General features: G+C 62.9%; 62 protein-coding genes (2 of these 62 cut by a window edge). 21 read left to right on the forward strand and 41 right to left on the reverse strand.

The genetic code is table 11. The annotated features are described in order from the left end of the window. The 5 genes from SR858_RS21990 to SR858_RS22010 form a co-directional block, all read right to left on the reverse strand. On the reverse strand, window positions 1–745 hold the 5' portion of the coding sequence (locus tag SR858_RS21990; protein WP_019921397.1) for an HDOD domain-containing protein. 86 nt of this gene lie to the left of the window's left edge; 745 of the gene's 831 nt are visible here — the first part of the coding sequence; its start codon is at window positions 743–745; the stop codon falls past the left edge of the window. A 112-nt stretch (window positions 746–857) separates the two neighbouring features. Further along, a complete protein-coding gene (locus SR858_RS21995) occupies window positions 858–1,439 on the reverse strand; it encodes a TerD family protein (RefSeq protein WP_019921396.1) in 582 nt (193 codons plus the stop codon). Window positions 1,440–1,465: 26 nt separating this feature from the next. Then, window positions 1,466–2,158 (reverse strand): TIGR00266 family protein, encoded by a 693-nt coding sequence (locus SR858_RS22000; protein ID WP_019921395.1) that lies wholly within the window; start codon window positions 2,156–2,158, stop codon window positions 1,466–1,468. Between the two features lie 18 nt (window positions 2,159–2,176). Further along, a complete protein-coding gene (locus SR858_RS22005) occupies window positions 2,177–2,752 on the reverse strand; it encodes a TerD family protein (RefSeq protein ID WP_019921394.1) in 576 nt (191 codons plus the stop codon). A gap of 106 nt (window positions 2,753–2,858) precedes the next feature. Beyond that, window positions 2,859–3,914 (reverse strand): DUF475 domain-containing protein, encoded by a 1,056-nt coding sequence (locus SR858_RS22010; protein WP_019921393.1) that lies wholly within the window; start codon window positions 3,912–3,914, stop codon window positions 2,859–2,861. Window positions 3,915–4,039: 125 nt separating this feature from the next. Between SR858_RS22010 and nhaR the strand changes: the two genes are divergently transcribed. Then, window positions 4,040–4,945: a transcriptional activator NhaR gene (gene nhaR / locus SR858_RS22015; protein WP_019921392.1), complete on the forward strand. Its 906-nt coding sequence runs from the start codon at window positions 4,040–4,042 to the stop codon at window positions 4,943–4,945. Window positions 4,946–5,159: 214 nt separating this feature from the next. Continuing rightward, on the forward strand, window positions 5,160–6,497 hold the full coding sequence (locus tag SR858_RS22020; RefSeq protein WP_019921391.1) for a hemolysin family protein: 1,338 nt from the start codon (window positions 5,160–5,162) through the stop codon (window positions 6,495–6,497). A gap of 9 nt (window positions 6,498–6,506) precedes the next feature. On the opposite strand, the gene SR858_RS22025 is transcribed toward SR858_RS22020, so the two are convergent. From SR858_RS22025 to SR858_RS22055, 7 genes are read right to left on the reverse strand one after another with little or no spacing between them, the layout of a single operon-like run. Next, the gene (locus SR858_RS22025; protein ID WP_019921390.1) at window positions 6,507–6,917 is read right to left on the reverse strand and encodes a ribosomal maturation YjgA family protein; all 411 of its coding nucleotides are present in this window, start codon (window positions 6,915–6,917) and stop codon (window positions 6,507–6,509) included. Next, on the reverse strand, window positions 6,914–7,951 hold the full coding sequence (locus tag SR858_RS22030; RefSeq protein ID WP_019921389.1) for an AI-2E family transporter: 1,038 nt from the start codon (window positions 7,949–7,951) through the stop codon (window positions 6,914–6,916). Before SR858_RS22030 ends, SR858_RS22025 begins: the two co-directional genes overlap by 4 nt. A 6-nt stretch (window positions 7,952–7,957) precedes the next feature. Then, on the reverse strand, window positions 7,958–8,542 hold the full coding sequence (locus tag SR858_RS22035; protein WP_019921388.1) for an SCO family protein: 585 nt from the start codon (window positions 8,540–8,542) through the stop codon (window positions 7,958–7,960). Next, window positions 8,539–9,429 carry a heme o synthase gene (gene cyoE, locus SR858_RS22040; protein WP_019921387.1) on the reverse strand — a complete coding sequence of 297 codons (891 nt, stop codon included), beginning with the start codon at window positions 9,427–9,429 and terminating at the stop codon, window positions 8,539–8,541. Before cyoE ends, SR858_RS22035 begins: the two co-directional genes overlap by 4 nt. Before the next feature lie 34 nt (window positions 9,430–9,463). Then, entirely contained in the window at window positions 9,464–10,627 is a 1,164-nt protein-coding gene (locus tag SR858_RS22045) for a COX15/CtaA family protein (protein WP_026637206.1), read from the reverse strand. 15 nt (window positions 10,628–10,642) lie between these two features. Further along, window positions 10,643–11,263, reverse strand: a complete 621-nt coding sequence (locus tag SR858_RS22050) for an SCO family protein (RefSeq protein ID WP_019921385.1) — start codon at window positions 11,261–11,263, stop codon at window positions 10,643–10,645. Further along, the gene (locus SR858_RS22055; protein WP_019921384.1) at window positions 11,241–11,978 is read right to left on the reverse strand and encodes an SURF1 family protein; all 738 of its coding nucleotides are present in this window, start codon (window positions 11,976–11,978) and stop codon (window positions 11,241–11,243) included. Before SR858_RS22055 ends, SR858_RS22050 begins: the two co-directional genes overlap by 23 nt. Window positions 11,979–12,012: 34 nt before the next feature. On the opposite strand from SR858_RS22055, the gene SR858_RS22060 reads away from it, so the two are divergent. Further along, window positions 12,013–12,213 (forward strand): twin transmembrane helix small protein, encoded by a 201-nt coding sequence (locus SR858_RS22060; protein WP_019921383.1) that lies wholly within the window; start codon window positions 12,013–12,015, stop codon window positions 12,211–12,213. Between the two features lie 88 nt (window positions 12,214–12,301). Here SR858_RS22060 and SR858_RS22065 read toward each other — a convergent pair whose 3' ends face one another. The 7 genes from SR858_RS22065 to SR858_RS22095 form a co-directional block, all read right to left on the reverse strand. Continuing rightward, complete coding sequence (locus SR858_RS22065) at window positions 12,302–13,162, reverse strand: cytochrome c oxidase subunit 3 (protein ID WP_019921382.1); 861 nt, start codon at window positions 13,160–13,162, stop codon at window positions 12,302–12,304. Between the two features lie 36 nt (window positions 13,163–13,198). Then, window positions 13,199–13,396, reverse strand: a complete 198-nt coding sequence (locus SR858_RS22070; RefSeq protein ID WP_019921381.1) for a DUF2970 domain-containing protein — start codon at window positions 13,394–13,396, stop codon at window positions 13,199–13,201. After that, window positions 13,397–13,951, reverse strand: coding sequence for a cytochrome c oxidase assembly protein (locus SR858_RS22075; protein ID WP_019921380.1), 555 nt, complete (start codon window positions 13,949–13,951; stop codon window positions 13,397–13,399). Between the two features lies 1 nt (window position 13,952). After that, complete coding sequence (locus SR858_RS22080) at window positions 13,953–14,054, reverse strand: cytochrome oxidase small assembly protein (RefSeq protein ID WP_019921379.1); 102 nt, start codon at window positions 14,052–14,054, stop codon at window positions 13,953–13,955. After that, window positions 14,051–15,646 carry a cytochrome c oxidase subunit I gene (ctaD, locus tag SR858_RS22085; protein ID WP_019921378.1) on the reverse strand — a complete coding sequence of 532 codons (1,596 nt, stop codon included), beginning with the start codon at window positions 15,644–15,646 and terminating at the stop codon, window positions 14,051–14,053. The genes SR858_RS22080 and ctaD overlap by 4 nt, the downstream gene beginning before the upstream one ends. Window positions 15,647–15,671: 25 nt before the next feature. Continuing rightward, on the reverse strand, window positions 15,672–16,865 hold the full coding sequence (coxB, locus tag SR858_RS22090; RefSeq protein ID WP_019921377.1) for a cytochrome c oxidase subunit II: 1,194 nt from the start codon (window positions 16,863–16,865) through the stop codon (window positions 15,672–15,674). 410 nt (window positions 16,866–17,275) lie between these two features. Continuing rightward, entirely contained in the window at window positions 17,276–18,196 is a 921-nt protein-coding gene (locus SR858_RS22095; RefSeq protein ID WP_019921376.1) for a methyltransferase domain-containing protein, read from the reverse strand. A 142-nt stretch (window positions 18,197–18,338) separates the two neighbouring features. Here SR858_RS22095 and SR858_RS22100 point away from each other — a divergent pair, with 142 nt between their 5' ends. Both SR858_RS22100 and trmL read left to right on the forward strand, forming a co-directional pair. After that, window positions 18,339–19,070 carry a ComF family protein gene (locus tag SR858_RS22100; RefSeq protein ID WP_019921375.1) on the forward strand — a complete coding sequence of 244 codons (732 nt, stop codon included), beginning with the start codon at window positions 18,339–18,341 and terminating at the stop codon, window positions 19,068–19,070. Between the two features lie 19 nt (window positions 19,071–19,089). Further along, window positions 19,090–19,560: a tRNA (uridine(34)/cytosine(34)/5-carboxymethylaminomethyluridine(34)-2'-O)-methyltransferase TrmL gene (gene trmL, locus SR858_RS22105; RefSeq protein WP_026637204.1), complete on the forward strand. Its 471-nt coding sequence runs from the start codon at window positions 19,090–19,092 to the stop codon at window positions 19,558–19,560. Between the two features lie 243 nt (window positions 19,561–19,803). On the opposite strand, the gene SR858_RS22110 is transcribed toward trmL, so the two are convergent. The 5 genes from SR858_RS22110 to SR858_RS22130 form a co-directional block, all read right to left on the reverse strand. Further along, complete coding sequence (locus SR858_RS22110; RefSeq protein WP_019921373.1) at window positions 19,804–20,805, reverse strand: LacI family DNA-binding transcriptional regulator; 1,002 nt, start codon at window positions 20,803–20,805, stop codon at window positions 19,804–19,806. 70 nt (window positions 20,806–20,875) lie between these two features. Further along, window positions 20,876–22,279, reverse strand: a complete 1,404-nt coding sequence (locus tag SR858_RS22115) for an MFS transporter (RefSeq protein ID WP_019921372.1) — start codon at window positions 22,277–22,279, stop codon at window positions 20,876–20,878. A 264-nt stretch (window positions 22,280–22,543) separates the two neighbouring features. Next, on the reverse strand, window positions 22,544–23,827 hold the full coding sequence (locus tag SR858_RS22120; protein ID WP_019921371.1) for an MFS transporter: 1,284 nt from the start codon (window positions 23,825–23,827) through the stop codon (window positions 22,544–22,546). Window positions 23,828–23,930: 103 nt separating this feature from the next. Then, window positions 23,931–24,257 (reverse strand): thioredoxin family protein, encoded by a 327-nt coding sequence (locus SR858_RS22125; RefSeq protein ID WP_019921370.1) that lies wholly within the window; start codon window positions 24,255–24,257, stop codon window positions 23,931–23,933. Next, window positions 24,254–25,120 (reverse strand): ChaN family lipoprotein, encoded by an 867-nt coding sequence (locus SR858_RS22130; RefSeq protein WP_026637203.1) that lies wholly within the window; start codon window positions 25,118–25,120, stop codon window positions 24,254–24,256. The genes SR858_RS22125 and SR858_RS22130 overlap by 4 nt, the downstream gene beginning before the upstream one ends. 254 nt (window positions 25,121–25,374) lie before the next feature. Between SR858_RS22130 and SR858_RS22135 the strand changes: the two genes are divergently transcribed. Beyond that, the gene (locus SR858_RS22135) at window positions 25,375–25,683 is read left to right on the forward strand and encodes a hypothetical protein (protein ID WP_019921368.1); all 309 of its coding nucleotides are present in this window, start codon (window positions 25,375–25,377) and stop codon (window positions 25,681–25,683) included. 43 nt (window positions 25,684–25,726) lie between these two features. Here SR858_RS22135 and SR858_RS22140 read toward each other — a convergent pair whose 3' ends face one another. Then, entirely contained in the window at window positions 25,727–27,286 is a 1,560-nt protein-coding gene (locus SR858_RS22140) for a sensor histidine kinase (protein ID WP_019921367.1), read from the reverse strand. 192 nt (window positions 27,287–27,478) lie between these two features. Here SR858_RS22140 and SR858_RS22145 point away from each other — a divergent pair, with 192 nt between their 5' ends. Both SR858_RS22145 and SR858_RS22150 read left to right on the forward strand, forming a co-directional pair. Beyond that, on the forward strand, window positions 27,479–27,823 hold the full coding sequence (locus SR858_RS22145; RefSeq protein WP_019921366.1) for a hypothetical protein: 345 nt from the start codon (window positions 27,479–27,481) through the stop codon (window positions 27,821–27,823). Continuing rightward, the gene (locus tag SR858_RS22150; protein WP_019921365.1) at window positions 27,816–28,661 is read left to right on the forward strand and encodes an HDOD domain-containing protein; all 846 of its coding nucleotides are present in this window, start codon (window positions 27,816–27,818) and stop codon (window positions 28,659–28,661) included. The genes SR858_RS22145 and SR858_RS22150 overlap by 8 nt, the downstream gene beginning before the upstream one ends. Before the next feature lie 78 nt (window positions 28,662–28,739). Here SR858_RS22150 and SR858_RS22155 read toward each other — a convergent pair whose 3' ends face one another. After that, entirely contained in the window at window positions 28,740–29,078 is a 339-nt protein-coding gene (locus tag SR858_RS22155) for a hypothetical protein (protein WP_019921364.1), read from the reverse strand. Between the two features lie 329 nt (window positions 29,079–29,407). On the opposite strand from SR858_RS22155, the gene SR858_RS22160 reads away from it, so the two are divergent. The 11 genes from SR858_RS22160 to SR858_RS22210 all read left to right on the forward strand — a co-directional run bounded on the left by SR858_RS22160 (window position 29,408) and on the right by SR858_RS22210 (window position 40,238). Continuing rightward, window positions 29,408–30,508 carry a PhoH family protein gene (locus SR858_RS22160; protein WP_019921363.1) on the forward strand — a complete coding sequence of 367 codons (1,101 nt, stop codon included), beginning with the start codon at window positions 29,408–29,410 and terminating at the stop codon, window positions 30,506–30,508. Further along, window positions 30,492–30,983: an rRNA maturation RNase YbeY gene (gene ybeY, locus SR858_RS22165; RefSeq protein WP_019921362.1), complete on the forward strand. Its 492-nt coding sequence runs from the start codon at window positions 30,492–30,494 to the stop codon at window positions 30,981–30,983. The genes SR858_RS22160 and ybeY overlap by 17 nt, the downstream gene beginning before the upstream one ends. A gap of 98 nt (window positions 30,984–31,081) precedes the next feature. Next, window positions 31,082–31,966: an HlyC/CorC family transporter gene (locus tag SR858_RS22170; protein WP_019921361.1), complete on the forward strand. Its 885-nt coding sequence runs from the start codon at window positions 31,082–31,084 to the stop codon at window positions 31,964–31,966. Beyond that, a complete protein-coding gene (lnt, locus tag SR858_RS22175; protein ID WP_019921360.1) occupies window positions 31,966–33,561 on the forward strand; it encodes an apolipoprotein N-acyltransferase in 1,596 nt (531 codons plus the stop codon). The genes SR858_RS22170 and lnt overlap by 1 nt, the downstream gene beginning before the upstream one ends. Window positions 33,562–33,667: 106 nt before the next feature. After that, window positions 33,668–34,591 (forward strand): glycine--tRNA ligase subunit alpha, encoded by a 924-nt coding sequence (gene glyQ / locus SR858_RS22180; protein ID WP_019921359.1) that lies wholly within the window; start codon window positions 33,668–33,670, stop codon window positions 34,589–34,591. A 15-nt stretch (window positions 34,592–34,606) separates the two neighbouring features. Further along, entirely contained in the window at window positions 34,607–36,715 is a 2,109-nt protein-coding gene (gene glyS, locus SR858_RS22185; RefSeq protein ID WP_019921358.1) for a glycine--tRNA ligase subunit beta, read from the forward strand. Between the two features lie 15 nt (window positions 36,716–36,730). Then, complete coding sequence (gene gmhB / locus SR858_RS22190) at window positions 36,731–37,315, forward strand: D-glycero-beta-D-manno-heptose 1,7-bisphosphate 7-phosphatase (RefSeq protein ID WP_040377751.1); 585 nt, start codon at window positions 36,731–36,733, stop codon at window positions 37,313–37,315. Window positions 37,316–37,381: 66 nt separating this feature from the next. Further along, entirely contained in the window at window positions 37,382–38,083 is a 702-nt protein-coding gene (locus tag SR858_RS22195) for a lysophospholipid acyltransferase family protein (RefSeq protein ID WP_373922119.1), read from the forward strand. A 26-nt stretch (window positions 38,084–38,109) separates the two neighbouring features. Next, window positions 38,110–39,150 carry a M48 family metallopeptidase gene (locus SR858_RS22200; RefSeq protein WP_019921355.1) on the forward strand — a complete coding sequence of 347 codons (1,041 nt, stop codon included), beginning with the start codon at window positions 38,110–38,112 and terminating at the stop codon, window positions 39,148–39,150. 81 nt (window positions 39,151–39,231) lie between these two features. Next, window positions 39,232–39,411, forward strand: a complete 180-nt coding sequence (locus SR858_RS22205; RefSeq protein WP_084669928.1) for a hypothetical protein — start codon at window positions 39,232–39,234, stop codon at window positions 39,409–39,411. A 98-nt stretch (window positions 39,412–39,509) separates the two neighbouring features. Continuing rightward, window positions 39,510–40,238 (forward strand): hypothetical protein, encoded by a 729-nt coding sequence (locus SR858_RS22210; protein ID WP_019921354.1) that lies wholly within the window; start codon window positions 39,510–39,512, stop codon window positions 40,236–40,238. Here SR858_RS22210 and waaA read toward each other — a convergent pair. The 9 genes from waaA to rfbB form a co-directional block, all read right to left on the reverse strand. Continuing rightward, window positions 40,232–41,533, reverse strand: a complete 1,302-nt coding sequence (gene waaA, locus SR858_RS22215; protein WP_019921353.1) for a lipid IV(A) 3-deoxy-D-manno-octulosonic acid transferase — start codon at window positions 41,531–41,533, stop codon at window positions 40,232–40,234. The genes SR858_RS22210 and waaA overlap by 7 nt on opposite strands. A gap of 1 nt (window position 41,534) precedes the next feature. Beyond that, entirely contained in the window at window positions 41,535–42,557 is a 1,023-nt protein-coding gene (waaC, locus tag SR858_RS22220) for a lipopolysaccharide heptosyltransferase I (RefSeq protein ID WP_019921352.1), read from the reverse strand. Window positions 42,558–42,561: 4 nt separating this feature from the next. Then, entirely contained in the window at window positions 42,562–43,944 is a 1,383-nt protein-coding gene (locus SR858_RS22225) for a phosphomannomutase/phosphoglucomutase (protein WP_019921351.1), read from the reverse strand. A gap of 196 nt (window positions 43,945–44,140) precedes the next feature. Further along, on the reverse strand, window positions 44,141–44,455 hold the full coding sequence (locus tag SR858_RS22230) for an H-NS histone family protein (protein ID WP_026637202.1): 315 nt from the start codon (window positions 44,453–44,455) through the stop codon (window positions 44,141–44,143). Window positions 44,456–44,520: 65 nt separating this feature from the next. After that, complete coding sequence (locus SR858_RS22235) at window positions 44,521–45,612, reverse strand: MraY family glycosyltransferase (RefSeq protein ID WP_026637201.1); 1,092 nt, start codon at window positions 45,610–45,612, stop codon at window positions 44,521–44,523. 255 nt (window positions 45,613–45,867) lie between these two features. Continuing rightward, complete coding sequence (rfbD, locus tag SR858_RS22240; protein ID WP_019921348.1) at window positions 45,868–46,734, reverse strand: dTDP-4-dehydrorhamnose reductase; 867 nt, start codon at window positions 46,732–46,734, stop codon at window positions 45,868–45,870. Further along, window positions 46,731–47,276 (reverse strand): dTDP-4-dehydrorhamnose 3,5-epimerase, encoded by a 546-nt coding sequence (rfbC, locus tag SR858_RS22245; protein WP_019921347.1) that lies wholly within the window; start codon window positions 47,274–47,276, stop codon window positions 46,731–46,733. Before rfbC ends, rfbD begins: the two co-directional genes overlap by 4 nt. After that, the gene (rfbA, locus tag SR858_RS22250) at window positions 47,273–48,181 is read right to left on the reverse strand and encodes a glucose-1-phosphate thymidylyltransferase RfbA (protein WP_019921346.1); all 909 of its coding nucleotides are present in this window, start codon (window positions 48,179–48,181) and stop codon (window positions 47,273–47,275) included. The genes rfbC and rfbA overlap by 4 nt, the downstream gene beginning before the upstream one ends. Beyond that, window positions 48,178–49,251: a dTDP-glucose 4,6-dehydratase gene (gene rfbB / locus SR858_RS22255; protein WP_019921345.1), complete on the reverse strand. Its 1,074-nt coding sequence runs from the start codon at window positions 49,249–49,251 to the stop codon at window positions 48,178–48,180. The genes rfbA and rfbB overlap by 4 nt, the downstream gene beginning before the upstream one ends. Window positions 49,252–49,392: 141 nt before the next feature. Between rfbB and SR858_RS22260 the strand changes: the two genes are divergently transcribed. Continuing rightward, window positions 49,393–50,271 (forward strand): symmetrical bis(5'-nucleosyl)-tetraphosphatase, encoded by an 879-nt coding sequence (locus SR858_RS22260; protein ID WP_019921344.1) that lies wholly within the window; start codon window positions 49,393–49,395, stop codon window positions 50,269–50,271. On the opposite strand, the gene SR858_RS22265 is transcribed toward SR858_RS22260, so the two are convergent. From SR858_RS22265 to SR858_RS22290, 6 genes are read right to left on the reverse strand one after another with little or no spacing between them, the layout of a single operon-like run. Beyond that, entirely contained in the window at window positions 50,268–51,032 is a 765-nt protein-coding gene (locus SR858_RS22265; RefSeq protein WP_026637200.1) for a lysophospholipid acyltransferase family protein, read from the reverse strand. The genes SR858_RS22260 and SR858_RS22265 overlap by 4 nt on opposite strands. Before the next feature lie 4 nt (window positions 51,033–51,036). After that, window positions 51,037–52,341 carry a dihydroorotase gene (locus SR858_RS22270; RefSeq protein ID WP_019921342.1) on the reverse strand — a complete coding sequence of 435 codons (1,305 nt, stop codon included), beginning with the start codon at window positions 52,339–52,341 and terminating at the stop codon, window positions 51,037–51,039. 8 nt (window positions 52,342–52,349) lie between these two features. Continuing rightward, a complete protein-coding gene (locus SR858_RS22275) occupies window positions 52,350–53,315 on the reverse strand; it encodes an aspartate carbamoyltransferase catalytic subunit (protein ID WP_019921341.1) in 966 nt (321 codons plus the stop codon). Between the two features lie 27 nt (window positions 53,316–53,342). Next, window positions 53,343–53,858: a bifunctional pyr operon transcriptional regulator/uracil phosphoribosyltransferase PyrR gene (gene pyrR / locus SR858_RS22280; protein WP_019921340.1), complete on the reverse strand. Its 516-nt coding sequence runs from the start codon at window positions 53,856–53,858 to the stop codon at window positions 53,343–53,345. Between the two features lie 2 nt (window positions 53,859–53,860). Beyond that, window positions 53,861–54,247, reverse strand: a complete 387-nt coding sequence (gene ruvX / locus SR858_RS22285) for a Holliday junction resolvase RuvX (RefSeq protein ID WP_019921339.1) — start codon at window positions 54,245–54,247, stop codon at window positions 53,861–53,863. A 12-nt stretch (window positions 54,248–54,259) separates the two neighbouring features. Then, the gene (locus SR858_RS22290) at window positions 54,260–54,928 is read right to left on the reverse strand and encodes a YqgE/AlgH family protein (protein WP_019921338.1); all 669 of its coding nucleotides are present in this window, start codon (window positions 54,926–54,928) and stop codon (window positions 54,260–54,262) included. Between the two features lie 136 nt (window positions 54,929–55,064). Here SR858_RS22290 and SR858_RS22295 point away from each other — a divergent pair, with 136 nt between their 5' ends. Beyond that, a protein-coding gene (locus tag SR858_RS22295; RefSeq protein WP_019921337.1) for a cryptochrome/photolyase family protein crosses the window boundary here: on the forward strand, window positions 55,065–55,260 show its 5' portion. Its footprint extends 1,253 nt past the window's final position; the window shows 196 of its 1,449 coding nt (coding positions 1–196); it begins with the start codon at window positions 55,065–55,067; the stop codon falls past the right edge of the window.

The following is a 55,260-nucleotide window of genomic DNA, read 5'->3' on the forward strand; positions in this document are numbered from 1 at the left end:
AGCCAGCCAGGCCGGCCGGCCCCTGAGTCGCATCTTGTTTCGACGCCAGCGGCGAAGCCACCGGCGCCAGGTGTTTGGCGATGAGCAAGGTATCGCGCAGGCCCAGCGGCGGCGGCGTGAGCGTGGCGCCGGGCAGAGACACCACGGCCAGCGCCACTGGATCGGGTATGCACAGCTTTTTCATGAGCTGTCGGGCAATGATTTCCTGCGGCGCGCCGAGCCAGTCGGCCGGGTCGTCGAGCAGGCCCGGCATATCGTCGGCCTGCGACAGCAGGTAAAAGCCCCCTGCTTCGTGGATGATGCCGGCAAACAGCGCGGTGTCGGGATCGGTGGCAGTAAGCTTGCCGGCAATCACATACGACAGCGCGGCGACATGGGCCGTGTGGCGCCACAGTTGCTCGGCCTGCGCCCGCAGGTGCGGGTCGCGGATGCGGGCGCCGAACTGGCGCACCACCATCGCTGCCGCCATCGTGTACAGGTGACGGTAGCCCACGCGCGCCACCGCCGCGCGCACGCTGGTGATGGGCGTGCCACTGCGGTTGAACACGGCAGCATTGGCCAGCGCCACGGTACGGGCGGCCAGGACCGGTTCGGCCAGCACGCGGCGCAGCACATCTTCGGTATCGCAATCGGGATCGGCCAGGGTCATCTGCAGGCGCAGGGCGGCATTGACACTGGTAGGAAAGACCAGCTCGCCGCGCGCGGCTTGCGTCACTATGTGCGAGATCTGATCGAGTTTAAGCATGGCAACATTATAGCGTCACGGCAGAGACTGCGCGGTGAAAGTACCTACTGCTTTAATGAGAGGGGCCCCGCGCCGGTACGCGGGGCTTTGCTACGGTACTACAACTGCTCGATTACAGGTGCGCGGAAATTTGCGGCAGCAGGTCGTCGAAGGTACGGCCGTTGCCGTTTTCGCCGATGGCGTGCATTTTCCAGGCACCGTTGTGACGGTAAACCTTGGCCATGATCTGGGCCGAGTGCGGGCCTTGTACCGACAGGTTGAAGCGTGCGACTTCCTGGCCGTTGTTGGCGTCGATCAGGCGGCAGTAGGCGTTTTCCACCTGCGAGAAAGTCTGGCCGGTGAAGCTGTTGACGGTAAACACCAGGCTCTTGACGGTGGCCGGTACGGCATTCAGATCGACGTTGATCTGTTCGTCGTCGCCGTCGCCGGCGCCGGTGCGGTTGTCACCGGTGTGGACCACGCTGCCGTCCTTGCTGCGCAGCTGGCGGAACCAGATCACGTCCACCGGGCGGTTGCCTTCGTCGAACATGACGACCGACGCGTCGAGATCGACCGCTTCGCTCTTCGAGCCGAAACCGAGGAAACCCTTGGTCTTGATGGCATCCCAGCCCAGGCCCATGGTGACCTTGCCGAGGGCGCCGCCGCCTTCCTTTTCCAGATTGATCTTCTGGCCCTTGCTCAAACTGACTGACATGTTTGTTCTCCTTGTTTGTTGGTTTATTACGCGGGGGTTTGCACCCAGGTCTTGAACGCCGTGCTGTTGCGCGAGCAGATCAGGACCTTGCCGCTGCCGGAAAAGCGCAGCACCATGCCTTCGCCGCTGGTCTGGCTGTTGACCAGGTTGCCGAGAAAGCCGCTGCTGCCACCGGTGGTGACCGAGATTTCGTAGCGCAGGCGGTTGTCCCACGCCACCACGTGCGAGTTGTCGATGACGACATCGCGCCCGGGCGTCACTTCCAGCTCCGACATCGAACCGAAGCCCGACACCGCCACCTGGCCGTTGCCGGAGGTTTCGGTGATGAAGAAGCCGCCGCTCTGGGCGAACAGCGCATTGCCCAGGCTTTGCGTGCGCACCTTCAGCTCCACTGTTTCGGACGCGGCCACGAAAGCGCCGTCGCTGAGCATGTACTGCTCCTTGCCGACGTCGAGGATTTGCACCGCGCCCGGCAACCGCGGCGACAGCAGGCAGTCGCCGTCGCCGCGTACCGCTTCGATATGCTGCTGGAAGAAGGATTCGCCGTTGGCAAAGCGCCGCATGATGGCGGCGCCGATGCCGCCGGTCATCTTGCCCTTGAGGTCAAGCGCCTCCTCCATCATCACCATCGCATCGGACTCACAGTAAATCTTTTCACCGCGTGCCAGCGACACATGCAGGAACGGATCGATATCACCGGTCACCGAAAATTTAGGCATGACGAACCCTTTCCTGGTTTAAACGCTGACGCCGAACGAAGCAGCGAGGGGACCCAGGCCACCCTTGAAGCCCTGGCCCACGGCCTTGAATTTCCACTCGGCGCCGTTGCGATACACCTCGCCGAAGATCATGGCCGACTCGGTCGAACCGTCTTCCGACAGGTCGTAGCGGGCAATTTCCGCTTCGCCAGCGGCGTTGACGGTGCGCACGTAGGCTTTTTGCACCTGGCCGAAGTTCTGCTTGCGGGCGTCGCCGTCGTGAATGGTCACGCAGATGGCGATGCGCTCGATATCGGCCGGTACGGTGGACAGGTCGATGGTGACGGTTTCGTCGTCGCCGGCGCCGTCGCCGGTGCGGTTGTCACCGGAGTGGGTGACGGCGCCGTCGGACGACTTGAGGTTGTTGTAGAAGATGAAGTCGTTGTCGGCGCGGACTTTGCCGTCGGCCTTGAGCAGGAATGCAGAACCGTCCAGGTCGAACGCGCTGCCATCGGTGGAGCGTACGTCCCAGCCGAGGCCGACGATGATTTTCGACAGGCCTGGGGCTTCTTTGCTCAGATTAACGTTACCGCCTTTTTGCAGACTGATTGCCATGGTAAGACTCCTTAAAAAGAAAACCGGACAAGGGGTACTACAGTGCAGCGCGCCGTGTCCGTATTAGACGGCGCGCTGTGTTCTTGGTTCTTGCTTGAGCTTTAATTCATTTCGCTGCGATGGCTGCAGTAGCTTCCTGCTGGCGACGGTACCGGATCGACGACCAGACCGAGGCGGCAATGAACGCCACACCAATCAGGCCGGTAAAGATTTCCGGCACGTGGAACTTCATACTGGCCAACATGATCGCCGCCAGGATACCGATGGCGTAGTGGGCGCCGTGTTCAAGGTACACGAACTGGTCGAGCGTACCCTTTTTTACCAGGTACACCGTCATCGAACGCACGAACATCGCGCCAATGGCCAGGCCCAGCATGATGATCACGACGTCGGTGGTGATGGCAAACGCGCCGATCACGCCGTCAAAGCTGAACGATGCATCGAGTACTTCCAGGTACAGGAAACCACCGATACCGCCTTTTTTGACCATGTCGCCGACATCGCTGCCGCCTTCTTCCTCTTTTTCCAGCAGGCTGCTGATGGCGTCGACACCGACGTACACCAGGATGCCCCACAGGCCCGAGATCAGCACGACCAGTTTTTGCGCTTCGGTCACGATGCTCATGCAGCCCAGCAGTACGGCCAGCGAAATCATCACCGAGATCGACGAGACCTTGCCGAGCGAACCGAGTTTCTTCTCGAAGTTACCGAGCCAGTGCACTTCCTTGTCATCATCGAGCAGGAAGTTCAGGAACACCAGCAGCAGGAACATGCCGCCGAAGGCCGCCACTTCCGCGTGGTGGTTGGTCAGGTGCATCGAATAGGTTTTCGGGTCGTTCAGCGCCAGGGTCCACACATCCATGATGCTGATGTCGGCCGCCACGGCCACGATGACCAGCGGGAACAGCAATCGCATACCGAACACGGCAATGATGATGCCCAGGCCCAGGAACAGCTTTTGCCAGAACTCGTCCCAGTTCTTCAGGACCGACGCGTTGACCACCGCGTTATCGAACGACAGCGACACTTCCATCGCCGCCAGGATCACCGCCACGCCGAACGCCGACAGCGCCCCGCTCCATCCGCCCAACTCGTAACCCCACCAGCCGGCCAAACCCAGGCAGATGAAGGTCACGAGGAAGGAAATTCTGAAATGCTTCATGGATTTTCTCTCGTTATAAGTAGTGAATCTAGTTATGAATCGACTGCTCGAGTATAGGGTCTGACAACATATTTAAAAATAGAAGATAATTGAAGTATTACTTCGGAATAATTGAAGGGTTGAGTGTGAAAACCAGCGGCTTGAACTACCGTCATTTATACTTTTTCTGGATCGTCGCCAAGGAGGGCGGCGTGACCCGCGCGGCCGAACGGCTGGGACTGGCGGTGCAGACCATCAGCATGCAGCTCTCCGCGCTGGAGCTATCGATCGGCAAGCAACTGCTCGAACCGCAAGGCCGGCGCCTGGTGCCCACCGAGGCCGGCCGGCTGGCCTTCAGCTATTGCGAGCAGATTTTCCTGCTGGGCGACCAGTTGCAAGATGCGCTCGACGAAGCCGAGGCCGGCAAGATGCGGCTCACGGTGGGCATATCGGACTCGTTACCGAAGCTGATCGCGTTCCGCCTGCTGCAGGCCACGCAAACCATGTCCAAGCAGGTGCGGCTGGTATGCATGGAGGACGAATTCGAAAACCTGCTGGCCGATCTCGCTTTGGGCAAGCTCGACGTGGTACTGACCGACCGCACCGTGCGCGCCGGCGGCAGCCTGAAAGTGTTCAGCCACCTGCTGGGCGAAAGCGACATGAAACTGTTCGGCGTGCCGCGCTTGGCGGATAAATACCGGGGCAACTTCCCGGCCAGCCTGCACCACGCACCACTCCTGGTGCCCACCCGCAACAACGCGCTGCGCGGACGCATCGACACCTGGCTGGTGCAACACAAGGTAAGGGCCGAGATCGCCGGCGAATTCGAAGACAACGCCATGCTCAACACCTTCGGGCGCAACGGCATGGGCCTGTTTTTCGCGCCGTCGGCGCTGGCGCACGATATCGAAGACCAGCTCGGCGCCGTGCTGGTCGGCGACGCGCCCGAGCTGCGCGAGCATTTTTACGCCATCTCGAACGAGCGCAAGATCCGCCATCCGGCCATCGAGGCCATCATCTCCACCGTCCACAGCGGCCTCTTCGCCCACTGACCCTCCCCTACTTCGTACTTCGGGGTCAGTGCCGACATTCGGACATTTTTGAACCTTTTTATTGAATTATGCGTCAACAAAAAAGTTCCGCAATGTCCGAATGTCGGCACTGACCCTCGAATTGGGCCCTCCCGAAAGAGGCAATTCGTGCTGCTTTTGGCCGCTGTCGTTTAAGATAAGCGTTTTATACGAAGAAATTCGCCGCTCGGCCCCTATGCAAAACGTTCTGCTTGTCGTGCTCGCCCTATTCCTGGTCGCGCTCAATGGATTCTTTGTGGCGGCCGAATTCGGCATAGTCACGCTGCGTAAAACCCGGGTACGGGCGATTGCCAAGACGCAGGGACTGCGGGGGCGCATCCTCGGCAAGGTGCACGGCGAGCTCGATGCCTACCTGTCGGCCTGCCAGCTGGGCATCACGCTGGCCTCGCTGGGCCTGGGCTGGGTGGGCGAACCGGCGTTTGCCAGCCTGCTCGAGCCGCTGCTCACCGCCATCGGCATCACCAAGCCCGAGGTGGTGCACGGCATCGCCTTCGTGTTTGCCTTCAGCGTGATTTCATTCCTGCACATCGTGGTGGGCGAGCTGGCGCCGAAATCGCTGGCGATCCGCATGCCCGAGGTGGTGGGCTTGTGGTGCGCGCCGCCGTTGTATATTTTCTACTGGATCATGTACCCGTTCATCTGGGTGCTCAATGCCAGCGCCAACATGGTGCTGCGCATCGCTGGCCTGGCCGGCAAGGGCGGCCACGACAGCCATTACTCGGTCGAGGAACTCAAGCTGATCCTGCGCACCAGCCAACCTGGCGAAAAATTCAACAAGGACGAGCGCAACATCCTGGCCCATTCGCTCGATTTTTCCGACCTGGCCGTCTCCGACCTGATGCGTCCGATTAACGAGGTGATCAGCCTGCACGCGAGCCGCACCCTGGCCGACAACCTCGACACCATGCTGCGCAACCGCTTCAGCCGCTACCCGTATTACGACCGCGACGGCGAAACCGTGCTGGGCGTGGTGCACCTGAAAGACCTGTTCTTCGCCCAGCAGTCGGGCAAGCCGATCACCGACCTGGTGCCGTTCCTGCGGCCGGTGGAAACCATCTCGGCACGCACGCCGGCGCTGGAACAGTTCCGCCGTTTCCGCGACGGCGCCCCGCACTTCGCGCTGATCGGCGAAAAAAACAAGCGTCCGGTCGGCTTCATCACGCTCGACAACCTGCTGGGCGCGATGGTCGGCGAAATCCACGACGAATTCCGCCTCAACGAAAACGACTGGCTCAAGCAGCCGGACGGCACGCTGATCGGCAAGGCCAGCCTGCCGATCTTCTCGCTCGAACGCACCCTCGGCATCGATATCGAGAACGAGGAACTGGGCATGGAGGAAGTGGAATCGGTGGGCGGCCTGATCATGGTGAAACTCGGCGACATCCCCAAGCAGGGCCAGCGCATCAGTTTCCGCCATTTCGATATCGTGGCAAAAAAAATGAACGGACCGCGTATCTTGCTGGTCAAAGTGATACCGAAGGACGATACCGAGGATAATGCGGATCTGGATTGAGCGCGCAGCTTAGCGCTGGCGACGCCTGCGGTGGGCGATAATGCGCTCGATCGCAAACGCTAGCAGCACCCCCACCGTGTACGCCACCAGGTCCAGCCAGCCAAACGCCGTGCCCAGCACCAGGTGCCCCATCGGATGCGCGCGCACTGCCACGATCCACGGCGCCTGGTACAGCTGGCCGAACTCCACCACGTAAGAAATCGCCAGCGCGCCCAGCGCCAGCCGGGCAACGCTCCAGCGCGGCGCGATCATGGCCAGGCCGAAGAACACCATCATGGTCCAGAGCGCGTCGCCCGGGTACTTGCCCAGCGCGGCCGGCAACAGCCCTGGATACCGGCGCGACGCCAGGCCCAGCGCGATGACCGCCAGCACGATCGCGCCATACACCAGCCGGTTGCGCGGCTCGCTCGATGAACTCACACCTGCGCGGTGTAGTGGCGTAACAATCCCATGCCTACCGCCAGCAGGGTCGGACCGATGAACAATCCGACAAAGCCGAATGCCAGCACGCCACCCATCACGCCCAGCAGCACCAGGATGAAGGGCAAGCTGCTGCCACGGCTGATCAAGAGCGGCTTGACCACGTTATCGACGCCGCTGATCAACAGCACGCCCCACACCGCCATGAAAATGGCCCAGCCGGTCTGGCCGTGGTCGAACAGCCAGATGGTGGCGCCGATCCAGATGATCGGCGGTCCGACGGGGATCAGCGACAGCAAAAAGGTGGCGACTGACAGCAGCGCCACGGCCGGCACGCCGGCGATCAGGAAACCCACCGCCGCCACCACCGATTGCGCCAGCGCCGTGCCCAGCAAGCCATACATCACGCCGCGCACGGTGCGGCTGATGGTGTCCGATACCGACGTCGCCTGCTCCGCGCCGATCAGCTTGTCCATGGCCCGGCCCAGCGACGACAGCATGGTGACGCCGTCGCGGTACAGGAAGAAGCTGACGAACACGGCCAGGCTCACCTGGGCCACGCCGCTGCCGAGCAGCACGCCGCCGCCGAGCAGCAGGTGGCGCGCCGGTTCGAGCAGGTTCTTGGCGACGCCGAGCAACTCCTCGCGGCTGCCCAGCAGGCGGCGCAAATACGTGTCGATCATCTCGCCCACCAGCGGCAGGTCGCGCAGCCAGGCCGGCGGCGCCAGCGTGCCACTGCCGAGGCTGGCCTTGAAGTGGTCGTAGAACGACGCGGCGTTGTCGGCGATATTCCAGGTCACCAGCGTGAGCGGCACCAGGATTAACAAGGTCAAGCCCACGCTCATGATGGCGGCGGCCAGCGAGCGCCGGCCCTTGACCTTGTTCAGCAGGCGCAAGTACAGCGGCCAGCTTGAAATGGTGATGGCGCAGGCGAACAGGATGGCGGCCACGAACGGGCGCAACACGATCAGGCAGCCGATGACCAGCAGGATGACGGCGGCAAGCCGGGTGAAGGGTTGAAAGCGCTGGCGCATGGGAATTTACAGCAGTTGTTGAATGTCGTGAACGATGGCCGCCTGGCCCTTGGCATGCGGCACCATCAGGCGCACCTTGCCGTTCTTGTCGAAGATGTAGCTGGCCGCCGTGTGGTCCACCGAGTAGTTGGCGGCGTCGGTGCCGGGCACCTTGGCGTAGAAGATCTTGAATTCCTTGGCCACCGCTGCAGTCTGGTCAGGCGTGCCGTACAGGCCGATGAAGCGCGGATCGAAGGTGGGCACGTATTGCGCCAGCAGCGGCTGGGTGTCGCGCTCGGGATCGACGGTGACGAACAGCACCTGCACCTGGTCGGCCTTGGGGCCGAGGGCTTTCATCACGCCGGCCATCTCGGCCATGGTGGTGGGGCAGACGTCGGGGCACTGGGTAAAGCCGAAGAACATCACCACCACCTTGCCCCGGAAGTCGGCCATGGTGCGCGGCTTGCCCGTGTGATCAATCAGCGCGAAGTCTTTCGCAAAGGCGGCGCCGGTGATGTCGACATTCTGGAACGACTGCGAAGACGATTTTTCGCTACAGCCGGTCAGCAACATGGAAACGGCCAGCACGGCCGAAGCGAACAGTTTCTTCATATTTTGATGTAATGGTCCACCAGCAGCGCCGCGAACAGCAAGCCCAGGTACATGATCGACCAGGCAAAGGCCTTGCGGGCCACCTGGTCGGAATAATGGCGATAAATCTTCCACGAATGGTGCAGGAAGACCGCATTGAGGATGATCGCAGAAACCAGGTAAATCAGTCCGCTCATTTGCACCACGTAGGGCAGCACGGTGGTGGCCGCCAGCGCGATCGAGTACAGCCACACGTGGAACTGCGTGTATTCCATGCCGTGCGTGACCGGCAGCATCGGCAGGCCCGACTTGGCGTAGTCGTCGCGGCGGTACAGCGCCAGCGCCCAGAAATGCGGCGGCGTCCAGACAAAAATGATCATCACCAGCAGCCACGCTTCGGCCGGTACTTCGTTGGTCATCGCGGCCCAGCCCAGGGCCGGCGGCATGGCGCCCGACAGGCCACCGATGACGATGTTCTGCGGCGTGGCAGGCTTCAGGATCATCGTATAGATCACGGCGTAGCCGACAAAGCTGAAGAACGTGAGCCACATGGTGAGCGGATTGACCAGCGCATACAAGATCCACATGCCGGCGCCGCCGATCAGCAGCGCGAACACCACGGTTTCGCCCACGGTCACGTCGCCCATGGCGTTCGGACGGCGCGCGGTGCGGGCCATGCGGGCGTCGATTTCACGCTCGGCCAGGCAGTTGACCGCGAAGGCGGCGCTGGTGAGCAGGAAAATGCCCAGCGTGGCCGGCACCGCCACGCGCCAGTCCGGAATGCCATCCGTCGCCAGGAACATGCCGATGATGGCGCAAAACACCGCCATCTGGGTGATGCGCGGCTTGGTCAGCGCCCAGAACTGCGAGGCGCGGCGGGAAGGTTTGGTCAGAGTGTGCGTGGTCATGATGTCATTTCGAAGCGCTTGGCCAGAAGGCAAGCTATTGCTGCTTCAGCGGTAAATGGTGCGATAAACCAGCACCCGAAGCTGCTTTTTTAGCAAGATCGTGCTGGAATTTAGCCTTGTAGTTTAACACGGTCAGCAACAGTACCAGCAGCGCCGCGCCGGCGTTATGCAATACGGCAATGGTCAGCGGGAAGCTGAAGTAGATCGTGGCCAGGCCTGTGGCGATCTGCGCGGCCAGCACGAGCGCGATGTAGCGCGCGGTTTTATGCAATACCACATTGCCCCACGCGCGCCACGCGGTGTAGCCGGCCACCAGCGCCACGATGAAGCCTGCATTGCGGTGTATCCAGTGGATCGCCGTCAGCGCCGCAAACGGAATGTAATGGCCGGCAGCGGTCTTGCCCAATTCGCGCCACAGCGTAAAGCCGTGTTCGAAGTCCATGTGCGGCACCAGCTTGCCGCCGCACAGCGGGAAGTCGGTACACGCCAGCGTGGCGTAGTTGGTGCTCACCCAGCCGCCGAGGGCGATCTGTACCACCAGCAATACCGCCGAGATGCCGGCCAGCCAGCGGATCTTGCGCATCGCCGTGGGCGAGCCGGACAAGGTGCGCACCGGAGAAATCAGCTGGTTCTGGCGGCCGCCGTACCATACCAGCGCCGCCAATAGCCCCATGCCCAGCAGCAGGTGGATGGTGACGATCACCGGTTGCAGCTTGAGCGTGACAGTCCAGGCGCCGAACGCGCCTTGCAGGCAGACAAAGAAGAACAGGAAGGTCGGCATGCCCGGCTTGTACTCGGGCCGGGTGCCCTGCGACTTGCGCCACTGGTACCACGCCTGCGCCATCATCGCCACGATCAGCACGCCGATGGCCATGGCCAGGTAGCGGTGGATCATCTCGATCCAGGCCTTGGCCACGGTGACCGGGCCGGTGGGGTTCAGGGTTTCGGCCGCCACAATGTCCGCGTGCGCCAGGAAGGGGTTGGCGGCGCCGTAGCAGCCGGGCCAGTCCGGGCAGCCGAGGCCGGAATCGGTCAAGCGCGTAAACGCGCCGAACACGATCAGGTCGAGCGTGAGAAACACGCTCACCCAGATCAGCTTGCGGTACTTGTTGGCGTCGGACGACGTCCACACCAGCGACAGCGGCAGCAGCGCCACCAGCAGCGCCGTGATGGCCATTTGAGCGAGAGTCAGGTGCATCGTTTAGTTATCCCATTATCCTATGGCAGAAGCTTTAAGCAGTTTGGCAATGTCCTTGTGGACCTTGCTCGCCTTGGCGGTGTCGCTGGAGACGGCGCCTTTCGGGAAGCGCATCATCAGGTTGCCCAGCGGGTCGATCAGGTACACGTAGTCGGCGGCGCGCTCGCCCTGCTCCACCGGCAGCCATTTGGCAACCACCGCAGCCGGCGCGCGCAACATGTGGGTGCCGTCGTTGACGCGCATGATCATGGTCTCGAGCGGCTGCTCGTCGGTGATCAGCCATACTCTTTCCACCCGATCCATGGCCTTGCCCTGCATGGTGCGCAGCTGGCGCATGGCAAACAGCTGGTCCTGGCAGTCCTGCTGGCAGTCCGACGGCCCCACCTTGAGCATCACCCACTTGCCGCGATAATCGGCCAGCGTGGCCGGGCTGCCGTCGAGCTGTTTGCTGGCCATCGATGGGATCGGATACTGGCGTGCATCGAGCAGGGTGCCGTAGTTGGTCTCGCCGCCCTTGGGCTTGACAACGTAATACATGAAGTACGACGCCAGCAGCGGCGCGGCGCACACGGCGATCACCGCCAGCAGCTTCCAGCGTCCGCGCGCCGTTTGTTTAGTGTTTGCCTGATTTTCCACGTCTGAATCCGTTCACGACAAAAAAGATGACCGCCATCGCCGCCAGCGCATACCACTGGAAGGCATAGCCCTGGTGTTTTTCGGGATTCATGCCCGAAGCCGGCCATTCGCGGCCCATGCGCAGGTCGTCGCCATACGGGCGCGCCGGCGTACTTTGCTGCAGCACGAATGGCTGCATGGTCAGTCCGCTCGCTTTGGCCACTTGCAGCGGGTCGGCGTTTTGCACGATAACGCCGGGCGCCAACGCGGGCCCCGCGCCCAGTTCCATCACGTGGCCCGAGTGCAGGCGCGCCACGCCGTCCACGGTGACGGTGCCCGTTGGCGTATCGAACGCGGGCAGCTTGTCGCGCGCCAGCGGGTCGCGCGGCAACCAGCCGCGCTGCACCAGCACATGCATATTGGACCCGTCGATCTTGAAGGGCATCAGCAGGTACACGCCGGCGCGGCCCTGGTACGGGCGGTTGTCGAGGTACAGCGGCCAGTCCTGGACGAAATGGCCGGTGGCGCTGACGCGGCGGTATTCCACAGCGGCTGCGGCCAGCGGCGCCCCGGTCAGCGCCAGGGGTGCGGCGGCAGCGCCATGGTCGAGGCGCGCCTGGGTGGCGATTTTCTCGTCGGCGCGGCGTTCCTGCCAGTTGCCCAGGGCGAAGCCCAGCGCCACCACCAGGACCGTGGCGATCAAGGGAATCAATTTAAATCGGAAGGCAATCGGCATTACAATGAAGCCTCACTCATCTCGCTGCCCTGTCATGAAAATTGTCGTCGCCATCGCGTTCGTCCTGATCATCGGCAGCCTCGGTTGCGCGCTGTTTTTCCTCATGCGCGACAAGGGCAAGAGCAACAACACGGTCCGCTCGCTGGCGGTGCGGGTGGGCTTGTCGATCACCCTGTTCGTGATGATCCTTGTCGCCTACAAGCTTGGCTATATCCAGCCTACCGGCTTGCGCTGATCCTTATTTACAGCACCAGAAAAAACGGCCGCACCGGACATTCCCGTGTGCGGCCGACAGCATTATAGCGCCGATGTTTGGGGTATGTTCACAGCCAGTAGATCACTACATACAGGCCCAGCCACACCACGTCCACGAAGTGCCAGTACCACGCCGCACCTTCGAAGGCGAAGTGGTTGTCAGGTGTGAAATGTCCTTTTAGCACCCGGTATAACACCACCGACAGCATGATCGCGCCCATCGTCACGTGGAAGCCGTGGAAGCCGGTCAGCATGAAGAAGGTCGAGCCGTAGATGCCGGACGTCAGCTTGAGGTTCAGTTCGCTATATGCGTGGATGTATTCATAGACCTGGAAGCCCATGAAGGTGGCGCCCAGCAGCACGGTGGCAAACAGCCAGATCGCCGTCTGCGCGCGGTGGCCGGCGCGCAGCGCGTGGTGGGCGATGGTGAGCGTCACGCCCGACGTCAGCAGCAAGGCGGTATTAATGGTCGGAATCGGGAACGGTCCCATGGTGCGGAACTCGTCGACGGTACCGGCCGGGCTGGCGCCGCCCCAGTGTGCGGCAAAGTCGGGCCAGATGAATTTATGGTCGATGTCGCCCAGCCACGGCATGGAAATCACGCGGGCGTAGAACAGCGCGCCGAAAAAGGCGCCGAAGAACATGATCTCGGAAACAATGAACCACGCCATCGACCAGCGGAACGAGTAGTCGATGCGCTGGCTGTACAAGCCGCCTTCGGACTCCTTGATGGCGTCGCCGAACCAGAAGTACAGCACCGCGATGATGCCGGCCAGGCCGACCATGTTGACCGGCATGCCCCACGCCACATCGTTGACCCACGCCGAGGCGCCGGCCATGGTGACCAGCAGCGCGATACCGGCCAGCAGCGGCCAGCGCGACGGCCCCGGCACGAAGTAATACGGTGCTGCGGTATTGTGTGCGCTCATCTCGATCTCCCCTGTCGAACTTTGTAAGTGTAAGGACTATTTTGCTACCGCCCACTGCACGGCCAGGATCAGCAGCCCGATGAACAGGGCCACGGCGATCAGCGCCGCGATCACGATGTGCACCGGGTTGAGCCGGGCGTCATCGTTGTCGAAATCACTTTTGCGGCGCAGGCCGAAGAACGACCACACCACCGCTTTCAACGAATACCAGAACGACGCCGGCTTCTTGTCCATCTAGTTCGCCGCCGTCTTGTCCATGCCGCCCACTTCGAAGAACGTGTACGACAGGGTGATGGTCTTGACGTCGCGCGGCAGCTTGGGGTCGATGTAGAACATCACCGGCATCTGCCGCGCTTCGTTCGGCTTCAACGCCTGCTGCTTGAAGCAAAAGCACTCGACCTTTTTAAAATGCTGCATGGCGTTCTGCGGCGCGTAGCTCGGTATCGCCTGCGCCGCCACGTCGCGGTTCTGGGTGTTGACCACCTCGTACGTCACGGTAGCCAGTTCGCCCGGGTGCACCGTCATTGATGCCACCGTGGGCCGGAAGCGGTAAGGGCCCTGGCTGTTGGCGTCGAACTCGATGGTGATGCTGCGGGTGGCGTCCACCTGCGTGTTCTGGTCGTATTCGACCGTGCCGTCTTTTTGCGTGAGCACGTTCAGGCCCAGCGCTTCGCAGATCTGGCGGTAGAACGGGTTCAAGGCATAGGCAAAGCCGAACATCACCACGGCCGTGACCAGCAGCTTGCCGAGCAAGGTGCGATTCAGTCCGGATGTACCGTCTTTTTTCATGTCAGCTCAGCCAGATACGCTTGACGAACACCGACAGGAAAAACAGCACCGCCAGAGCTGCCAGCCACAGCGCCATGCGCACATTGTTGGGTTTTTTGTTCATTTGAATTGCGGTGGCGTTTCAAACGTGTGGAATGGCGCCGGCGACGGCACGGTCCACTCGAGGCCCTCGGCGCCTTCCCACGGCTTGGCTTCCGCTTTCTTGCCGCCGCGGATGGTCGGGATCACCACGCCGAACAGGAAGAACACCTGCGACAGGCCGAAACCGAAAGCGCCGATGGTGGCGATCATGTTGTAATCGGTGAACTGCGCCGAGTAATCGACATAGCGGCGCGGCATGCCGGCCAGGCCCAGGAAGTGCATCGGGAAGAACGTCACGTTGAACGAAATCAGCGACAGCCAGAAGTGCGCCTTGCCCATGGTTTCGTTGTACATGTGGCCGGTCCACTTGGGCGACCAGTAGTAGAAGCCGGCAAACAGCGCGAACAGCGAACCGGCCACCAGCACGTAGTGGAAGTGCGCCACCACGTAATACGTATCCTGCAGCTGGATGTCGATCGGCGTGACCGCCAGGATCAGGCCGGTAAAGCCGCCGATGGTGAACACGAAGATGAAGCCGACCGTAAACAGCATCGGCGTCTCGAATGTCATCGAACCCTTCCACATGGTGGCGATCCAGTTGAACACTTTAACGCCGGTGGGTACCGCGATCAGCATGGTGGCGTACATGAAGAACAGTTGCGACGTCACCGGCATGCCGGTGGTAAACATGTGGTGGGCCCACACGACGAACGACAGGATCGCGATCGACGCGGTGGCATAGACCATCGACGCGTAGCCGAACAGCTGCTTGCGTGCAAACGCCGGCAGGATCTGCGAGACGATGCCGAACGCCGGCAAGATCATGATGTACACCTCGGGGTGGCCGAAGAACCAGAAAATATGCTGGTACATCACGGGGTCGCCACCGGCGGCCGCGTTGAAGAAGGTGGTGCCGAAGTGGCGGTCGGTCAGGGTCATGGTAATCGCCCCGGCCAGTACCGGCATCACCAGGATCAAGAGGTAGGCGGTGATCAGCCAGGTCCAGCAGAACATCGGCATTTTCATCAGCGTCATGCCCGGTGCGCGCATGTTGAGGATGGTGACGATGATGTTGATCGAGCCCATGATCGACGAGGCGCCCATCAGGTGCATGGCGAAAATCGCCATGTCCATGCCCGGTCCCATCTGGGTGGACAGCGGCGCGTACAGGGTCCAGCCGGCAGCAGTCGCCCCGCCCGGCACCAGGAACGACGTGGCCAGCAGCAGCGCGGCCGGCGGCAGCAGCCAGAACGAGAAGTTGTTCATGCGCGCGAACGCCATGTCGGACGCGCCGATCTGCAGCGGGATCATCCAGTTGGCAAAGCCCACGAAGGCCGGCATGATGGCGCCGAACACCATCACCAGGCCGTGCATGGTGGTCAATTGATTGAAGAACTCGGGCTGGAAGAATTGCAGGCCAGGCTGGAACAGCTCGCTGCGGATCATCAGCGCCAGCACCCCGCCCGACAGCAGCATCACGAACGAGAACCACAGGTACAGCGTGCCGATATCCTTGTGGTTGGTGGCGAACAGCCAGCGTTTCAGGCCGGTCGGATGGTCATGGGCGTGATCGTGCGAGTGATCGTGGCCGTGATCGATGGTGCTTGTGCTCATTGTGTCTCCTGCTGTTCTGCTGGATTTATTTACGTGCAGCCACGATTTCGGCCGGTTGGACGATGTTTTGTTCTGGCTTGTTCGACCAGCTGTTGCGGGTGTACGTGATCACGGCCGCGATTTCGGTGTCGGACAGCTGCTTCCACGCCGGCATTTCGGCGGGATATTTACCGCTCTTCTGGCCGTTGAGCAGCACGTGGATTTGCGCGGCCTTGTCGCCGTTGACCACGGCCGAGCCGTCCAGTGGCGCGAAGGCACTAGGTACGCCCTTGCCGTTGGCCTGGTGGCAGACCGCGCAGTTGGCGGTATAGACTTTTTCGCCGCGCGTTTTCAGCTCGTCGATGGTGAAGGTCTTGTTCGGATCGTCGGCCAGCGCCGCCATTTCCTTTTTCTTGCCATCGACCCAGGCCGTGTAGTCGGCGTCGGACACCACGCGCACGACGATCGGCATGAACGCGTGTTCCTTGCCGCACAGCTCGGAGCAATAGCCGCGATAGGTGCCGGTGTGTTCAGCCTTGAACCAGGTGTCGCGCACGAAGCCGGGAATCGCATCCTGCTTGACGGCAAACGCGGGGATCGACCACGAGTGGATGACGTCGGCGGCGGTAGTGACGATGCGGATCTTTTTATGGACCGGCACCACCATCTCGTTATCGACGTCCATCAGGTACGTGTCGCCGCGCTTTTCGGTGGGAGCAAAGCCGGGCGCACCCACTTGCGCACGCGGCGTGGCCAGGTTGGACAGGAAGGAAATGCCGGTGCCCTCGCCGCTCAGGTAGTCGTAGCCCCACTTCCATTGCATGCCGGTGACCTTGATGGTGATGTCGGCGTTGCTGGTGTCTTTCATGCCGACCACGGTGCGGGTGGCGGGCAGCGCCATGCCGATCACGATCAGGAACGGCACCACGGTCCAGGCGATTTCGACGGCGGTCGATTCGTGGAAGGTGGCCGGTTTGTGGCCCAGCGATTTGCGGTGCTTGAAGATCGAGTAGAACATCACGCCGAACACGGCGACGAAGATCACCAGGCACACGACCATCATCCACGTGTGCAGGTCGTAGACCTCGGTGGCGATGCGGGTGGCGGGCGGCTGCAGGTTCAGTTGTTTTTCAATTGGCCCGCCGGTGCCGCCGGTGGCCGGGCCATAGGTACCAGCACTTCCGGCTGTTTCTGCTGCCCTCGCTGCAATACTGGCTGCCGTCATCGTAAAGCCGAGCATGAACGATGTAAGTCGCTTCGCAAGTGTCATGTTTTCCCCAACAAACCCAAGTGTAATTATTTTGTAACGACCTGGATTCCGGTAAACCAAACCCGCGTCGCTCCTTAAACAACTTCAGGCCCCGTTTGCACACTGCCGGGACGCTGAAGCCTTTGTCTCCATCCCCTACGTCACAGCGTGCTGCGAGAGAACTATACAAAAGCCTGATGCTGCTTAAATCAACTGCTCGCTTCGTTTCAATTGGTGCCCGGATAACGGCTTTGCCCATGATTCACCGGCAAAGTTGGTTATTGATTATATAGAACAAAAACCACGCACATCAACAAATAAACGATTTTGCAACTCTGTTGTCCCCGGGACGCATTTTGCTTGCGTCCGGGGCGCGATCGCGTTATGGCAACCCTGCGACCTTATTTTTTGCGCGGCAGGTCGAAGCGGATAATCGCCTCGCCCTTGGACGTGGTGCGCGGCGCCGGCCGGAACGCGTGGCCGTAAATCACCTCGAACGTCAGCGCCAGCTTGCCGTCGGGCCGGCGCTGGCGTTCCAGCGCCGCCAGCATGCGCTGCCAGGCCTGCTTGCCCATCAGCCCCCGGCTGCGCGTACCGAGCGGGTTGCCGCCCAGCGCGCGCACGTCGGCCAGCAGCGCTTGCGCGGTGTCGTACGTGACCGTGATCACTTCCATGTCGAGCACCGGCGTGGAAAACCCCACCTCCACCAGCTGGTCGCCGAAGTCGTGCATATCGACAAACGGCAGCACGTGCGGCGCCAGGTCGGCCTCGGCAAACGCCGTGCGCAGCTCGCGCAGGGTATCGGGCCCGAAGCACGAAAACATCAGCAGGCTGTTGACCCGCAGCACCCGGCGCCATTCGGCAAACACGCGGTCGGGCTGCGGATGCCAGTGCAGCGCCAGGTTGGACCACACCAGGTCGATCGAGTTCGGCGCCAGCGGCAAATCGGCGAAATCGCCGCACAGCAAGTCGATGCCGGCCTTCGACGGCAGCAGCTTCGACAGCAGCTGGTTCAGCGACGACTGCTTGGCGCCCTGGCTGCGCACGGCGCGCAGCGGCGCCTCGGCCGCATCGATGCCGAGAATCTGGGCGGCGGCGTACATTTTTTGCAACACAGCAAGGTCGGCGCCATCGCCGCAGCCGGCATCGAGCACGCGCAAGGGCGCGATTTTAACCAATTCCAGCCGGTCCACCATCCGCGAGGCAATTTCCCGGCGCAAAAAATCGGCGGGACGGGTGCGGTCGAGACGGGAAAACAGGGCGCGCACATGATCGAGATCAATCGGGGCGCTGAGCTTGGGCGGGTTGGCAGGCACGTGCATATATGGTTGACAGTTGGGTTCCACCTGCAATGGGCCGTGCCGGATGACGCCAGACGGCCGCAGGTTGATGCGATAATGTCGGCAGTGTACATGGTTGGCGCCCGGCTGGCCGCCATGGGCCGCGTTTTTTGGGAAACATGGCATGAATGGCAAGCTGATCCGGCGCGTATTCCACCTGCTGTTGCCCACCTCGTGCGCGCTGTGCGGCGCCGGCAGCGACGACACCTTGTGCGCGACTTGCGTGCACCAGTTTTTCGGTACCGCTGCCGCCGTGCCGCGCTGCCCTTGCTGCGCCAATCCGGTCGCAGCTGGCGCCACGCTGTGCGGCCACTGTATCGCCGCGCGGCCCGCATTCGACCGCACCGTGGTCGCTTGCGACTATGCGCTGCCGGTCGATCAGCTGGTGCTGCAACTGAAATTCGGCCACCGGCTGGCCCTCGCGGCGCTGATGGCGCGGCGGCTGGCGGTCGTGACGGCGGCGGCAGCGGCGGAAAGTCCCGGCGCCCTGCCCGACCTGCTGTGCCCGGTGCCGCTGGGGCCGCGCCGGCTGGCGCAGCGCGGCTACAACCAGGCGCTGGAAATCGCCCGGCCGCTGGCGCGATGCCTGGGCGTGGCGCTGCAAGCCAGGCTGGTGGCGCGCACTCGCGAGACAGCCGCGCAAAGCAGCGTGGCGCCCGAAGACCGGCGCGCCAATATCGCCGGCGCGTTTGCCGTGCCCGCCCCGGCGCTGGCACTGGTACGCGGCCGCCATATCGGCGTGGTGGACGATGTGATGACCAGCGGCAGCACGCTCGACGAAATGGCGGCCACCCTCAAGCGCCACGGCGCCGCGCGCGTGAGCAACCTGGTGTTCGCGCGCACCCCGCCCCATTGAATTTTTGAAGGAGAACAAAGTGTTTCACGTCGTACTGGTCCACCCCGAAATCCCCCCCAATACGGGCAACGTCATCCGCCTGTGCGCCAATACCGGCGCCCAGTTGCACCTGATCGAGCCGCTCGGCTTTCCGCTCGAAGATTCCAAGCTCAAGCGCGCCGGCCTCGACTACCACGAGTACGCGAAAATGAAGGTGCACGCCGACTGGCAGTCGTTTTGCGCCGACCTGCAACCGGACCCGTCGCGCATGTTCGCCATGACCACGCGCGGCTCGTCGCCGTTCGCGGACGCCAGCTTCCGGCCGGGCGATGTATTCGTATTCGGCTCGGAAACGGCCGGCCTGCCGCCCGCCCTGCGCGACAATTTTCCGGCCGAACAGCGGATCCGCCTGCCAATGCGGCCAGACAACCGCAGCCTTAACCTCTCAAATACCGTCGCAGTCGTCGTCTTTGAAGCATGGCGACAGAACGGCTACGCGGGAGGCGTCTAGCACCTGAGAACACCGTCATAGCGTAATGCCGCTAAGTTAAGAGCCGTCATTCCCGCGAAAGCGGGAATCCATGCTGAGCTCATGATCACGCTCCCTATGGATTCCCGCCGACGCGGGAATGACGGCTCATCAGTTGGCGGTCGGAAAAGGCTTAACTTCGCGGCATTTCCGTCATAGCGACGCTCTCAAGCGCTATTACCAGCCAGCACGGCGAGGAGCTGCAACGCCGCCATGAAGGCTACGTCAGACGCTCGTATTTCGGCGCGAAGTAGAGGCGCGCAGGATTAACTGCGGTTCGATCATGCCGGTCTCCGGCTCCGGCTTGCCATCGATGGCGGCGATCAGTTTTTCCATTGCTGTCGCCCCCATCCGCTCGCTTTGCATATCGACCGTGGTCAGTGCCGGCGACGTGTACTGGCCGTACGAGATATTGTCGAACGCCGCCACCGACAGGTCGTCCGGCAGCGAAAAGCCCAGGGTTTGCGCCGCCTTCATGAAGCCCAGCGCCATCAAGTCGTTGTAGCAGATCAGCGCATCGGGCGGATTGCCGCCCAGCAGGATGGCCGAGCACACGCGTTCGCCCTCGGCCGAGGTGGGCGTGCCGCCCTCGTACACATCCAGGTCCAGGTCATGTTCGGCCAGGCAGGCGCGGATGGCGTCGAGCCGGTCGTGGTCGCGCCGGGCGCGGGCAAAGCGCAGGTAGGCGAACCGGCGGTGCCCCAGAGACAGCAGGTGCCGCGCCAGCATGGCGGCGCCGCGCGTGTCGTCGCTGCTCACCCACTGCAACGGCAGCCGCGTGGGCCGGCCGAAATACACCAGCGGCTTGCCGAGGTCCATCAGCCAGTCCATCTCCGACTCGACCATGCGCGAGAACAGGATCAGCCCATCGACGCGGCGGCTCAGCGCCTCGACCAGCGGCCGTTCGCGGTCGGCGTTTTCTTCGGTATCGACCAGCAGCAAGGTGTAGTTATGGGCCAGGGCCACGCGGTTGGCGCCCTTGACGATGCTGGTGAAATGGGGATTGTTGATGTCAAGGATGGACAGGCCGATGCTGCGCGTGCGGCCCGTGATCATCGATTGCGCCAGCGGGTTGGAGCGGTAGCCCAGCCTGGCGATCACTTCCTTGATGGTGGCTTCGACTGCCGGTGAGAACCGTTGCGCGCCGTTGACAAACTTCGACACGGTGGCGGTCGAGACACCGGCGGCGGCGGCCACGTCACGGATGGTTGCTACGTTTTTTTTCATTGCAGGCAGGAAGTGGGCGCGTGATCGATCGTGGCAACGATCTTAGCACGCGCCCAAGGTGCTTCAAGCCTTACAGATCGGTAATTTCCTTGTGGCGCGGCACCAGGATTTTCATGACGGTCCACGCCGCCAGGTAAGCCACGGCGCAAATCGCGAACATGATCATGTAACCGGTGTAGATATCGTTGACCGCCTTGTAGTGATCGAACACCCAGCCGCCCAGCTTGGTCAGCAGCACGCCGCCGATACCGCCGGCCATGCCGCCGATACCGACCACCGACGCCACCGCTTTTTGCGGGAACATGTCCGACACGGTGGTGAAGATATTGGCCGACCAGGCCTGGTGGGCCGAGGCGCCGATACCGATCAGTATCACCGGCACCCAGAAGCTGATCGAACCGAGCGGTTGCGCCAGCAGCACCAGCAGCGGGAACAGCGCAATCACGAACATCGCCCGCATGCGGCCGTCATACGGCGCATAACCACGGGCCATGAAATAGCTCGGGAACCAGCCGCCGCCGATCGAACCGATCATGGTCATGCTGTAGAGCACGGCCAGCGGCACGATGATGGCGTCGCCCTTCATGCCGTACTGGGCCGACAGATAGGTTGGCAGCCAGAACAGGAAGAACCACCACACGCCGTCGGTCATGAACTTGCCGAAGGCAAAAGCCCAGGTCTGCGGGTATTTCAGCAACTGGAACCACGAGGTTTTACGGGCAGCAGCGGCCGACGCTTCCTCGGTGGTTTCGGTTTTGACCACCTGGTCGCTGCGGATATAGGCCAGTTCGGCGGCGCTCATGCGCTTTTGCTGTTCCGGCTTGTCGTACAACCACAGCCACAGCGCCATCCAGAAGAAGCCGACCGCGCCGATGATGATGAACGCCCACTGCCAGCCCCACACGGCAGCGATCAGCGGCACGCTGATCGGCGCCAGGATCGCTCCCACGTTGGCGCCGGAGTTGAAGATGCCGGTGGCGAACGACCGCTCTTTCTTGGGGAAATATTCGGCGGTGGCCTTGATCGCGGCCGGGAAGTTACCGGCCTCGCCGACCGCCAGCACCGCGCGCGACACCATGAAACCGATAATCGACGGCACCACCACCAGTCCGAAGGCGCCGGCCACCACGGCAATGCCCTCGCCCATCGGTACGGCAAACGCGTGCAGGATGGCGCCCAATGACCAGATCACGATCGCCACGACATACGCGCTCTTGGTGCCGATGCGGTCGACCACGCGGCCGGCCAGCAGCATCGAGACCGCGTACACGAACTGGAACGCAGCGGCGATATTGGCGTAATCGGTATTGGTCCAGCCGAATTCCTTGGACAGGTCCGGCGCCAGCAGGCTCAGTACCTGGCGGTCGAGATAATTGATGGTGGTGGCAAAAAACAACAAGGCACAGATGGTCCACCGGTATTTACCGACGGCCTGGCCGACTGACTGCGGGTTGACGGGCTCGCTCAGATTCATGGCATCACTTTGTATTATGTTTATGTTGATGACCCCCGGTCTCCACGGGATCATTCGTGCAAGCTGCTCAAGCGGCCATTGCTTCGTTGCAGCTCCTAGCCGTGCTATGCGCACTGTCGTCGTCGCTGCGCCTTGCCCTGGCCACTTGATCAGCTTGCACTGTCATATGTCATCGTACAACCATCAAAGTTGTGAAGCAAGAAAAAAGAAGTGGCTGCTCAAAGGCAGCCACCAAATGATCAAATCGTTGCGCGAAGCGGTTTTTTATGCCGCTGCCGCCATCCTCGGGCGGGCCAGCAACAAGGCGATCAGGCTGATCACCGCCGCCCCGCTCAGGTAGTAGCCCACGTATTGCAAGCCATAGTTGGTGGCCAGCCAGGTAGCGATATACGGCGCCAGCGAGGCGCCGAGTATGCCTGCCAGGTTGAAGGTGAGCGAAGCGCCGGTGTAACGCACCTCGGCCGGGAACAGCTCGGAGAGGATAGTGCCCAGCGGACCGTAAGTGAGCCCCATCAACCCCAGCCCCAGCGACAGGAACACCGTCACCTGCGCGGTGCTGCCGGAGCCGAACAGGGGCGCCAGCGCCAGCCCGAAGATGGCGATCGCCGCCGAAATCCAGATCAAGGTGCGGGCGCGGCCATGGCGGTCGGCCCATACCGCCGCGACCGGAATCGTCAGGCCGAAGAACAGCACCGCGAACAATTGCTGGATCAGGAAATCCTTGCGCGAGAAGTGCAAGGCGGTCGTGCCCCAGCTCAGCGCGAACACCGTCATCAGGTAGAACAGCACGAAGGTCGCCAGCGCGATCAGGGTGCCGAGTACCAGCATGGCGCCATGGTCGCGGAACACCGTCACCACCGGCACTTTGACGCGCTCGTTCTTTTCCAGCACTTTCTGGAAGTCCGGCGTCTCGTGGATTTTCAGGCGCACGTACAGGCCCACGATGACCAGGAGCGCGCTGGCCAGGAACGGGATGCGCCAGCCGTAGGCAAAGAATTCGGCATCGGTCTGCACCTCGGTGAGCAGCAGGAAAATGCCGCCCGACAGGAAGAAGCCGATCGGCGCGCCCAGTTGCGGAAACATGCCGTACCAGGCGCGCTTGCCCGGCGGCGCATTCTCGGTGGCCAGCAGCACCGCGCCGCCCCACTCGCCGCCCAGGCCCAGGCCCTGGCCGAAGCGGCACAGCGCCAGCAGGGCCGGAGCCCAGGTGCCGATGGTGGCATACGTGGGCAGCAGGCCGATCACCACCGTCGAGAGTCCCATGGTCAGCAACGCCGCCACCAGCGTGGCCTTGCGGCCCACGCGGTCGCCGAAGTGGCCGAACACGGCCGAGCCGATCGGCCGCGCAAAGAAGGCGATGGCAAACGTCGCCAGCGACTGCAAGGTGGCGGCGGCGGGGTCGGCGGCGGGGAAGAACAGCTTGGGGAACACCAGCACGGCAGCGGTGGCGTAGATATAGAAATCGAAGAATTCGATGGTGGTGCCGATCAGGCTGGCGAACAGCACGGTGGCCGGCTTGTTGGTCTGGGCCGGTTTGGACGGACTCATGCGTGGGGCTCCTGCAAATAAACGGTGCGGCCCATCATACACACGCCATTGGCAGGATGCCAAGCAAAGACAGCGGCAGCAGGTAGTACTGCTTAGAGAAAGATCACCCCTTGGGATCGATCTGTTGCAAACCGTCAGCGATCGCGGCCGCTTCCAGCGGGCGCACCACGCGCGCCACTTCCACGCCATCCTTGAGGAAAATCAGGGTCGGCCACAGCTTGACGCGGAACGAGCGGCCCAGCGCGCGGCCGGGACCGTCTTCGACCTTGTAGTGAGTCAACTGCTCGTGCCCGGCAAACGCCTGTGCCAGCGGCGCCTGGGCGGCCTGGCAGTGGCCGCACCAGTTGGCGCCGAACTCGAGCAGGACTGCGCCCGGCAGGGCATCGATGTCGGCGCGCTGCGGCGCCTCGGCTTGGTAGTGTGTTTTCATTTTTTCCTGAATTTGGCGCAGGGGTCGGGACGTTCCTGCGTGCTCAGCGCATAGGTTTGATCATAGCGGCCGGCATGATCGCCCGGCTCCACGTAGCCTTCGGCGCGCACCGTCAGTATAGGCTCGATCAGGTTAAGCCAGCGCGCGACGCCGATATCCTTGCGCACGTGGCCGTTACCGGCGATGAGCACTACGTCGCGCGGGCGCTGGTCGCGGATGATCTTGGCCATCCACAGATCGCGCGCCAACTGGGCGTTGACCATGCCATCGACCATCATGGCCGGCAACATGCCGCAGTGGCCGGCTTCGATTTCATGCTGCTGGGCGGTGCGCAGGTCGGCCGGGACAGGCCGGTCCAGGTGGTAGTCCCTGATGCTTTGCGGGTCGAACGTGGCTTGGATGCCGTCGCGCACCACGCGCGACGCGTCCGCGCGCGAGAGGTTGCCCGCCACCAGCGGCAAGTGGTACGTGAGCGCCAGCTGGATCACCGGATAGTACAACTGCCAGTCCCAGCGCGGGCCGTGGACGAGCTGGATCACGCACTGGGCGTCGAGGCACCCCTTTTGCGCCTGGTCGAGCACATCCTGGTTTTCGCGGTCGAACTGCTCCATCACGATGGCCGGGCGCCAGCCCGCTTCCACGCGCTGGCGCAGCAACTCGTAGCGCAACCGGTGGCCTTGCCGGTTGTCATGCACCTCGCCCAGCAGCAGTACCTGGGGATTTGGACCTTGCGGCGCCGGCACCGTATCCGCGGTGGGGGCGGCAGCGGTGGCGGTGGGCCGGGCTCCGCCCGCGCAGGCGCTCAACAGTGCGAGGGTGGCCAGTGCGCTGGCGCCACACATAAATCGGAGTCTGTACATCATGGGATATCGCCCCTTGCATGCTAATTGGTTGATTTGATGGATCTAATTTATGGCGCACCGTGCACGGCGTTTGACACTGTTGGTGCAGTGCAATAATAAATTTCTATTGAATAAACTAAAATAGCAATATGTTATGAATTGTGGTTAAATACCAGTTCGGTCAGTTGTCAATCCGATCTGGCGCAAAAATTATACGGATAACGCATTAAATTGTTGTTAAGCCGGGGCGCCCAGCACAGTTTCAGGAGTGTCATGTGAAAATTTTATCGTTGTTGAGCACCACCATCTTCGCGTTGGGCCTGTGTGGCGCTGCCACCGCAGCCACCGCCACGCCTGACGCACTCGCAACATCGGCCTTCCACGAATGTACGGCAGATGCCCCGTGCGACAAGCTTGCACAGCAAGAAGGCCAACCGGCAGCGCAGGACCGGCCACCGGTTGCCAAGGTCGAGGAAGCACCGCTGCCGGTGCCGGAACTGCAAACCTCGCTGATGTTCATGATGGGGTTGCTGGTCCTGGGCGTGACCTCGCGCCGCCGGTCGTCGGAACGTTTCGACCGCTGAGCGTAGCCTGCTTCACCGACATCCCGCCTGGTGCGGGATTTTTTTATTCCGGCGCCGCCGGCGCCACCGGTGTCACGCACGGCATGCGCAGCGTGAAGCTGGCGCCCTGCCCCAGCACGCTGGCCACCGTGATGGTGCCGCCGAACTGCTTGGCCATCAGGTTGAACACGATGTTCAGGCCCAGGCCGGTACCGCCCTGGCCGCGCCGGGTGGTGACGAACGGGTCGAACACCTTGTCGATCATGTCCGGGGCGATGCCCTTGCCGTTGTCGCTCACCTGCATCTCGATCCAGTCGCCCTGACGCGCTACGCCGATCGTGATGCGTCCCTCCTGCTCCGGCTCGAACGCGTGTTCCACGCAATTGAGGGTCAGGTTGGTGAGTACCTGGGCCAGCGCACCGGGATAGCTGTCGAGCATCAGGTCCGGGGGACAGGCAATGCTGACCGTGATCCTGGTCTTCTTGAGCTTTGGTTGCAGGCTCGACACCACCTCGTTGATATAGTCGCGCAACTCGAAGCGGCGCCGCGCCTCGCTCACCTGGTCCACCGCGATCTGCTTGAAGCTGTGGATCAGGTGGGCGGCGCGGTAGGCGTTGTTCATGATCAGGCGCGTGCTTTCGGCGGCCGTTTCCAGGTAGCGGGTGATGTCCGATTTCTTGACCGTGCCTTCGGCCACCGCCGCGTGGACCTTTTCGGTGGCCTCCATCAGCACCGAGGCGCTGGTGAGCGCGATGCCCACCGGGGTATTGATCTCATGGGCCACGCCGGCCACCAGGCCGCCAAGCGACGCCAGCCGCTCGGCCTGGAGCAACGATTCCTGCGCGCGCTGCAGTTCGTCGAGCGCGCGGGTGGTGGCCAGGGCGGCCTGGCGCGCCTCGTCCTCGGCCTCGCGGATGCGCTGGATATTCGATTTGACCTTGCGCTGGATGGCATTGAAGCCACGGATCACTTCGCCCAATTCGTCGCGGCGGTTGTCGGGCAACTCCTCGACCTCGTCGCTGTCGCGGGTGGCCAGGTCGACCAGACCGTCGCGCAGGCGCTTGAGCGGGTGGAATACGATGCGCAGCGACAAGGCCAGCGCCGCCACCAGGATCAGGTCCAGCAGCAGGACTTCGATCACCTTGCGCCGTACCTCGGCGGCCAGCGTGGCCTCGATCTGGGCACGGCTGAAATTGACCACCACCCGGCCCACGATCACCGGCTTGAGCGCGGCACCGGCGCCGCCGGAATCGCGGTAAGCCAGGTCCGCCACCACCGGCGTACCACCCACGGCGGCATCGGTTTCGATCGGCACCAGGGTGCCGTCCTCGCGCCGCAGCCGGCCGGAGAACAGCCCGACCGAGGTGTCGTACACGCGGATCGAGACCAGTTCGGGCGGCATCATCTCGGCAGCCACGATGTTATCGACCTTGGCCTTGTCCAGGTCCCACAGCGCCGAAGGCAAGCTCGTCTGCAGGCGCGCCAGCACGCCCTGGCGCAGCCGCTGGCTGCCAGCCTCGAGTTCCTGGGACAGGCTGTGCTGGGCGTACGTGCCGGAAATGCCAAGCACCAGGGTGACGATCACCACGAACAGCAGCGTCAGGCGGCCTTGAATGCCAAACATCGAACTTACCTCCTTACACTGGACTTGCTGGATTTAACGGCAACAAGCCAATGTAAGGTAAGCAATGCATCTTGGCAAGCAAGGCTTGGCCGCCGCCCCCGTGCGTGATAAGCGCAACACGGGCCGGCGTTGCAGACTCAGGACGTTCTCAATGGTAATATCGATCAAAACAGGGATCTTCGGGAGACGGCAATGACGAGTAATTATCATCAACTGGCGCTGGCCGATGTACGACCGGGCATGGTCCTGTCGGACGTGCTGCTCGACGTGCAGGGCCAGGTCCTGCTGCCGCAAGGCGCGGTGCTGACCGAGGCCATGCTGGCGCTGATGCCGCGCCACGGCATCGAAATGCTGCCGGTGGAAGCCGGCGAAGCGTCGCCCGAGGAAACCGCGGCGACCCGCCAGCACCACGAGGCGCGCATCGCCCACCTGTTCCGCAAGACCGATGCGGACGCTGGCGACGACTGGGCGACCAGCCTGCTGCAACGCTTCGTGCACGATTTCCGCGTGGGCCACCAGGAGCACGGCCATGAGTAATACCGTCAGCTACGACGACGTGGTGCGCAACCTCGATGACCTGCCGTCGCTGCCGGCGGTGGTCATGGAACTACTCAACAGCATCGACCAGGAAGACGTCGATATTTCCGTGCTGGCCAAAAAAGTGTCGCATGACCAGGCACTGACCGCCAAGACGCTGCGCCTGGCCAATTCGTCGCTTTATGGCCTGCAAGTGAAGGTGACGACCATCCAGCAAGCCATCACGTACCTCGGCTTCCAGACCACCCGCAACCTGATCACGGCCGCCGCCGTCACCGGATATTTTGCCCAGGGCCACTGCCCCGGTTTCGACGACAAGGCGTTCTGGCGCCATTCGATCGCCACCGCCGCCTGCGCCAAGGTGCTGGCGCGCCACATGCGCTTCAACCAGGATTACGCGTTTACGGCCGGACTGCTGCACGATATCGGCAGGCTGGTGCTGGTGTCGTGCTTTCCGAACCAGTATTCGACGACGATTGCTTACCGCGAAGAACACGACTGTTATTTGCTGGCAGCGGAGCGGCAAGTACTGGGCGTGGACCACGTGCAGGCCGGCGTGGCGCTGGCCGAACACTGGAATTTCTCGGGCACGATGCGTCAGGCGATTGCCTACCACCACGCCCCGGAAGTGCCGGGCGCGGGCTTCTTGGCCACCATCATCCACGTGGCGGACGCAATCGTGCACGCGCTCGACCTGGCGCAGGTGCAGGACGACCTGGTGCCGCAAGTGTCGAACGTGGCGTGGACGGCGCTGGGATTAGACGAGGAAATTTATTTGCAGATATTCCGTGAGACGGAATTGCAGTACGAAGAGATTTCGATGGTGTTGCTGAGCTAAAGCGGTCGGACTAAAGGCCGCGGCTCCCTGCCGTGCCGGTCACAAGACCGGCGCGACAGGTGTGGAGCGCGGGGCGCATTAGTGATGTGCTACGTTTCCGGCCGAAGCCTTGTCGTTGCTGCTGCGGTCTTCAGGCTTGGGACGGCCCTGGGCGTCGGACAGGCGGTACTTGGTGCGGCGATCTCCCATCAGGTCGCGCAGGTCGCGGATGCTCATACCGGTTACTTCGTGCATGCGGATCAGCAGCGAAGCGCCGACCGGCAGGCGGTGGTGGCGAATTTTGCTGATGACCGGCGGCGCCACTTCCAGCAGGCGCGAAAGGGCAGCGTCGTTTTTCAGTTGCATCTTGCCCAGCAGAATGTCGAGCAGGTGGTTGGGGTTGTAGCTTTCCTGCGATGCGAGTGCGTGGTGTGCCATGATGTGTCCTCGTTGGTTGGGTGAACAGATATTGCTGGTCCGAACTTAAGGAAAACTTAGAGTTTTCAATAATTAACAAATGGACTTTTCAGACTTTTCTGTGAATTGCTTTTAAAGCAATATTATTCTATGCGCAAAAGCCGGGCTGTCCGATAGACCGCTCGAAGCAAGATTGTGCGGCATCAATCGCCATGTAGAAAACATGGCAACCATGCCATTCCAACACAGCGGGCGGCTACGTGGCGCACGCAAGGGCGGCGGCCGGTCGTTTTACGCTAAACTAGCGGCTACGCGCACCGGCGCCCCCTCCTCCATAAAGCCCAACGCCATTGAAAACCAAGACCCCAATCCAGCCGCACTACTTCGTCCCCGAGCCGCTCGATAACACGCGCCTGGCCCACCTGTGCGGCCCCCTCGACGAAAACCTGCGCCAGATTTCGGCGGCGCTGGATGTCACCATTTTCCGGCGCGGCGAGAAATTCATCGTCAGCGGCTACAACGCCGAACGCGCGGTGCAAATCCTCGAAAAGTTCTACGCCATCGCCAACAAGGTGGTGCCGATCGAGGAAGTGCAACTGGCGCTGGTCGAGCAACGAGCCGGCCTCAACGCTGCTGCCGCAGCCGCGTCCGCCGCCACCTCGGATGCGTCCGCACCCGTGAAGGAAGCCGCGCGCGTGGTGGCTGCCGCGCCGTTCGTCGAGCCCGACATCAACAGCCCGGTGCTGAAAACCCGCCGCGCCGACCTGCGCGGACGCACGCCGCACCAGATCCGCTACCTGCGCAACATCCTCGAGCACGACATCAGCTTCGGCGTGGGTCCGGCCGGCACCGGCAAAACCTACCTGGCCGTGGCCTGCGCGGTCGATGCGCTCGAACGCGACGCCGTCAAGCGCATCATCCTCACCCGCCCCGCCGTGGAAGCGGGCGAACGCCTGGGCTTCCTGCCCGGCGACCTGACCCAAAAAGTCGATCCGTACCTGCGCCCGCTGTACGACGCGCTGTACGACCTGCTCGGCTTCGACCGCACCCAGAAGATGTTCGAGAAACAGGTGATCGAGATCGCTCCGCTGGCGTACATGCGCGGGCGCACGCTCAACCACGCATTCGTCATCCTCGACGAGGCGCAGAACACCACGGTCGAACAAATGAAGATGTTCCTCACCCGGATCGGCTTCGGCAGCAAGGCCGTGGTGACCGGCGACGTCACGCAAGTCGACTTGCACAAGAGCCAGAAAAGCGGCCTGGTCGATGCAGTCCAGGTGCTCAAGGACGTGCGCGGCGTGGCCTTCAGCCACTTCACCAGCGAAGACGTGGTGCGCCACCCGCTGGTGGGCCGGATTGTCGATGCCTACGAGACCGCGCAAAACCACGAGGCGGAAATCGCCCCCCTGCTCAAAACCACCGCCCTGAAAAATGTCCGAAAAAAATAGTCCGCAGTCACTGACGCTGTCGGTGCAATATCCCGATCCGCGCCTGAAAACCCTGGTCACCCGTGCCAAGCTCAAGCGCTGGATCGGCGCCGCGCTGTTCGCGCCGGCCGAGCTGACCATCCGCTTTGTCGATGCCGACGAAGGCCGCACCCTGAACCGCGACTATCGCGGCAAGGACTACGCCACCAACGTGCTCACCTTCGCCTACAACGAAGGTGAAGAATTGCCGGACGATGCGCCCACCGTGGCCGACATCATCCTGTGCACCGACGTGCTGGAGCGGGAAGCAGCCGAACAGAACAAGACGGTGGAAGAACACACGGCGCACCTGATCGTGCACGGCGTGCTGCACGCCCAGGGCTATGACCACGAGGACGACGAGGAAGCGACCGAGATGGAAACGCTCGAAACGGAACTGCTGGGAACGCTCGGTTTTGCCGATCCTTATGTCCAGGAGAAGACCGGTCAACAGTAGGAACTTCCGCGAACATGGCTGGTTTTTTTGACAAAAGCCTCTGATCGACACCATTTGGTGTATCCTATACCCCTTCAAAACAATGGCTCACGCCTACTATGCAAGAGCACTCTAGTGGCGTCAAAACTGACGCCAAACCCCATCGGTCGCTGTTTGAACGCCTGACCGCCTTTATCTCCCCCGAGCCCGAGAACCGCGCGGAACTGCTCGAGGTTCTCCATGACGCCCACGAACGCAACCTGATCGACGCCGACGCCTTGTCGATGATCGAAGGCGTGTTCCAGGTGTCCGACCTGTCCGCCCGCGACATCATGGTGCCGCGTTCGCAAATGGACGTGATCGACATTTCCCGCCCGATCGAGGAATGGATGCCGATCGTGCTGGAAACCGCCCACTCGCGCTTTCCCGCCATCGAAGGCGAGCGCGACAAGGTAATCGGCATCCTGCTGGCCAAAGACCTGCTGCGCTACTATGCCGAAGAATCGTTCGACGTGCGCGCCATGCTGCGCCCGGCCGTGTTCATCCCCGAATCGAAACGCCTCAATGTGCTGTTGCGCGACTTCCGCGCCACCCACAACCACATGGCCATCGTGGTCGATGAATACAGCGGTGTTGCCGGCCTGATCACCATCGAGGACGTGCTCGAGCAAATCGTCGGCGACATCGAAGACGAGTACGACTTCGATGAGGAAGAAGACAACATCCTGTCGATCAAGGAAGGTCCGCGCGGACCACGCTGGCGCGTCAAGGCACTGACCGAGATCGCGCAATTCAACGAAGAGCTCGATACCGAACTGCCGGACGACGATGTCGACACCATTGGCGGCCTGGTCGCCAAGCACCTGTCACGCATGCCGCACAAGGGCGACGTCTTCAATTACCAGGGCTTGCGCTTCGAAGTCCTGCGTGCCGACGCCCGCCAGATCCACGTGCTGCTGGTGGAAAAACTGCCACCGGCCCCAAGCGACGGCGACGTCCTGTAATGCGCTTTCGCCGCGCCGATCCCAACGCTCCACCCAAGCCACAGCGCAGCACCCAGGGCCGCATGCTCGTCACGGCCCTGGCCGGCGCGCTGTGCGTGCTGGGCTTTGCGCCGTTCGGCTGGTGGCCACTGGAAATCCTGGGCCTGGCCACCCTGTTCTACCAGGTCCTGCGCAGCAGCAGCGTCAAAGCTGCCGGCCTGATCGGTTGGGCGTTCGGCTTCGGCTGGACCGCCGCCGGCGTCCACTGGCTCTACGTTTCCCTGCATGACCACGGCGGCATGGCCGCACCGCTGGCGGCGGTCGCTGTCGCCCTGCTGGCCTGGGCCATGGGCATTTACGTGGCGCTGGCCATGGGCACGGCTGCCTGGCTGCGCAAAAAATGGGCGCTGCCGCTGCCGGCCGCCAACTTGCTGCTGCTGCCGGCCTTGTGGGCGCTGTTCGAGTGGCTGCGCGGCTGGTTGTTTACCGGTTTCCCTTGGCTGTCGTCGGGCTATGCGCACAATCACAGCCCTCTTGCCGGATTCGCGCCCATCGTTGGCGTGTATGGCCTGGGCTGGCTGGCGGCGCTGATCGCCGGCGCCCTGCTGCTGGTATTCCACCGTACCCGCCTGCGCGCGCTGGCACTGGTAGTGGTAGTGTCGGTGGTTGGCGTCGGCCTGGGCTTTATCACCTGGACCCACCCGCAAGGCAACCTCATCTCGGTGCGCCTGATCCAGGGCAATGTGCCACAGGCAGAAAAATTCGACGGCTCGCGCGTGGCGGCCGTGATGCGCCAGTACCAGGACGCGATTACCGCCGCGCCGGCCGACCTGATCGCCACGCCGGAAACGGCCATCGTCATGCTGCCGCAGCAACTGCCGCCCGACTACCTGCCCGGCCTGGCGCAATTCATGCACCAGACCAATAGCAACCTGATCCTCGGCATCCCGATGGCCGACAGCCGCACCGCGTATTTCAACAGCGTACTCGGCATCGCCGCCAACCCGGGCGCGGCGCAGGTGGCGGGCGGCTACTACCGCTACGACAAGCACCACCTGGTGCCGTACGGCGAGTTCATCCCGTGGGGCTTCCGCTGGTTCGTCAACCTGATGTCGATCCCGCTCGGCGACCAGACCAGCGGCCCGGACATCCAGCCCGCGTTTGCCATCCGCGACCAGCTGGTGTTGCCCAATATCTGCTACGAGGACTTGTTTGGCGAGGAAATCGCCGCGCAACTGAACACCCCGGCGCAGGGCCAGCAGCCGGCCACCATGCTGCTCAACGTCTCGAACCTGGCCTGGTTTGGCGACACCATCGCCATCCCCCAGCATTTGCAGATCTCGCAGATGCGCACGCTGGAAACGGGACGCCCGATGCTGCGCGCCACCAATACCGGCGCCACCGCCATTATCGATGGCCGCGGCGTCGTGCGCGAACAGCTGGCGGTGAACACCACCGGCACGCTGGCCGCCAACGTCCAGGGCATGGCGGGCACCACGCCGTACATTGTGCTGGGCAATAAATTGTTCCTGGCGCTGGCGCTGCTGTCATTGGGCGGAGCGTGGCTGTGGGCAAAACGGTCACGGACGGCGAAAAACGCCGCCGCCGCAGCGTAGGAGCCGATAGTTTGGCGCCAGCCCCCGTAAAACCCGCTAAAATTGCTCCTTTAGTGAAACTGCAACCCGCGCGCCCGCCCACCTGGCGCGCCCTAGACCACACACGATGCTGACATTCCAACAAATTATCCTGACCTTGCAAACCTATTGGGACCAGCAAGGTTGCGCCCTGCTCCAGCCCTACGACATGGAAGTCGGCGCCGGCACGTTCCACACCGGCACCTTCCTGCGCGCCATCGGCCCCGAGCCATGGCGCGCCGCCTATGTGCAGCCGTCGCGCCGTCCCAAGGATGGCCGCTACGGCGAAAATCCGAATCGCGGCCAGCACTACTACCAGTACCAGGTGGTGATGAAGCCGGCGCCGGAAAACATCCTCGACCTGTACCTCGGTTCGCTGGCTGCGCTGGGCCTGGACCTGAAGCAGAACGACGTGCGTTTCGTGGAAGACGACTGGGAGTCGCCAACCCTGGGCGCCTGGGGACTCGGTTGGGAAGTGTGGCTGAACGGCATGGAAGTGACGCAATTTACGTACTTCCAGCAAGTAGGCGGCCTCGACTGCAAGCCGGTGCTCGGCGAAATCACCTATGGTGTCGAACGCCTGGCAATGTACCTGCAGGGTGTGGAAAACATGTACGACCTGGTGTGGACCACCTGGGAAGAAAACGGGGCGGCCGGCGAACCGGTCACCAAGACGTTGAAGTACGGCGATGTCTTCCATCAAAATGAAGTGGAACAGTCGGCCTACAACTTCGAGCATTCGAACACCGAGCTGCTGTTTGCCCAGTTCAACAACCACGAGTCCGAAGCCAAGCGCCTGATCGAAGCGCAGCTGACCTTGCCAGCTTACGAGCAGATCATGAAGGCCTCGCACAGCTTCAACCTGCTCGACGCGCGCGGCGCCATTTCCGTGACCGAGCGCGCCGCCTACATCGGCCGTGTACGCGCCCTGTCGCGCCTGGTTGCGCAAGCGTATTACGAATCGCGCGAACGCCTCGGTTTCCCGCTGGCTCCCGCTGCAGCTACTGAATAATCAGAATTGAATAACATGACTCACACCCTGCTCATCGAACTGCTGACCGAAGAACTGCCACCCAAGGCGCTTGCCAAACTGGGCAAGGCATTTGCCGACGGCATCGTCAACGGCCTGAAATCGCGCGACTACCTGGAAGCGGACAGCGTCGCCACGTCGTACGCCACGCCGCGCCGCCTGGCCGTGTCCATCACCCGCGTGCGCGCCACGTCGCCCGATAAATCGATCCGCGAAAAAGTGCTGCCGGTGTCGGTGGCGCTCGATGCATCGGGCAACCCGACCGCACCGCTGGCGAAAAAACTGAACGCGCTGGGCTTCCCCAACCTGACCGTGGCCGAACTCGAGCGCGCCCAGGACGGCAAGGCCGAGAGCTTCTTCTACACCTACACCGCCGCCGGCAGCGCGCTGCAAGCAGGCCTGCAAGCGGCGCTGGAAGAATCGGTGGCCAAGCTGCCTATCCCGAAAGTAATGAGCTACCAGCGTCCCGACGGCGCCACCGTGCAGTTCGTGCGCCCGGCGCACCGCCTGGTCGCGCTGCATGGGGCCACCGTGCTGCCTTTGAGCCTGCTGGGTTTGACCGCATCGAACGTGACCGAAGGCCACCGCTTCCTGACCGCTCCCGGCCAGCGCGACGTCACCATCAGCGACGCCGACAGCTATGCCGCCACCCTTGCAGCACAAGGAAAAGTTTTGGCCGGCGTGGACCAGCGCAAGGAAAAAATCCGCGCCGAGTTGCTGGCCGCCGCCGGCGCCGACCAGGTGCTGATGCCCGAAGCGCTGCTCGACGAAGTGACTGCCCTGGTCGAATGGCCGGTGGTGTACGCCTGCCATTTCGAGGAAGAGTTCCTGGCCGTGCCGCAGGAATGCCTGATCCTCACCATGCAGACCAACCAGAAATACTTTGCGCTGACCGATGCCGACGGCAAGCTGCGTTCGCGCTTCCTGATCGTCTCCAACATCGCCACCGACACCCCGCAGGCGATTATCGGCGGTAACGAGCGCGTGGTGCGCCCGCGCCTGTCCGACGCCAAGTTCTTCTTCGAGCAGGACAAGAAGAAGACACTGGAGTCGCGCCTGCCCCTGCTCAAGAACGTCGTGTACCACAACAAGCTGGGCACGCAAGCCGAGCGCAGCGAGCGCGTCTCGGGCCTGGCCGGCTTCATCGCCACCCAGATCGGCGGCGACACCGCCATGGCCACCCGCGCCGCCAAGCTGTCGAAGGCCGACCTGCTGACCGACATGGTCGGCGAGTTCCCCGAGCTGCAAGGCATCATGGGCACCTACTACGCCCGCAACGACGGCGAGCCGGAAGACGTGGCGCTGGCAGCGTCCGAACACTACCAGCCGCGCTTTGCCGGCGACGCGCTGCCGTCCACCGTCACCGGCACTGCGGTGGCGCTGGCCGACAAGCTCGAAACCCTGGTGGGCATCTGGTCGATCGGCCTGCAGCCGACCGGCGACAAGGACCCGTTCGCGCTGCGCCGCCATGCCCTCGGTGTGCTGCGCATGCTGATCGAAAAACGCCTGATCCTGTCGATCAGCGGCCTGCTCGAAGCGTCGGCCCAGCAGTTCACCGGCGTGGCCGGCTTTACCGATCCGGCGCGTGACGTCTCCGCCTTCATGATGGACCGCCTGCGCGGCATCCTGCGCGAACGCGGCTTCTCGCCGAATGAAATCGAAGCGGTCGTGGCGCAAAACCCGGACCGCCTGGACGACATCGTGCAGCGCCTGGAAGCAGTGAAAGCGTTTGCCGCGCTGCCGGAAGCGGCCTCGCTGGCTGCCGCCAACAAGCGCATCACCAACATCCTGAAAAAGAACGAAGCAGCGCTGGCTGCCGTGGGCGCGCTTGTCGTCGATACCGCCCTGCTGCAAGACCAGGCCGAAAAAGACCTGGCTGCTGCGGTCACCCGCGTGCAGCCCGACATCGACGCGGCGTTCATCCGCGGCGACTTTGAAGACGCACTGAAAACCCTGGCGCAACTGCGCGACGCGGTCGATGCCTTTTTCAACGATGTGATGGTGATGGCCGAGGACGTTGCCCTGCGCAACAACCGCCTGGCCTTGCTGTCGTCGCTGCACGGCATGATGAACCGCGTGGCCGACATTTCGAAGCTGGCGGCGTAAATGGGCGCCCCTTCCTTGAAACTGATCATTCTCGACCGTGACGGCGTGATCAACCACGACTCGCCCGACTTCATCAAGTCGCCGGCCGAGTGGATCCCGGTGCCCGGCTCGCTCGAGGCGATCGCGCGCCTGAACCAGGCCGGCTACCGGGTGGTCATCGCGTCGAACCAGTCGGGCATCGCCCGCGAACTGTTCGACATGGCCACCCTCAACGCCATCCACCACAAGATGCACAGCCTGGCGCAGCAAGTGGGCGCCGATATCGACGCGGTATTTTTCTGTCCGCACGCGGCGGCCGACAACTGCGATTGCCGCAAACCGAAGCCGGGCATGTTTTCCGAAATCGCCCAGCGCTACAAGCTCAGTCTCAAAGGCGTGCCGGTGGTGGGCGATTCGCTGCGCGACCTGCAGGCGGGGTATGTCAGCGGCTGCGTGCCGTACCTGGTGTTGACCGGCAAGGGCGAAAAAACCCAGGCCACCGGCGGCCTGCCGCCCGGCACGCAAGTGTTCGCGGACCTGGCGGCCATGGTGGCGCACCTGCTCAAGACTGCCGCCGCAGCCACACCAACGACTACACCGGCGCCTGCCATCAATCAATAAAAGTATCTGGAGTCTGCATTGGGTCATCCCGTTTTATTTTTGCGTTCGCTGCTGTTCACCATCGTGATGATCGTGGCCACCGTGATCTGGTCGCTGGTATGCTTCCTGGCCGCGCCGCTGCCTTACAACAAGCGCTTCTGGGTCACATCGCGCTGGAACGTGTTCATCGTCTGGTGCCTGAAGGTGATCTGCGGCATCCGTTACGAAATCCGCGGCGCCGAAAACTTCCCGGATGCGCCGGCCGTGGTGCTGTCGAAGCACCAGTCGGCGTGGGAAACCATCTTCCTGCTGCCCAACTTGCCGCGTCCGCTGGTGTTCGTGTTCAAGAAAGAGATCCTGTACATTCCGTTCTTCGGCTGGGCCATGGCGCTGATGCGCATGATTCCGATCGACCGTAAGCAGGGCAAGAACGCCTTCAAGCACGTGGTGCGGATCGGCAAAAAACGGCTGGCCGACGGCCAGTGGATCATCATGTTCCCTGAAGGGACACGGATTCCCGTGGGCCAGGCCGGCAAGTACAAGAGCGGCGGCACCCGGCTGGCGATCGCCACCGGCGCGGTGGTGGTACCGATCGCCCACAACTCGGGCGAATGCTGGCCAAAAAATTCTTTCATCAAACGGCCCGGGCTTGTTACAGTATCGATTGGCAAGCCTATTTCTTCCGAAGGACAAACGCCGGACGGCATGATGCAACAGGTGGAAAATTGGATAGAATCAGAAATGCGCGTCATTTCGCCCCACGCCTACAACGCTGGCTCGACGACCTGACACGGTCAGACCCGCTGCACCAGCAGGTGCCAGCGCAGACAGCGACGGCGGCACAGCCCGCCGCGGCTGCTGCTATCGACCAGCCCGACCTGTTCGGCCGCGAGGCGGCCCCGCCGCCCCGCTCGGTGTACACGGCGCCGGTCTGGTCGGTACCCCCGCCGGCCGCCAAGCCGCCGCCGGTTTCGCCCTATGTGAGCCAGCCGGTCACGCCGTCTGCTACGTCGCCCCATACGCCGCACCTCGTACCGCACCTCACACCGCATGTAACGCCATCGGTCCCGCCCGCAATCGCCGTGCCCGTCAAGTCCCGCACGCCGGCGCCCCCGCCGGAACACAGCTCCAAGCGCCAGTTGCAAGTAGGCGAATTCATCCTCGAATACGAACTGCGCCGCTCGACGCGCCGCTCGATCGGTTTCATGATCGACGACGACGGCCTGCGCGTGACCGCCCCCAAGCGCGTGACAATTACCGAGATCGACAACGCCATCCGCACCAAGCAGGGCTGGATCCTGGCCAAGCTCAAGGAACGCCGTGAACGCCGCGCCGCCCGGCTGCAAAAGCCGCCGGTAGAATGGATCGACGGCGCCCAGCTGCCCTACCTTGGCGCCGACATCACGCTGCGCCTGCTGGTCGGCGGCCGCTACCGCAGCAGTTTCGATGCCGCCACGCGCGAACTGACCATGGTGCTGCTGCCGGGCGCCACCGAACACACGCTCAAGGAGCGCGTCAAAGCGTGGTACCAGCACGAAGCGAAGCAGTTGTTCGTGCAGCGTCTGGATTTATACGCGGAAAGGCTGGGAGTGCACTACAGCTCGTTCGGCCTGTCATCGGCCGGCACCCGCTGGGGCTCGTGCACGGCCGACCGCAAGATCCGCCTCAATTGGAAACTGATCCACTTCTCGCTGCCGCTGATCGACTACGTGGTCGCGCACGAACTGGCGCACACGCTGGAAATGAACCACAGCGCCGCCTTCTGGGACACGGTGGGCCAGATTTATCCAGAATACGACGACGCCCGCAACCTGCTGCGCAAACGGGCGCAGGAACTGCCGGTGCTGTTCAACTAGTCCAGTTGCTTAGTCGAAACGAGTGCGGCTTGTCAGGCTAACGTGTGAAAATGACACTTCCTTTTATTTTTCGAGGTCGTCATGGCAAACGCTGTTACACGCAATCCCGGCGATGATGCGCCCGCCGGTACGCCCGGCACTGGTGAAGATGTCTGTCCGATTTGTCACGGCAGTGGTCAGCTGGAGCAGGATGGCGATCGCGTTGCCTGTGCCAATTGTGGCGGAACCGGCGTCATCATCGCAGGTATCGGCGGCGGTTGAGATTGTTGGGCGTGTGCCTCATGAATTAAATTGTTCTGGTCAGAAATGATATGGAGGCAGCAAAATAGGCGCCTTACTATCATTCCTATCAGGAAATCATGTTCGTTCAACGCCTGCGCCAGCTTTTCCCTTCCACTGTCACACTGCTCGTGTTCGCCTCGGTACTGAGCGGCTGCTCGGCGACGCCGCCGCGCACCGCTGAGGAGGACCGCAATATCAAAAAAGTCGCCATCGTGTCGCTGCTCGAGGAAAAGACGCCGGTGGTCCACTTCGGCCTGACCGTGTTCAATAACGACCAAAAGGTCGTCGATCAGAAAGGCGAATTGAACCGCACTGCGTTGCGCGTGGTGGAGCAGCGCCTGCAAGCGGCCCGTCCGCAATGGTCGGTCGTTGCGGTCCCGCCCGATACCGCGCTGGCGGAAAAATTGAACGGCGGCACCCCCTGGGTCTCCCTCACCCATCGCGTCAAGCCCGAATTGCAGGCGATCGCGCGCGACACCGGTGCCGACCTAGTGTTCGTGGTCCTCGATACCACCAGCGACAACCCCTATGCGCGCGGCATGGGCATCCGCACCAGGACCATGAACAAGGAAAATGTGGGTGCGGCCACCATCCATGCGCGCATCGTGCTGGCACTGCTGGACAAGAATGGCGAGGAAATCCGGATGTCCGGCGGCCCGGACGGCAGCGTACCTGCTACGGAAATCGGACTCAACTACGATTTGTCGAGCCTGCAGGACCCCGCCGTGGAGCAGCGTACTGCTGCAGCAATCCGCAAGCAGCTCGACACCACGCTGCAGCAAGCAGCCGGCAAAATGGGTTACTGATCGCCCGCTGTGCTGCGCAGCAGCGGCTGCAACAGCACCAGCGTGCGCGCGGTGGCGCCGCGGTGCTGGCTGGCGAATGCCAGCGCCCTGGCACCCATGGCGCTGCGCGCTTCCATATCGTTGAGCAGGCTTGCCGCCTGCGCCATCAGTTCGGGGGCGTCCGCCACGCGCATGGCGCCGCCGGCGGCCACTGCCTCCTGTGTCACCAGCTCGAAATTGAAGGTGTGCGGGCCGATCAGTACCGGCTTGCCCAGCGCGGCCGGTTCGATCAGGTTCTGGCCGCCCAGCGGCAGCAGGCTGCCGCCCACGAAAGCGACGTCGCACACGTCGTAGTACGCAAACATCTCCCCCATCGTATCACCGAGCATCACGTCGATATGGGCTGCCAGCGATGCGCTCGGCTCCAGCGTACTGCGGCGCTGTACATTGAGCCCCTGCCAGCCGATCATTTTTTCCACGTCGTCAAAGCGCTGCGGATGGCGCGGCACGATCAGCAACAAGGTTTTGGCCGGCAGCGCGGCGCGGTCGCGGCGGAAGGCTTCCAGGACCAACGCTTCTTCGCCATCGCGGGTGCTGGCGCACAGCAGCACCGGCCGCGCGCCGATGGCCGCGCGCAAGGTGGCGCCCACGGCCAGCGCCGCCGGCGGCACCACCACGTCGAACTTGATGCTGCCCGTGACTTCCACGCGTGGCACGCCAAGCGACCGCACGCGCGCGGCATCGGCTTCTGTCTGCGCGGCCACCAGGGTGATCCCTTGCGCCGCCGCGCGGATCAGCGCACCGAGGCGCTGCGCCTTGCCCAGCGACCGCTGCGACAGGCGGGCATTGGCCAGCACCACCGGCACGCCGCGCCGGCCGCACGTGGCGATCAGGTTCGGCCACACCTCGGTTTCCATCAGGATGCATACCGACGGCTTGAAATGCCGGATGAAGCCGGACACCATCAGGCCGGTGTCGTACGGCAGATAGGCTTGCACCAGCCGCGCGCCATGCCTGGCGAACAGCGTGCGGCCGGTGTCGCGGCCGGTGGGCGTCATGTGGGTGAGCACGATGCGGCCATGCGGATATTCGGCCAGCAAGGCATTGACCAGCGGCTCGGCGGCGCGCGTTTCGCCTACCGAAACCGCGTGCACCCACAACACCGGTGCGGCAGAAGATGTCGCAGCCTTGCCATACAGTCCCAGGCGCTCGGCCCAGTGCTGGCGGTAGCCCGGTTCGCGGCGGCCGCGCAGCCACAGGCGCGCCAGCACCAGCGGCAGGGCCAGCCACCACGCCAATGTATAGAGCAGGCGCATGTCAGGTCCCGGCCAGCAGGGAGCGGGCGGCGGCCAGCACCTGGTCCGCCGTGGGTGGCGTGCCGGTGTCGCCCAGGTTGATGATGCGCGGCGACCAGTTGCCTTCGGTCTTCCAGCGCGGCGAATCGGCATAGATTTCCACCGTGGGCCGCACGAAGGCGGCAGCGATGTGGGTCAGGCCGGTATCGACGCCGATCACCAGGTCGGCGCGGCGCGCCAGCAGCACCGCGTCCGCCATCGACAGCTTGGGCAGCAGTTGCGCATTGGGCAGGCTGGCGGCCAGGTGTTCTGCTTCCGCCTTTTCCTTGGGCGACCCCCACGGCAGCAGGACGTTCATGGGCGCCAGCGCACGGCCCAGGGCGATCCAGTGGTCGGGCGCCCATTTCTTGGCGTCACGCGCGGTGCCGTGGAAGAACACGGCGTACGCGGGCGGCATCCAGTCGGGACGCGGGGTATCGTCCGCCAACGGCGCCAGGCCGAAATCGGCCGGATTGTTGGCAACATCGTCCACCGGGTAGCCGAGCGCGGCGGCGGCAACAATGCGTCCGCGCGCCACCGCATGGGTGCGCGGGTCGGTCGGCACGCTGAGGTTGTGGAAGATGCGCGAGATGCCTTCGTAGCCCGAGCCTTCGCTGCCGTTGGCCATGCCGACCTTGCGCCCGCCCTTGACCACGCGCGCCGCACCCATGATGACGCCGGTCTTGAGCAAGCCCTGGGTGTCGAACACGTAGTCATACTCTTGCGCGCGCAGGGTGCGGAAAAACGCCTTGATCTCGGCCCGCGTTTCAGGCTTGCCCAGGCTTTTGCGCCAGCGCCGCAGCGCAAACGGAATGATGGTGCGCACGCGCGGGTTGAGCCGCACCAGGCTGACAAAGCCCTCCTCCACCACCCAGTCGATATTGGCGTCCGGGAAGTGGCGGGCGATGTCGGCCACCATGGGCAGGTTGTGCAGCACATCGCCCAGCGACGACACGCGCACCAGCAAAATATTCAGCGGCTTGCCGCCGCGCGCTTGCGTCGCCATGGGTTTAGAACGGCAGCTCGGCGTCCGGTTTGGCAGCCAGGATCACATCGCGGAACTGGCCCTGGATGCGCGCCAGTGCGGCCGGCGTTTCGGCTTCGAACCGCATCACGATCACCGGCGTGGTGTTGGACGAACGTGCCAGGCCGAAGCCGTCTTCGTATTCCACGCGCAGGCCGTCGATGGTGATGATCTGCTTGTTGCCCGGGAACTGCGCGTTGGCGCGCAAGTGGTCCATGACGATGAAGTTCTCGCCTTCGGCCAGGTGCAGGTGCAGCTCGGGCGTGCTGTCGGACTGCGGCAGCGCGTTGAGCAGCGCCGATGGATCGGCCTGTTTGGTAAGGATTTCCAGCATGCGGGCGCCGGCGTACAGGCCGTCATCGAAACCGTACCAACGGTCCTTGAAGAAGATATGACCGCTCATTTCGCCGCCCAGTGGCGCACCGGTTTCCTTGAGCTTGGCTTTTACCAGCGAGTGGCCGGTCTTGTACATCAGTGGCACGCCGCCCGACTTCTCGATGTACGGTGCCAGGTGGCGCGTGCACTTGACGTCGTACAGGATCTGCTCGCCAGGGTTACGCGACAATACATCTTCCGCGAACAACATCATCTGGCGGTCCGGGTAAATGATCTGGCCATCCTTGGTCACCAGGCCCAGGCGATCGCCGTCGCCGTCGAAGGCCAGGCCGATCTCGGCATCGGTCTCCTGCAGGGCGCGGATCAGGTCTTGCAGGTTTTCCGGGTGGGCCGGATCGGGATGGTGGTTGGGGAAGGTACCGTCCACCTCGCAGAACAGTTCGATCACTTCGCAACCCATGCCACGGTACAGGTCGCCAGCAAATGCGCCGGCCACGCCATTGCCGCAATCGACGGCGATCTTGATCGGTCGCGCCACCTTGACGTCGCCGATGATGCGTTCGAGGTACTGGGCGCGGATGTCGTGGGTGCTATAGCTGCCCGGCACGGCGGCCTGGGAACCATCGTGATCGACGATGCTCTGGTACAGCGCGGTGATCGATTCACCGTGGATGGCCTCGCCGGCGAGCACCATCTTGAAACCGTTGTAGTCCGGTGGATTGTGGCTGCCGGTGACCATGATGCCCGAGGCCGCGCCCAGCACGTTGGTGCCGAAATACACCATCGGCGTGGCTACCACGCCCAGGTCGATCACGTTGACACCGGCCGCTTGCAAGCCCTGCGCCAGCGCCGCTGTCAGCGCCGGGCCCGACAGACGACCGTCGCGGCCGATCACCACGGCTCGCTCGCCCTTGGCCAAGGCCGCCTGGCCGAAGGCCTGGCCGATCTGGCGCGCTACGCCCTCGTCGAGGGTTTTATCGATGATGCCGCGGATGTCGTAAGCCTTGAAGATCGTCTTGGATAAGGAAACCATAATGAATGTCAGTCGTGCCCTTGCTGGCGGTGCGAACCGTCAGAGAGAAGCGGGAGTGGAAGGAACCCTGATGGGAAGTTGCGGCAGTGGCTAAAAACTTAACCACTTGATGTCAATGCCATAATGCTGACATAGTAAGTGCGATGGCGGCGACAGGCAAGCCCCGGCGCCGTTTTGCCGGGACCGGCAGAGGGAGTCAGATTTTCAGGCCGGCGATATCGTTGCCGCCGTCCACCCAATCCTTGACCCATTTCGGCTGGCGGCCGCGACCGGTCCACTGTTGCGAGGCATCGGCCGGGTTGCGGTAGCGTGCGGCCACCGGTCCGGTACGACCACCGCGCACCTGGGCGGCGCCCAGCAGTTCCTTGAGCGGCAAACCGACGCTGCGCGCGATGGCGTGGATTTGCTCCAGCGCCTCGGAACGGTCCTGGCTGGCGCGCTGCTTCAGTTCGTCTTTTAACTGCTCCTGCAAATCACGTAATTGTGCAGAAGTTAATTTACTCAAGTCCATATTGATCCTTTAAGTGATGACTATATATTTTCACTGCCAGAATATATTACTGCATCAGGGACAGATCACGGTTTCTTATGCCTGATCATCCAGCGCGGCGCTTTAAAACGCACGATGCGCACATAAATCCAGATGTAGCTGGCCATAAATACCAGGCAACACGCAATTAATACGGTGGTGTTATTCCAGAACAGCGTGGCCGGTATCACCGCCGACAGCGAAAACAGCCACAGATAAGGCGAGGTCAGCGAATTGCGGCGCACCAGTGCCCGCGCTTCCTTGCGCCCCACGGCCCACTGCACCACGCGCCGGAAGATCAGGCTGTGCAAATGTATGCCATCTGGAATTGCCGGTGATTTTCCGCGTACAAACATTCTGCGATACACCGAGAACAGCGTTTCAAATGCCGGATAGATCAGCAACAGCGCCGCATACCAGGTCGATACCTCGGGATTACGCATGACCAGCAACAAGGCCAGTTCGCCCAGCATGAAACCGATGAAATAGGCGCCGCCGTCGCCGAGAAAGATCAGCCCCACCGGGTAGTTCCAGATCAAAAAGCCGGCAGTGGCGCCGGCCACCATCAGTGCGGCCACCAGCACGAAGGTGTCGTTCACTTGCAGCGCGACATAGCCAAGCGACAGCAACATGCAGATGCACACCACGCTGGCCAGTCCATTGAAACCGTCGATGATATTAATGGCGTTGGCGATGCCCGAGACGGCCAGCACCGTCAGCGGCAGGGTGAACCACCAGTACCCCAGCGGCAGCACGGTAAATGGCCAGTCGATGCGGTCGATGCGGGCGTCGAGCAGGAAAAAGCCGAGCGCAGCGGCGGCCATGGTCAGCAGCAGGCGGCGCGCCGGGCTGACCCGGCCCGTGTAGTCTTCGACGATGCCGCCGGCGAACGCTACGGCCGAGCACAGCAGCAAAGCCGCCAGCCACGATCCCATGGTGGGCACGCGCCAGATGGAAATGGCGGAGCTGAGCGCCACCGCCAGGAAAATCGACAGTCCGCCAATGCGCGCCACCCGGTGCGCATGGACCTTCTGCACGCCGGCGACGGCATCGAGTGCCGGCCCATGCAGGCGTGACTCCTTAATTACCAGCAAGGTCAGTAGTGCGGAAGCGATAAAGCTCAACAAAAAAGAGAACATAGGTGGTCCATATTACCGAAGGCGCCTGCTACGTCGGACGGCTGGGTTGTCAGCACGTCAACTCGATTGTACCGGATAGCCGGCCGCAGTCACGCATCGGTGGAGATCTATGCGCAAAGCAAGGGAGAGTAACGATGCGCGGCGCAAAAATGTGCGCCGCGATCTTAGCAGTGGAATATTGGCAAAGCTTGCTTGCTTACCAATCGATACAAACTCGCCAGGTTTGTAACGTGATGTTGCGGTAATGCCAGGTGGTCAGCCCATGCAGAGATGCAGGGCTTGCTTCCAGTCGGGCAAGTGGCAGAAATGCGATACCAGGCGCTCGGACGACATCACCGAGTACTGTGGACGGCGGGCCGGGGTCGGGTACTCCGCGCTGCCGATCGGCAGCACGCGGCACGACAGGCCGGCCGCTTCGACGATGGCCTGCGTGAACTCGAACCAGGTGGTCTGGCCTTGCGCACTCAGGTGGTACACGCCGCTGTTCTGGCTCCACCAGTCGGCACCGGCCTGGGTTTGAGCCTGGGCTTGGGCCAGCACCAGGGCCGTGGTGTCGGCAATGGTGCGGCTCCAGGTCGGTGCGCCATGCTGGTCGGCCACGACCTTCAATTCCTCGCGTTCCTTGGCCAGGCGCATCATGGTCAGCAGGAAGTTCTTGCCGCGCATGCCATACACCCAGCTGGTACGGAAGATCAGGTGGTCGATGCCGGCAGCGGCAATCGCCTGCTCGCCAGCGAGCTTGCTGGCGCCATACACATTCAGGGGGCCGGTGGCATCGTCCTCGCCGCGCGGCGACGGGTCGCTGCCATCGAACACGTAGTCGGTGGAGTAATGCACCATGGCTGCGCCCAGCAGTTTCGCTTCCTGCGCCATCAGGCCCGGGGCTTCGGCATTGACGCGGTACGCCAGCTCCGGCTCGCTCTCGGCCTTGTCCACGGCGGTGTAAGCGGCCGGGTTGACGATCAGTTGCGGACGCACGGTGCGGATCACGTCGCGCACCTGGTCCAGGTTGGACAAGTCCATGACGTTGCGATCGACCGCCACGACTTCGCCCAGGCCTTGCAGGCTGCGTGCCAGCTCGTAACCGACCTGGCCGGTGCTACCGGTCAACAGGATCTTCATGCGAAGACCTCGGCGTCGGCCAGCAGCGATGCCACTTGATCTTTGCCCGACAATTGCGGCTCACCATCGAGCGGCCAGTCGATGCCGATCGCCGGATCGTTCCACAACACCGCGCGCTCGAACTCGGGCGCCCAGTAATCGGTGGTCTTGTACAGGAACGACGCGACCTCGGACGTGACCACGAAGCCATGCGCGAAGCCGGCAGGGATCCACAACTGGCGCTTGTTTTCGGCCGACAACTCGATACCGAACCACTGGCCGAAGGTCGGCGAGCTCTTGCGCAGATCGACTGCGACATCGAATACGGCGCCTTCGGTCACCCGCACCAGCTTGCCCTGGGCCTGCTGGATCTGGTAATGCAGGCCGCGCAACACGCCCTTGGCCGAGCGCGAATGGTTGTCTTGCACAAAGACGGGATCGACGCCGGACAATTCCTTGAAACGGCGGGCGTTATAGCTTTCGAAAAAATAGCCGCGGTCATCGCCGAACACGCGCGGCTCCAGCACCAGCAAGCCTTCAAGCGGGGTAGTAATCACGTTCATCGGGGCACAACCTTATCTTCCAAAATTTGCAGCAAGTACTGGCCGTAATTGTTTTTCTTGAGCGGCTCGGCCAGCTTGCGTACCTGGTCGGCGGTGATATAGCCCTTGCGGTAGGCGATTTCTTCCGGGCAAGCGACTTTCAGGCCCTGGCGCTTTTCGATGGTGGCGATGAATTGCCCCGCTTCCAGCAGCGAATCGTGGGTACCGGTGTCGAGCCAGGCCATGCCGCGTCCCATCACTTCCACCTTGAGCTTGTTCTGTTCGAGGTAAACGCGGTTGACGTCGGTAATTTCCAGCTCGCCGCGCGGCGACGGCTTGATACTGGCGGCGATATCGCACACCTTGTTGTCGTAGAAGTACAGGCCGGTAACTGCGTAGTTCGACTTGGGCTTGAGCGGCTTTTCCTCGATCGAGATGGCAGTGCGGCCGTCGTCGAATTCCACCACGCCGTAACGCTCGGGATCCTGCACGTGGTAGGCAAACACGGTGGCGCCTGCTGGCTCCTCGCTGGCGCTGCGCAGCAGGGCGTCGAGGTCGTTGCCATAGTAGATGTTATCGCCGAGGATCAGCGCCGATGGCGCATCGCCGATAAATTCCTTGCCGATGATGAAGGCTTGCGCCAGGCCGTCCGGCGAGGGCTGTACAGCATAGCTGAGCTTGATGCCCCACTGGCTGCCGTCGCCCAGCAAATCCTGGAAACGCGGCGTGTCTTGCGGCGTCGAAATCAGCAGGATTTCGGTAATGCCGGCTAACATCAATACCGTCAGCGGATGATAGATCATCGGCTTGTCGTAGATCGGCAGCAATTGCTTCGATACAGCCATGGTGACCGGGTACAAGCGGGTGCCGGAACCGCCGGCCAGGATGATGCCCTTGCGGTTCAGGGTATTGGTCGCGGCGCTCATTGCTGGCCTTCGCGGTTGAAATAGTTGGTTTCCACCCAGTTGGCATAGCTGCCCGATTGCACATCGGTGACCCAGGCCTGGTTGTCGAGGTACCACTGCACGGTCTTGGCGATGCCGGTCTCGAAGGTCTCGGCCGGTTTCCAGCCCAGTTCGCGCTCGAGCTTGCGGGCGTCGATGGCGTAACGACGGTCGTGGCCCGGACGGTCTTTGACATAGGTGATCTGGGCGCGGTAGCTGCTGCCATCGGCCTTCGGTTTTTGCTGGTCGAGCATGTCGCACAGCGTATGCACTACGTCGAGGTTGGCCATTTCGTTCCAGCCGCCCACGTTGTAGGTCTCGCCCAGGCGACCGGCTTCCAGCACGCGGCGGATCGCGGCGCAGTGGTCGCTCACATACAGCCAGTCACGCACTTGCTGGCCATCGCCGTAAATCGGCAGCGGTTTGCCGGCCTGGGCGTTGGCGATGATCAGCGGAATCAATTTTTCCGGGAAGTGGTACGGACCGTAGTTGTTCGAGCAGTTGGTGGTCACCACCGGCAGGCCGTAAGTATGGAAGTACGAGCGTACCAGGTGGTCCGAGGCCGCTTTCGATGCCGAATACGGGCTGTTGGGCGCAAATGCGGTGGTTTCGGTGAACGGCGCATCGTCCGGGCCCAGCGTGCCATATACCTCGTCGGTGGACACGTGCAGGAAGCGGAAAGACGCTTTTTCTGCTTCCGGCAGCGCCGACCAGTAAGCACGCGCCGCTTCGAGCAGGCTGAAAGTACCGTTGATGTTGGTGTTAATGAATTCGCCAGGTCCCAGGATCGAACGATCGACGTGGCTTTCGGCGGCGAAGTGCACCACCGCGCGTGGCTTGTGTTCCTGGAACAGCGCCAGGACCTGGGCCTGGTCGCAGATGTCGCCGCGCACGAAGATGTGGCGCGCATCCTGCTTCAGGGTAGCAAGGTTGTTGAGGTTGCCGGCATAGGTGAGCTTGTCGAAGTTGACAACGGACTCATCGGACTGGGCCAGCCAGTCGAGGACAAAATTCGAACCGATGAAGCCGGCACCACCTGTAACAAAAATCATTTAGTATCCTGCAGCAAGCGTTAGTTAATATTAGGCGATATTTTATGTGAAACTTCGGTGCTGATGGGCAAAAATCGACATCGTTCCCTGATTTCGCCGCTATTTTCAAATTTTCAAGCAACGAATCCATGAGTATTTAATATGCAAACCTATGTCATCGGGGATCTGCAAGGCTGCCACGAACAAGCACTGTCCATGCTCGACCGTATCCGTGCGCATGCGGCCGAGTGCGGCAATATGGCGCCTGCCATCCTGTTTGCAGGCGACCTGATCAACCGGGGCCCCGACTCGCTGGCGACGCTGCGCCATGTGCGCCGATTGGCGCTGGCCAGCGGCGGGCGCATCGACAGCGTGCTCGGCAATCACGACCTGCACCTGCTGGCGGTGGCCTATGGCATCCGCGCCGAGCACAAGTCCGATACCCTGGCCGAGATTCTCGACGCCCCCGACCGCGACGAACTGATCGATTGGGTGCGGCGCCGGCCGCTGGCGATCTCGGTCCACGCCGCCGGCCGCGAACATGTGCTGGTGCACGCCGGCCTGCTGCCGCAATGGAACGCGCAACAGGCGCTGGCCCTGGCTGGCGAAGTGCAGGCGATGCTGCGCGGTCCCGACCACGCCTTTGCAGAATTTTTGGCGCAGATGTACGGCAACGAGCCGGCGCAGTGGTCGGACCAGCTGGCCGGCGCCGACCGCCTGCGCTGCATCATCAACGCCATGACGCGGCTGCGCTTTTGCGATGCAGCCGGCGTCATGGACTTCAAGATGAAGGAAAGCGGCAAGGCCGACCCGTCTTCCGGCCTGATGCCGTGGTTCGAAGTGCCGGGCCGCCAGAGCGCCAACGCCACGGTGGTATTCGGCCACTGGTCGGCGCTGGGGCTGACCGTGCGTCCCGACTTGATCGGCCTCGACAGCGGCTGCGTATGGGGCGGGCAGTTATCGGCCATGTGCCTGGAAGACCGCAGCCTGCTGCAAGTGCAGTGTCCACAGTTCCAGGAACCGGCCAAGAAGAAGGCTTAATGGGAGGTGGAAGTCACGCCTAGTGCGCTGGCAACCGCCTGGTGCGCAACTTCAGCCAGCTCGCGCCGGTGCGCGCCGACAGTTGCGATGGCCGGCATGATGGCCACGCGCGCGGTCACCGGCGGCCCGTCCAGGATTGCCACGATGCTCTCGGCAAACGTCATCTCGCCGATGAAATCGACCGAGTGGTGCAAGGCGCCAGCGGCGTCCACGTAGCGCAGCGCGAACGGCTGCACGGGCACCTGGGCGTCGATGGCCGCCTCGAACAGGTTGGCGTGAAACGGCAGCAACTCCCCTTGCGAAGCGGTGGTCCCTTCAGGGAAGAACGCCACGCGCTCGCCGCGCTGCAAGGTCGTCACCAGTCCCTCGAAAATCAGGCGCAGGTCGCGCCGGTTGCCGCGTGCGATAAAGACGGTACCGGCTTTCTGCGCCAGCCACCCGGCCAGCGGCCACGACCGGATTTCGGCCTTGGCCACGAAATGGCTGGGATACAGGCTGTGGATCACGAAAATATCGAGCCACGAGACGTGGTTCGACACCACCATCGCCTGCGACAGCACCGGCGCCGGCGCGGCAGCGCTGACGCCGCCGTCCTGCACCACGGTCACATTACATAGTGTGAGCAAATGGCGCGACCAGCGGCGGATGTGGCCATTGCGCCGCTCCTGCCCCAGCCAGGGAAACATGACGGCGCAAATCGCCATGCCCTGCAGCACGTGCGTGAGCACGCGCGCCAGGCGCAACATGGTAGACAACTTCATGCCATCAAGAACGCTGGAACGCGACGTGACCCGCCACGATGGTCGTGCGCACCTGCCCGGCCAGGTTGTAGCCGAGGAAAGGCGTATGCTTGCCCTGGCTAGCCAGGGCCGCCGCTTCCACCGTCCAGTGTGCTTCCGGATCGAACACCACCACGTCGGCCACCGCGCCCACCGACAAGGTGCCGGCGGCCAGTCCCGCCACGCGGGCCGGCTCGGACGTGATGCGGGCGATCGCCCGCGCCAGCGGACGCATATCTCCGGTGTTTTGCTGGGCAGCGTAATCGGTGGCCCATTTCAGGCTCAGCGACAGCAGCAGTTCCAGTCCGGTAGCGCCTGGCGAGGCTTCGCCGAACGGCAGCAATTTTTCATCGTCGTCCACCGGCGTGTGGTCCGAGCACAGCGCGTCGATGGTGCCGTCGAGCAGGCCCAGGCGGATCGCATCGCGGTCGCGCTGGCTGCGGAACGGTGGCGTCATGCGCGCGTTGGAGTCGAAGAAGCCGATGTCGGCATCGGTCATGTGGACGTGGTGGGCGCCGACGTCGCACGTGACCGGCAAGCCTTCGGCCTTGGCGCCACGGATCAGTTCGAGGCCGGCCGCCGACGAAATACGGCACAGGTGCACGCGCGCGCCGGTAGAGCGCATCAACTCGAAAATCGTGTGCAGGGCGATGGTCTCGGACATGACCGGCACGCCGGACAAGCCCAGGCGCGAGGCCAGCGGACCGCTGGCAGCGATGCCGCCCCGGCCGATGTGCGCATCCTGCGGACGCAGCCACACGGTGAAGCCGAACGTGGCCGCGTATTGCAGCGCGCGCAGCAGCACGTTGGTGTCTTCGATGACTTCCTCGGCCTGCGAAAAGCCGATGCAGCCCGATTCGGTCAGCTCGGCCATTTCTGTCAGCGCCTTGCCCTTCAAGCCCATGGTCAGCGCGCCCAGCGGGTGCACGTGGGCCTGGTTGAGCGAGCGGGCGCGGTGTTTCAGCATTTCCACCAGGCCAGGTTCATCGAGGACCGGGTCGGTGTCGGGCGGGCACACCAGGCTGGTCACGCCGCCTTGCATGGCGGCCTGCATTTCCGAGTCCAGCGTGGCCTTGTATTCGTAGCCCGGTTCGCGCAGGCGCGCGGCCAGATCGACGAAGCCGGGCGACACGATCAGGCCGGCAGCGTCGATGGTCCGGTCGGCGGTAAAACCTTGCGGGGCGGTGCCGATGGCGGCAATCTTGCCATCGACAATGTACAGGTCGTGCTGGCCGTCGATGCCGTTGGCCGGGTCGATCACCTGGCCGTTTTTGATAACAATGTTTTTCATACCTGCGCTCATCCCTGCGTACCTGCCACGATGCTCATCACCGCCATGCGGACGGCGATCCCGAAAGTTACCTGCGGCAAAATCACCGCTTGCGCGCCATCGGCCACGGCCGAATCGATTTCCACGCCACGGTTCATCGGACCGGGGTGCATCACGATGGCGTCGGGCTTGGCCAGCGCCAGGCGCTCGGGTGTCAGGCCGTAGCTCTTGAAGTATTCCTGCGCCGACGGCAGCAGCGCGCCACTCATGCGCTCGTTTTGCAGGCGCAGCATGATGATCACATCGACGTCCTTCAAGCCTTCATCCATGTTGGTGAAGGTGCGCACGCCCATTTGCTCGAGGCCGCCCGGCAGCAGGGTGTGCGGGCCGATCGCGCGCACTTCCGGCACGCCCAGCGTGGTCAGCGCGTGGATATCGGAGCGCGCCACCCGGCTGTGCAGGATGTCGCCCACGATGGCCACGCGCAAATTCGTAAAATCTTTCTTGTAGTGGCGGATCGTGTACATGTCCAGCAGCCCCTGGGTGGGGTGGGCGTGGCGGCCGTCACCGGCGTTGACCACGTGCACGTGCGATTGCTTCGTCTCCATCAGGTGCTTGGCGATCAGGTACGGCGCGCCCGACTGCGCGTGGCGCACCACGAACATGTCGGCATGCATGGCCGACAGGTTGTCGATGGTGTCGAGCAGCGATTCGCCCTTGCTGGCCGACGAGGCCTGGATGTTCAGGTTGATCACGTCGGCCGACAGGCGCTTGGCGGCGATCTCGAACGTGGTGCGGGTGCGGGTGGAGTTCTCGAAGAACAGGTTGAACACCGATTTGCCGCGCATCAGCGGGACTTTTTTTACATCGCGGTCGGAAATGCCGACGAACGACGAGGCGGTATCGAGGATGTGATTGAGGATGGACTTGGGCAGTCCCTCGATCGACAGCAGGTGCTGCAGTTCGCCGTGTTTGTTCAGTTGCGGATTGAGCATGGTGATGGGCGTAGAGTTAAACGTAGGTTATGCGTGATCGATGGTAAGCGTGAATTGTCCGTCATCGGCGCGCTTGAGCACCAGCGCCTGCCCTTTCTGCACGGTGACATGGGCGGCCACGAAATCGGCCGCGACTGGCAGTTGCCGTTCGCCGCGATCGACCAGGGCCGCGAGCATGATGCGCGCCGGGCGGCCGTAGTCGAACAGCTCGTTGATCGCGGCGCGCGTGGTGCGGCCCGTGTACAGCACGTCATCGACCAGCAGGATGTTGGCGGCGGCCACATCGAAGCTGATGTTGGTGGGCTTGACCTCGGCCGGCAGGCCTTTCTTGGCGTAGTCGTCGCGGTAGAACGAGACGTCGAGCACGCCGCAGCGCGCGGACAGGCCCAGGTCGGCCGCCAGGCGTTCGGCGATCCAGGCGCCGCCGGAGTGGATGCCGACGATGGCGACATCGGACACGCCGGCCAGGCCGGCTTTGACGTCGGCCAGCAGCGTCGCATACAGCGCTTCGGCATCGAGTTGGTTGGGGTTGATTGTAGGCATGGTCAGTGGGTGTCGAAATATTGTTGCAGGATGATGGCAGCGGCGCGGTCGTCGATCACTTCGCCGCGCTTGGCGCTGATCACGGCCGAGCTGTAGCGCTCGTCGACCAGTTCCACCGGCAAATTAAAACGGCCGTGCAGCTGGTTGGCGAACTTGCGTGCGCGCGCCGTCATGTCGTGGGGCGTGCCGTCCGGGTGCATCGGCAGGCCGACGACCAGCAGCGTGGGCTGCCACTCGTCGAGCAGGGTTTGAATCGCGGCAAAGCGGGTGGCGTTGTCGATCGCGGCAATGACCTTGACGGGCGTGGCCTGGCGAATCAGGGTATTGCCCATGGCCACGCCGATGCGTTTGACGCCGAAATCGAAGGCAAAGATGGTGTCAGCTCTCACAGGACAGACTTCTTACGCATGGCCGGCCTCGGACGCGAGCATCAGCGGGTCGATGCCCAGCAGGCGTATCGCCGCCGTGTAGCGTTGCTCGATCGGCACGCCGAACAGGATCTCGGGATCGGCGCCGACCGTGAGCCAGCCGTTGCGGCCGATCTCGTCTTCGAGCTGGCCCGGGCTCCAGCCCGAGTAGCCGATGGACACCAGCATGCGCGGCGGACCGTCGCCGGACGCTACCGCCTCGAGCACGTCGATCGACGTGGTGAACGCCACCTCGCTGGTGACGGTGAGCGACGACGAATAACGCTGGCCCGGCGTGTGCAGCACGAAACCGCGATCGTCCTGCACCGGGCCGCCGAACATGACCGGCTGATCGACCGCGCTGTCCTGGTCGCCCTCGAGCTTGAGGTCGATCCGTTCGAACAGCACTTGCATGGTCATGTCGGTGGGCTTGTTGATCACCACGCCCAGCACGCCGTTTTCATTGTGTTCGCAGACATACACCACGGTGCCGCCGAAGACCGGATCTTGCATGGAAGGCATGGCGATCAGGAAATGATTGGCCAGGTTCAGTTGCGGGACCGGGCCGTCGCCCTCGGTGGCGGTGGCGCTCAATGGGGCCAACGGGTCTTCCTGTAACAAGCCGGGGACAGGAAGCGTTTTGCCGATTTTGCTCTTCTTCATACGCATTGCTCTCTGTGTGCGGGGCCGCGCAGGGCGGTCGGTGCTAGTATTCGCATCTAGCAAGTCACCGCGTAGTTTACACTGAAATCGCAGCGCACCGACGATTGCGTTGCCCCACAAGATAGACACAGACTCAATGAAACACGATTCAACCCTGGTATGGCTGCGCCGCGATCTGCGCGTTTTCGATCATGTTGCCCTGCATCAGGCACTGCAAGACAGCCACAAAGTCTACTGCGCATTCATCTATGACAGCACCATCCTGGACGCTTTGCCGCGCCAGGACCGGCGCGTGGACTTCATACACGCCAGCGTGGCCGAGGTCGATGCCG

Source organism: Duganella zoogloeoides (assembly GCF_034479515.1).
Classification (GTDB): domain Bacteria; phylum Pseudomonadota; class Gammaproteobacteria; order Burkholderiales; family Burkholderiaceae_D; genus Rugamonas; species Rugamonas zoogloeoides.

Excerpts from the sequence above, each read along its gene's own strand:
- SR858_RS21995 (WP_019921396.1), bottom strand. The coding sequence starts at position 1,439 with ATGTCAGTCAGTTTGAGCAAGGGCCAGAAGATCAATCTGGAAAAGGAA.
- SR858_RS22000 (WP_019921395.1), bottom strand. The coding sequence starts at position 2,158 with ATGCCTAAATTTTCGGTGACCGGTGATATCGATCCGTTCCTGCATGTG.
- SR858_RS22005 (WP_019921394.1), bottom strand. The coding sequence starts at position 2,752 with ATGGCAATCAGTCTGCAAAAAGGCGGTAACGTTAATCTGAGCAAAGAA.
- SR858_RS22010 (WP_019921393.1), bottom strand. The coding sequence starts at position 3,914 with ATGAAGCATTTCAGAATTTCCTTCCTCGTGACCTTCATCTGCCTGGGT.
- SR858_RS22020 (WP_019921391.1), top strand. The coding sequence starts at position 5,160 with ATGCAAAACGTTCTGCTTGTCGTGCTCGCCCTATTCCTGGTCGCGCTC.
- SR858_RS22030 (WP_019921389.1), bottom strand. The coding sequence starts at position 7,951 with ATGCGCCAGCGCTTTCAACCCTTCACCCGGCTTGCCGCCGTCATCCTG.
- SR858_RS22035 (WP_019921388.1), bottom strand. The coding sequence starts at position 8,542 with ATGAAGAAACTGTTCGCTTCGGCCGTGCTGGCCGTTTCCATGTTGCTG.
- cyoE (WP_019921387.1), bottom strand. The coding sequence starts at position 9,429 with ATGACCACGCACACTCTGACCAAACCTTCCCGCCGCGCCTCGCAGTTC.
- SR858_RS22045 (WP_026637206.1), bottom strand. The coding sequence starts at position 10,627 with ATGCACCTGACTCTCGCTCAAATGGCCATCACGGCGCTGCTGGTGGCG.
- SR858_RS22055 (WP_019921384.1), bottom strand. The coding sequence starts at position 11,978 with ATGCCGATTGCCTTCCGATTTAAATTGATTCCCTTGATCGCCACGGTC.
- SR858_RS22060 (WP_019921383.1), top strand. The coding sequence starts at position 12,013 with ATGAAAATTGTCGTCGCCATCGCGTTCGTCCTGATCATCGGCAGCCTC.
- SR858_RS22065 (WP_019921382.1), bottom strand. The coding sequence starts at position 13,162 with ATGAGCGCACACAATACCGCAGCACCGTATTACTTCGTGCCGGGGCCG.
- SR858_RS22070 (WP_019921381.1), bottom strand. The coding sequence starts at position 13,396 with ATGGACAAGAAGCCGGCGTCGTTCTGGTATTCGTTGAAAGCGGTGGTG.
- SR858_RS22075 (WP_019921380.1), bottom strand. The coding sequence starts at position 13,951 with ATGAAAAAAGACGGTACATCCGGACTGAATCGCACCTTGCTCGGCAAG.
- SR858_RS22080 (WP_019921379.1), bottom strand. The coding sequence starts at position 14,054 with ATGAACAAAAAACCCAACAATGTGCGCATGGCGCTGTGGCTGGCAGCT.
- ctaD (WP_019921378.1), bottom strand. The coding sequence starts at position 15,646 with ATGAGCACAAGCACCATCGATCACGGCCACGATCACTCGCACGATCAC.
- coxB (WP_019921377.1), bottom strand. The coding sequence starts at position 16,865 with ATGCTCGGCTTTACGATGACGGCAGCCAGTATTGCAGCGAGGGCAGCA.
- SR858_RS22095 (WP_019921376.1), bottom strand. The coding sequence starts at position 18,196 with ATGCACGTGCCTGCCAACCCGCCCAAGCTCAGCGCCCCGATTGATCTC.
- SR858_RS22100 (WP_019921375.1), top strand. The coding sequence starts at position 18,339 with ATGAATGGCAAGCTGATCCGGCGCGTATTCCACCTGCTGTTGCCCACC.
- SR858_RS22110 (WP_019921373.1), bottom strand. The coding sequence starts at position 20,805 with ATGAAAAAAAACGTAGCAACCATCCGTGACGTGGCCGCCGCCGCCGGT.
- SR858_RS22115 (WP_019921372.1), bottom strand. The coding sequence starts at position 22,279 with ATGAATCTGAGCGAGCCCGTCAACCCGCAGTCAGTCGGCCAGGCCGTC.
- SR858_RS22120 (WP_019921371.1), bottom strand. The coding sequence starts at position 23,827 with ATGAGTCCGTCCAAACCGGCCCAGACCAACAAGCCGGCCACCGTGCTG.
- SR858_RS22125 (WP_019921370.1), bottom strand. The coding sequence starts at position 24,257 with ATGAAAACACACTACCAAGCCGAGGCGCCGCAGCGCGCCGACATCGAT.
- SR858_RS22130 (WP_026637203.1), bottom strand. The coding sequence starts at position 25,120 with ATGATGTACAGACTCCGATTTATGTGTGGCGCCAGCGCACTGGCCACC.
- SR858_RS22140 (WP_019921367.1), bottom strand. The coding sequence starts at position 27,286 with ATGTTTGGCATTCAAGGCCGCCTGACGCTGCTGTTCGTGGTGATCGTC.
- SR858_RS22145 (WP_019921366.1), top strand. The coding sequence starts at position 27,479 with ATGACGAGTAATTATCATCAACTGGCGCTGGCCGATGTACGACCGGGC.
- SR858_RS22150 (WP_019921365.1), top strand. The coding sequence starts at position 27,816 with ATGAGTAATACCGTCAGCTACGACGACGTGGTGCGCAACCTCGATGAC.
- SR858_RS22155 (WP_019921364.1), bottom strand. The coding sequence starts at position 29,078 with ATGGCACACCACGCACTCGCATCGCAGGAAAGCTACAACCCCAACCAC.
- ybeY (WP_019921362.1), top strand. The coding sequence starts at position 30,492 with ATGTCCGAAAAAAATAGTCCGCAGTCACTGACGCTGTCGGTGCAATAT.
- SR858_RS22170 (WP_019921361.1), top strand. The coding sequence starts at position 31,082 with ATGCAAGAGCACTCTAGTGGCGTCAAAACTGACGCCAAACCCCATCGG.
- lnt (WP_019921360.1), top strand. The coding sequence starts at position 31,966 with ATGCGCTTTCGCCGCGCCGATCCCAACGCTCCACCCAAGCCACAGCGC.
- glyQ (WP_019921359.1), top strand. The coding sequence starts at position 33,668 with ATGCTGACATTCCAACAAATTATCCTGACCTTGCAAACCTATTGGGAC.
- glyS (WP_019921358.1), top strand. The coding sequence starts at position 34,607 with ATGACTCACACCCTGCTCATCGAACTGCTGACCGAAGAACTGCCACCC.
- SR858_RS22195 (WP_373922119.1), top strand. The coding sequence starts at position 37,382 with ATGATCGTGGCCACCGTGATCTGGTCGCTGGTATGCTTCCTGGCCGCG.
- SR858_RS22205 (WP_084669928.1), top strand. The coding sequence starts at position 39,232 with ATGGCAAACGCTGTTACACGCAATCCCGGCGATGATGCGCCCGCCGGT.
- SR858_RS22210 (WP_019921354.1), top strand. The coding sequence starts at position 39,510 with ATGTTCGTTCAACGCCTGCGCCAGCTTTTCCCTTCCACTGTCACACTG.
- waaA (WP_019921353.1), bottom strand. The coding sequence starts at position 41,533 with ATGCGCCTGCTCTATACATTGGCGTGGTGGCTGGCCCTGCCGCTGGTG.
- waaC (WP_019921352.1), bottom strand. The coding sequence starts at position 42,557 with ATGGCGACGCAAGCGCGCGGCGGCAAGCCGCTGAATATTTTGCTGGTG.
- SR858_RS22225 (WP_019921351.1), bottom strand. The coding sequence starts at position 43,944 with ATGGTTTCCTTATCCAAGACGATCTTCAAGGCTTACGACATCCGCGGC.
- SR858_RS22230 (WP_026637202.1), bottom strand. The coding sequence starts at position 44,455 with ATGGACTTGAGTAAATTAACTTCTGCACAATTACGTGATTTGCAGGAG.
- SR858_RS22235 (WP_026637201.1), bottom strand. The coding sequence starts at position 45,612 with ATGTTCTCTTTTTTGTTGAGCTTTATCGCTTCCGCACTACTGACCTTG.
- rfbD (WP_019921348.1), bottom strand. The coding sequence starts at position 46,734 with ATGAAGATCCTGTTGACCGGTAGCACCGGCCAGGTCGGTTACGAGCTG.
- rfbC (WP_019921347.1), bottom strand. The coding sequence starts at position 47,276 with ATGAACGTGATTACTACCCCGCTTGAAGGCTTGCTGGTGCTGGAGCCG.
- rfbA (WP_019921346.1), bottom strand. The coding sequence starts at position 48,181 with ATGAGCGCCGCGACCAATACCCTGAACCGCAAGGGCATCATCCTGGCC.
- rfbB (WP_019921345.1), bottom strand. The coding sequence starts at position 49,251 with ATGATTTTTGTTACAGGTGGTGCCGGCTTCATCGGTTCGAATTTTGTC.
- SR858_RS22260 (WP_019921344.1), top strand. The coding sequence starts at position 49,393 with ATGCAAACCTATGTCATCGGGGATCTGCAAGGCTGCCACGAACAAGCA.
- SR858_RS22265 (WP_026637200.1), bottom strand. The coding sequence starts at position 51,032 with ATGAAGTTGTCTACCATGTTGCGCCTGGCGCGCGTGCTCACGCACGTG.
- SR858_RS22270 (WP_019921342.1), bottom strand. The coding sequence starts at position 52,341 with ATGAAAAACATTGTTATCAAAAACGGCCAGGTGATCGACCCGGCCAAC.
- SR858_RS22275 (WP_019921341.1), bottom strand. The coding sequence starts at position 53,315 with ATGCTCAATCCGCAACTGAACAAACACGGCGAACTGCAGCACCTGCTG.
- pyrR (WP_019921340.1), bottom strand. The coding sequence starts at position 53,858 with ATGCCTACAATCAACCCCAACCAACTCGATGCCGAAGCGCTGTATGCG.
- SR858_RS22290 (WP_019921338.1), bottom strand. The coding sequence starts at position 54,928 with ATGAAGAAGAGCAAAATCGGCAAAACGCTTCCTGTCCCCGGCTTGTTA.